Here is a 57,210-nt window from a genome sequence, read left to right as displayed (position 1 = left end):
TCGGTGTTGATGCCGACCTGCCAATCCGTGGTCGAGGCCTCAGGCGTGTTTCTGCAGGCTGCACAACGCTCTGGTCAGGCGAGGGCATCGTTGACTGGCCGCGACATCTTTCTTGCCGCGCTTGCGATCGCCTGGGCAGGAGCTGCCAGCGGTGACGCGGACAGCGACGCGCGGCAGGCGCTGCAGGACGTGCTGCGCTCGGGCTGGGCGCTTCCTGCGTGAAAGGCACTTCCCTCGCCCCGCAAACCATCCCGCTCTCTACACAGAAGAACGCATCATGAAGCTAGGCATTATCGGCACCGGCCATATCGGCAAGACGTTGGTGAAAAAGTTGAGTTCGCTCGGCCATGAGGTCAAGGTTGCCAACTCGCGTGGGCCAGAGACGATTGACCTGCAACTGCTGTCCTCGGGCGCTCGCGCGGTGACTGCGCAAGAGTGTGTGGTCGATGTCGATGCCATCATCCTTTCGATCCCGTTGAACAGGATTCCGGAGTTCAAGCCGCTGCTGGCGCAGGTTTCAAGTGATGTCGTACTGATCGATACGTCCAACTACTACCCCGCGCGTGATAGCAAGATTGACGCGATTGAAGCGGGCCAGGTCGAGAGCCTGTGGGTGGCTGAGCAATTGGGTCGCCCGATCGCCAAGGCATGGAATGCGATCGGGTCTGGTTCGCTTGCCGAGAAAGGCCAGCCGGCCACTGCGCCCGGCCGTATCGCCATCCCCGTGGCGGCTGATCGCGACAACGATCGCGAGGTCGCGATGGCATTGGTGAATGACACCGGCTTCGACGCGTTTTATTCGGGCCAGCTGGCTGATTCCTGGCGCCAGCAGCCAGGAGCGCCTGCGTATTGCACCGATCTGACCAGGAGCGAGATGGGCGATGCACTTGCCAGCGCCGACCGCAGCCGACTGGCGAAACGTCGCGACCTTGCCGTGGCGGTCATGCAGGAAAGGCTGGGCGACTCCGCAACCAATCCCGATGCAGGCTTCGGCGCCCGGATCAGTAGAGCCATCTACATGTAGCCAGGCAGGTCGGCAACATCGCCATGTAGTCAGCGCGTTTTAAAACGCAGGCAGGTGTTGCCGAGCCTGAGGATGGCAAGACGGCGGCACGGCGAACAGCGGTTTGTGCCAGGCGTGCAGCCGCCCGTCCTGACTTGCGTCAGGAGCACCCCGACAGCTCGGGCGTTTTCTGAAGGGTGCGATGATAATTTAGTGACAGACATTCCAGTTTTGGACAAGGACGCCGTTATTGGGGAACCGGTGCCAGGCTCGCTAACAGCGTGGAAATCGATGCCTCCACTGATCTCTTCTGGGACGTCCATGATCGCCTTTCTTCAACGCTTCAACGTCGGCCACCGCCTGGCCGTTGCATTCGGAATCCTGATTCTTCTCTCAGGCCTGCTGGTGGCCACCGGCCTGAGCACGATGGCGAACGCACGCGCGCAGCTGGACTTCATCGTTCTCGACCGCACCGCCAAGATCCAGATCGGCAACGGCATGCTGGATGCCAACTCCTCGCTGCTGATCGCACTGGGCACGTATGCCATGGCGACAAGCGAGGAGCTCAACACCGAAGCGCTCAACACCATCAACGCCCAGCGCCAGCGCTACCAGGAGCTGCGCACCAGGCTGGATACGCTGTCCAGCTCGGAGGAAGGGCGGAAGATCCGTAACGAGATGGACGAGCGTCGGGCGACTTCCGTGAAGTTCAACGACGAAGTCATGGCACTGGCCGCCAAGAACGAGAACGCGCAGGCCCAGGACATCCTCAGCGAACAGGCGCGGCCTGCCACGCTCGCCTGGCAGGACAAGATCCGCGAGCTCGTCACCCGGCAGGAAGGACAGAGCAGACAGGCCTACGCAGAAGCAGTCCGGTCGATGGATCGCGGCAAGCTCCTGCTCATCCTCGGCGGTGCCGCGGTCGTGCTGGTCAGCAGCCTGCTAGCCTGGCTCATCACCCGCAGCCTGACCCAGCCGCTGGCACGCGCCACCAACGCAGCCGAGGCGATCGCCAATGGTCAGCTCGGCAACAACGTGCAGACATAGGCCAAGGACGAGACCGGCCGCTTGCTGCGCGCCATGCAGGGCATGCAGACACAGCTGCAGGCCCTTTTGACTGCACAGGGCGACATGGCCAAGCGCCACGACGAAGGCCAGACCAGCTTCCGCATGGATGCCCAGGCCTTCCCGGGCGACTACGGCCGCATGGCCGAGGACACCAATGCGCTTGTGGCCTCCCACCTGGCCGTGCAGTCCAACCTTGCACGGATCATGGGCCGCTATGCCATCGGCGACCTGAGCGAGAGCATGGAGCGCCTGCCCGGTGAGAAGGCCGTGCTGACGCAGACCATGGACGAGGTCAAGGCCAACCTGTCCGCAATGAACATCGAGATCAAGCAGCTGGCGCAGGCTGCCGCGGACGGTGACTTCACCGCGCGCGGCGATGCCGAGCGTTTCCAGTACGATTTCCGCATCATGGTGGAGAGCTTGAACCTGCTCATGGCCACCGCGGACAGCAACCTGCAATCGCTGTCTTCGCTGCTGCAGTCCATCGCCGCAGGCGACCTGACCGCACGCATGACCGGCGAGTTCAGGGGTGTGTTCGCGCAGATGCGCGATGACGCCAACACCACCGCCGCGCAGCTTGCCGAAATCGTTGGCCGCATCCAGCAGTCGGCCGTGTCGATCAATTCGGCGGCCAGCGAGATTGCCGCCGGCAACCAGGACCTGTCGCAGCGCACCGAACAACAGGCGGCCAACCTGGAGGAAACCGCTGCCTCGATGGAAGAACTCACCTCCACCGTGCGCCAGAACGCCGAGCACGCACGTCAAGCCAACCAACTGGCGATCGGCGCGGCAGGCGTGGCGTCCCAGGGCGGCGAGATCGTGAGCAAGGTGGTGGGCACCATGGCCGGTATCGAGGCCTCGTCCAAGAAGATTGCCGACATCATCAGCGTCATCGACGGAATCTCGTTCCAGACCAATATCCTGGCCTTGAATGCCGCCGTGGAAGCGGCACGTGCCGGCGAACAGGGGCGCGGATTTGCCGTGGTTGCCTCGGAAGTGCGCACGCTGGCCCAACGCTCCACCGCTGCGGCGAAGGAGATCAAGAGCCTGATCGACGATTCGGTCGAGCGGGTCGCCGAAGGCTCGACCTTGGTGCATACCGCAGGCGCCACGATGGCCGAGATCGTAGCCAGCGTGCAGCGCGTGACCGACATCATGGGCGAGATTTCCGCGGCGTCGCAGGAGCAGTCGGCCGGTATCGAGCAGGTCAACATCACGGTCACGCAGATGGACGAAACGACGCAGCAGAACGCAGCCCTGGTCGAGGAAGCGACGGCTGCAGCACGTGCGATGGAAGAGCAAGCGACGCAGCTGACCGAGGCGGTGGCGGTCTTCAAGATCGACGGACAGAAAGCTGTTCCGGTCGGCGCAGCTGCTGCCACATCAGCCATTGCGAACTCCGGCAGCAGGAAAACGGCAGCGCCCCTGAAGACACCTGCAAAGGTTGTTCCGCACCGGGCACCACGCAAACTCGAGTCAGTCACCGGCGCAACAGACGGCGCAGGCTGGCAGGAATTCTGACCAAGCCGCGGTGGGCCCGGATTTCCGGGCCCACCCGCGTTCTGCTCTTACGCATCATTGCGCAGCACGTGATCCGCGTGGGCGGTCGTACCGACCGCCCGGGCAAAGGTCATCATCGGACTTCAGACGCAAACGGTGCTCGAGGTCATGAACATCGACCAACGTCACCGCACGTCACCTTACTCCATCAACTCGAAGCTCGCCGTCAGTCCTGCAGCTTCAGCCGATGGCGCCACCCACACAGCGAATACATCCGGCTCCACGATCGGTTCCAATGCCTGACCGATGAACAACAGGTCCGCACGCCGCAACACGAACTCCACCGGCGCGCTACCGCCTGCTGGTACCGCGAGCTTGCGGAAATCCTTCAGTTCCCGCACCGGCCGGTTCACGCTGGCGCTGCGGTCGCGCACATACTACGGTTCGCGCACCCCGGTGGGCAGGCGCTCCCCATGTCATGGACGCCCTGCGCGCAGACGACCCGCACGGCAGCGACTCATTGCGCGATCAGGAAGACCGCATAGATGTTCTCGGTGTAGGTGATCGTGCCGGTCAGCAGGCTTTCGCCGAGGCCTTGCACCTTGCCATCTGCACCAGGTGGCGGCGGCGGCGGCGGTGGGGGTGCCGGTGGCGAGGGCGGCGAAACCACGGAGCTGGGCGTTGGCGCTGCAGGCGCAGACCAGGTGCCGGCTTCGACGCCGTAGGCAAAACTGGGCGCCACATCGGAGATGCTGTAGATCCCGGTCAGCCGCACGCCGTAGGCGCTGGCCAGCCCTTGGGCGGATTCCCGCGATTGCGTTGCGGCTTCGCGTTTGAGTTCGGCGCGCAGCTTGGCCGCATCGGCGTATGCACTCTGCATCGACAACACCTGGACATTCTCGTTGGCCTCCAGGCCACCCAGAAAGGCGCGCACGTCCTTCAGGGACGAGAAGGTGCCGCGGATCTTGCGCTCCACGCGGGTCCCCTGGAACACCGACTTGCCATTTTCGTAGCGCGACTGCGGGGAGATCGACAGCGACGAGGCATAGAGCGAATCCATCAGCACGTGGTTGCGTCGCAGGCCGTCCAATACCGATCGGGCGCGTTCCTCGACAAATTTGCGCGCCAGGTCAGGCTGCAGATCGGTGTTGCTGACCTTGAGATCTAGGATGAAACGGTCCGGATCAACCGTCCGCGAGGCTTGGCCCTTCACCAGCAAATGCGGCTGTGACGGCAGGCTGTTGACCTGCGCTGTCGCCGCGAGCGGCAGCATCAACAGGCTTGCGAAAATCCAGAGGGCAACTCGCTTCATCGGGGTCTTCCTTGATGAGATAGATGGTTATGGATGCATGGCCGAATGACTGAGCGCTGCGAAGTCCGCGCAGAGCCGGTCGACCGACGCGGCCGTGGTCGCCCACGAGGTCACGAAGCGGATCATCTGACTGCCATCGGCGCGCACTTCCCAGCGCTCGAAGTCGTAGCCTTGCGCCAGCTGCGCGGCCTGCTGCGCGCTGACGGCGATGAACTGCTGGTTGGTCGGCGAATCGCTGGTGAACTGCGCGCCAGCGGCCAGCAATCCCGCGCGCAGGCGCTGGGCCATCGCATTGGCGTGTGCGGCCAGCTCGAAGAACAGGCCATCTTCGAACAGAGTGGCAAACTGCGATCCCAGCAGCATGCCCTTGGCCAGCAGCGCGCCGCGTTGCTTGATCAGGTAGCGGAAGTCGGCCTGCAAGGCAGGAGTGACGATGACCAGCGCTTCGCCGAGCAATGCGCCGTTCTTGGTGCCGCCGATGTAGAACGCATCGGTCAGCGCGGCGATCGTGGGCAGATCCAGATCGTTGCCCTCGGCGGTCAGCGCGGCGCCCAGGCGTGCGCCATCCAGATACAGCAGCAGATCGTGCGCGCGACAGAAACGCGACAGCGCCTCGAGCTCGGCACGGCTGTAGATGGTGCCACTCTCGGTGCTGTTGGAGATGTAGACCAGGCGCGGTTGCACCATGTGCTCGTTGCCGTGCACATCCAGCAATGGCTGGATCAGCGCCGGGGTCAGCTTGTCGTGCAATGCGGGTACGGTCAGCACCTTGTGGCCGGTCGCTTCGATGGCGCCGGTTTCGTGCGTGGCGATGTGCCCCGCTTCCACCGCGATCACCGCCTGATGCGGGCGCAGGAACGCCGCGATCGCGGTCAGGTTGGTCTGGGTACCGCCGACCAGCAAATGCACCTCGGCCTGCGCCTGCGCGACTGCGCTGCGGATCAACGCAACCGCACGCGCGGTATGCCGATCGGTGCCGTAGCCGGCGTTCTGCTCGGCGCTGGCCTGCGCCAAGGCCTGCAGCAGGCGCGGGTGCGCGCCCTCGCTGTAATCGTTGCGGAAGCTGATGCGCGCAGCGTTGCCCTGCCCGTCCATCACAGCCCCTTGGCCGCCTGCGCGACCGCACGGAACAGCGCGCGACCCTTGTTCATGGTCTCCTGCCATTCCAGATCCGGGTCGGAGTCGTAGACCACGCCGCCGCCGGCCTGCACGTACAGATACCCATCCTGGATCACCGCCGTGCGGATCGCGATGGCGGTGTCGGCATCGCCGTGCCAGCCGATGTAACCGACCGCGCCGGAATAGACGTTGCGCTTGACCGGCTCCAGTTCGCGGATGATCTCCAGCGCGCGGATCTTCGGCGCGCCGCTGACGGTGCCGGCCGGGAAGGTCGCACGCAGCACGTCGCTGTAATTCAGGCCGGCCTTGAGCGTGCCGGTGACCTCGCTGACGATGTGCATGACGTGGCTATAGCGTTCGATCACGAACTGCTCGCCCACCTTGACCGTGCCCGGTTCGGCCACGCGGCCGACATCGTTACGACCGAGATCGATCAGCATCACGTGCTCGGCGCGCTCTTTCGGGTCGGCCAGCAATTCGACTTCCAGCGCCTTGTCCTGCTCGGGCGTGGCACCACGCGGGCGGGTGCCGGCGATCGGCCGCACGGTGACCACCCCATCGCGCAGGCGCGCCAGGATTTCCGGCGAGGAGCCCACCACCTGCGTGCCGCCCACATCGAGAAAATACATGTACGGCGAGGGATTGAGCGCGCGCAGCGCGCGATACACATCCACCGGACGCGCACGGAACGGCACGCGCAAGCGCTGCGACGGCACCACCTGGAAGATGTCGCCGGCGCGCACGTATTCCTGCGCCTTGCGCACCACCGCGTGATATTCCTCGCGGGTAAACGAGGAGTGGAAGTCCGACTCGTCGATCGCATCGGAAACCTGCGCCTGCGGATACCCGGCACCGCCCTGACGCAGCCGGTGCGCCAGTTCGTCCAGGCGCCGGTTGGCGCGCACATAGGCCTGCGGCTGGCGCGGGTCGGCGTGCACGATCAGGTACAGCCGATCCTTGAGGTTGTCGAACACCGCCAGCTCTTCGGACAGCATCAGCAAGATGTCCGGCGTGCCCAGCTCATCGGGTTTGTCGCCGCTGCCCAGGCGCGGTTCGATGTACTGGATGCACTCGAAGCCGAACCAGCCGACCAGGCCGCCAGTGAAGCCGGGCAGGCCGTCGAGCTGCGGCACCGAATGCTCGGCGCGCAAGGCGTCCACTTCGGCCAGCGGGTCGGCGACCTCGCGGGTTTCCAGCACTTCGCCGTGCTCGCTGATTTCCAGCGTATGCCCGCGGAAGCTGTACACGCGCCGCGCCGGCAGGCCGATGATGGAATAGCGCCCGAAGCGTTCGCCACCTTCGACCGATTCGAACAGATAGGTGTAGGGGCCGTCGGCGAGCTTCAGATAGACCGACAGCGGCGTGTCCAGGTCGGACAGCACTTCGCGGACGACGGGAATACGGGTGTGACCTTCAGCGGCCTGGCGCTGGAACTGCTCTGCAGTGATCAAGACGACTTTCCTTCCGGGACTCTGTGGCGGGGCGGACGACGGCAACGGGCCACCATCGCCACCAGCGGCGAGCGGAAGAGAAGGAGCGTGGAGTCGTCAAGCGGGACACGTCCCTACTGTAGCGCAACTGCCGCGCCAGGGCAGCAGGCCCGAGGCGAAAGCCAAGCAAATTGCGAAGCCGGGCGGGCCAGCCTGGCGCAGAACAGCCAGCCCACGCTCTACCGATTCCCCAATCCCGATTCCCGACTCCCCACCCTCAAGCGCTCCGCAACGGGCACTCCACCGGCAAATGCATCCGCAACCGCGCCGGCACGCATTCGATGCGGAAATGCAGCGAGGTCTCCGGCTCGCCATCCAGGTTCAAGGTCAGCGGCTGATGGGCGACGATCTCCAGCCACGGCAGCCGCGCGCGCACGGCCACACGTTCCAGCGCGGCCTGTTTGCCGCCGGTGACCAGGGTGCCGAGGGTGGCGGCCACTTCGCCGTTGAGCGCGGGCACGATGGTGACGTCGAGCAGGCCATCGTCGATCAGGGCCTCCGGGCACAGCGCCTGGCCGCCGCCGGCCTGGCGCCCGTTGCCCAGGCCAAGCGCGATGAACTCGCCTTCCCAGCTGAAATCCGGGCCGCTGAAGCGGGCGCTGATCGGGTCGATGCGGCCCAGCCGCGACATGCCGGTGATCAGATACGCCAGGCCACCGAGCATCTTCTTCAGGCCTTCGTCGGTTTCGACGGTGACCTGGGTGCCGAACCCGCCACTGGCGACGTTGGCGCACCAGTGCGGGCCGTGCTCGGCGTCGATGCGCAGCAGGTCGATCGGCTCGGCAGGGCGCTCGGCAATCAGCGTCAACGCAGCGAGCGGTTCGATCGGCAGGTTGGCGGCGGTGGCGAAGTCGTTGGCGGTGCCCAGCGGCACCAGGCCCAGCGATGGCAGCGTGGCGGCATCGGCGGTGTGATGCGCCAGCGCCGCGGCCACTTCGCTCAAGGTGCCGTCACCGCCGGCCGCGATCACGGTGTGGGCGCCGTCGGCAACCGCTTCGCCGACATAGCGCTCGGCATCGCCGTCTTCCCAGGTGACCCGCACCTCAAGCTGGATGCCACGCTTGCGCAGCGCTCCCACCGCCTCACGCAGGTCCAGATTGTCGGTGGACTTGCCGTTGAGGATCAGACGCCAGTGGGACGCGGCCATGCACGCTGCCAATGCTGTGGGGGTGGTGGACGCAGGCTAGCAGCGGCCCGCTGCGCGCATCGTGAATACGCAATGTCGCCGGGCTGTCATCGGCATGTCACCGAGAACCCGGAGAGTGGAAGGCCATAGCAGGGACGACGGGCGGAGGCAGGATCAGCCTCCAATTTTCTCGAAGGCCGCTCCAAGGGGAGCGGCCTTCTCTTTGCGTGCCGCGGCGGCGCGCAGGGCGCGCTCAGGCGCCGGCGGCGAACGCGACCAGGCGCTCGCCGTCGAGCCGGTAGACGGTCCAGCCGTCCATCGGGCGCGCACCGGCCACCTGATAGAAGTCGATGGCCGGTTGGTTCCAGTCCAGCACCGACCATTCGAAACGCCCGCAGCCACGCTGCACGGCCAACCGGGCCAGGTGCCGCAGCAAGGCCAGACCGGCACCCTGCCCGCGCGCCTGCGGGCGCACGAACAGGTCTTCCAGATACAGGCCGTTGCGGCCGAGCCAGGTCGAGTAATTGAAGAAATACACCGCAAATCCCAGCGCCTGGCCGTCCTGCTCGCAGATCAGCGCATGCGCGGTGGCGCCCTCGCCGAACAGGCTGGCGCGCAGGTCCTGCGGGCTGGCCTTGACCGCATCGGGCTCGCGTTCGTACACCGCCAATGCAGTGATCAGCTCATGCAGCAGCGCCACATCGTCGGGCGTGGCGGCGCGGATCTGCAGCGCAGGCGCGCTCATCGCACCGCATCCACCGCCGCGCGCATCTGCGCGATCACCTGCGCATAGTCGGGCGCGTTGAAGATCGCCGAGCCGGCGACGAAGGTGTCGGCACCGGCGGCAGCGATCGCGCCGATGTTGTCGGCCTTGACCCCGCCATCGATCTCCAGCCGGATCGGCTTGCCCAGCGCGTCGATCTTGTTGCGGATGGCGCGCAGCTTGTCCAGCGCCGAGGGAATGAAGGCCTGCCCGCCAAAGCCGGGATTGACCGACATCACCAGCACCAGATCCAGCTCGGGCAGCACCCAGTCCAGAATGTCCACCGGGGTGGCCGGGTTGAGCACCAGGCCGGCCTGGCAGCCGTGCGACTTGATCAGCTGGATCGTGCGATGCACATGGCGGCTGGCTTCGGGATGGAAGCTGATGGTGGTGGCGCCGGCCTCGGCGAAGTCCGGCACGATGCGGTCCACCGGCTCGACCATCAGGTGCACGTCGATCGGCGCGGTGATGCCGTGCTTGCGCAGCGCCTGGCACACCATCGGGCCGATGGTGAGGTTGGGCACGTAATGGTTGTCCATCACGTCGAAGTGCACCCAGTCGGCGCCGGCCTTCAGGACGTTGTTCACTTCCTCGCCCAGACGGGCGAAATCGGCGGACAGGATGGACGGGGCAATCGCCGTCGGTTGCATGGGCAGCTCGTCAAGGAACGGAAAACACATTGTCGCAGGCGCGCAAAGCCAGTGCATCCGCAGCGGTCCATCCAGCCTGCGTATGCAGCTGAACCGGCGCACCGCGCCCTTTCGCCAAGGACACCGCATGAAGACCACCCCGCTCGCCTCCGCTGCGCTTGTTTTTTTGATGGCCCTCGCCCCGTCCGCCTGGGCCCAGACCGGCCCGGCCGACTGGTCAGGTTTCTCGATCGGCGCCAATGTCGGCGGCGCCGACGTCAGTGGCGTTTCCGGCGGCCGCTTCGGCTTCGACACCAACCTGGACGGCCGCGACGGCGACCAGGTCAGCACCCCGACCGGCGCCGATGCCTTCTCGCCCGGGTTCTGCGGCGGCGCGGCGGCCGGGCGCACCCCGGCCAGCGGCTGCAGCAAGGACAAGGGCGGCGCCGAATACGGTGCGCGGCTGGGTTACGACTGGCAGGCCGGCAACTGGGTCTACGGCGTCGTTGCCGAGTACACCCGCAACGACCTGCGCGACAGCGTCAGCGCCTTCAGCACCACCCCGGCGTTCTACACCTTCACCCGCCAGCTCAACCGCACCGCCGCACTGCGCGGCCGTATCGGTTATGCCTTTGGCGCGCAGGGCGACTTTCTGGCCTATTTCACCGCTGGCGTGGCACGCGGCGAGTTCGATCACAGCTTCTCCAGCAGCAACACCGCCAACAGCTTCACCAGCAGCGGCGGCGACAGCGCCGACGGCTACCAGGCCGGCCTGGGCCTGCAGCGCCGCCTGAGCGACAACGTCTCGGTCGGTGTGGAATACCTGTTCACCCGCCTGCAGGACGAAGACACCCGCGTGCGGGTCGGGCCGGGCACTGCGCCGGCGACCAACCCGTTCCTGCGCGTCAATCCGGCCGGCACCGACCTGCGCCGCAGCGATACCGACTTTTCGTCGAATGCGGTGCGCCTGACGGCGACCTATCGCTTCTGAGTGTTCGGCGCCTGAGTGACCGCGCCTGACCTGTCATGGGTCGGGCGTTTTCATTTTTGGCGCCCATGCCGACCCTGTGTGGGTGCCTGGCAGCGATATTGCAGCGTAGGCTGGATCAGCGTTTGCGCAGGCGCTGGATCCGATCGTAGGCCGCATTGATCTGGCTGGCCTTCTTCTCCGCCTGGCGGCGTGCTTCCGGCTCGGCGTTGGCCACCTTGTCGGGGTGGTAGCGCGACATCAGCCGACGGTAGGCCAGGTCGATCTCGGCGGTGGTGGCGTCCGGCTCCAGTCCCAGCGCTTCGTACGGGTTGTCGGCGCGGCGCTTGAACCAGCCGGCGTCCACCGCATGCCCGATCGCCAGGCCGATCATCAGCCCGAGTACCGGCGCGCCGCGGAACAGCAGGGCGCCGGCCAGTGCGCCGAGCAGTTTTCCGTACCAGGACATGGGCGATCGGGGGGCGGGATGGCGGGCTGGCGATCTTACCCGAACGCCCGCCCGGCCTGGCTGACGCGGCATGCACGCCGCCCACCGGGGCGGCTCCAATAAATCCAGCGGCGCGCGCCGAAGCGCCGTACACTACGCGGCCCGCTGCCCACCCGCGGGCCCGCCGGGTCCCGGGGACAGCGTCATTGCGACGTCCTTAGGAGTGCCTGTGTCGACCACGCTGTTGCAATCCGATCTGCCCGGCCTGCCGTTGCGTCACCGTGGCAAGGTCCGCGATGTCTTCGACATTCCCCGCGAGCGCCTGCCCGCCGACGCGCCCCCGGGCGATTATCTGTTGATGGTGGCGACCGACCGCCTGTCCGCGTTCGACGTGGTGCTGCCCGACCCGATCCCCGGCAAGGGCGAGATGCTGTGCCAGGTCTCCAACTTCTGGTTCCACAAGACCGAACACCTGATGCCCAACCATCTGGTCGACATCACCGTGGAGCAGGTCTTGCCCGAGGGCGTGGACCCGGCGCTGTATGCCAAGCGCGCCGTGGTCACGCGCAAGCTCAAGCCGGTGCCGGTGGAAGCGATCGCACGCGGCTACCTGATCGGCAGCGGCTGGAAGGATTACCAGCGTACCGGCAAGATCAGCGGCATCGAACTCCCCGACGGCCTGCGCCAGGCCGAGAAACTGCCCGAGCCGATCTTTACCCCGTCGACCAAGGCCGCAGTCGGCGACCATGACGAAAACATCGACTTCGATGCGATGGTCATGACCGTCGGCGCCGAGCTTGCCGAACGCGTCCGCGATGCCACCTTGCGCATCTACCGTTTCGCCGCCGATTTTGCCGCCGAGCGCGGCATTCTGCTGGCCGACACCAAGTTCGAATTCGGCACCGATGCCGATGGCCGCCTGTACATCATGGACGAGATGCTGACCCCGGACTCGTCGCGTTACTGGCCGGCCGACCAGTACGAACTCGGCACCAGCCCGCCCAGCTACGACAAGCAGTTCGTGCGCGATTATCTGGAAACCCTGGACTGGGGCAAGACCGCACCCGGCCCCAGCCTGCCGGCAGAAGTGATCGAACGCACGCGCGCAAAATATGCCGAGGCATTGCAGCGGTTGGCGGGTATTTCGGTCGATTGATCTCCAAGGCCCCGCTCCCGGGGCTTTGAGGCTGTAGTAAAGCAACAATGGCGGGCAGCGCTCTTTATTGAGCGCTGAAAGATGCACCTGACGCAGTCTGTTGCCAAGAAAAGTCGCAATGGCGCTCCCATACTTTTCATTCCGCAGCCGCGCCGGACAGAATCCGCTGTATTACTACGTCATTGCGATTCCTGCAGACAGCGTCGCCGGATGCAAGAACAACCCGGCATGCGGAACATATGGCGACAGGCCGATCCAACGCCCGAAGACCACCATTGGCGAAAGCTGTCATGCCGCCGCACCAGGCCAGTATGTCGGCGACTGCGCGCAGGGATGGGTGGGTGCGGATGCACTCGATGTATTTTCAAACGGGATATAGTCAGCCGCACCATACCGGATAAATCCCCGGCCAAACCATGATCAAATCATCATGACTTTTGCGCAGGATCGATCGAGATAGCCCGGCTTTGCTGACCGCAATCAATGGCCGTGGACTCACCCGAGCACCGGGCCACCGTCGGGCTGCTTGTTCTGCAAGGGTATTGGCCTTCCGCATGCCGGCCAGTTTGCGCGAGCCACGACTCCGCCAGCCTTCACACATTGGCAAGCAGCGCGCGTATAACATCCCGCCCGCGTTCCAGTTGCCCCGCTATGATCAGGAGGATCCCTTGGCCCGTTTCCGAACGTCTCTGCACGCTCTCGCACTGAGCCTGGCGCTGGTCGCCTGCAAGCCGCAAGCTGAGCCCGCCGGCGCTGCGACGCCTGCCGCGAATGCAGCACCCGCAGCCTCGGCGCCTGCCACCGATCCGGCAACGCCTGCGCAGGCGACAACCTGCCCCAGCGCCGACTTCTCTGCATTTCTGAAAAGCTTCAGTGCAGACATTGCGGTACAGGAAAAGGCCACCGCCGATCCGCTGACGATGATCCAACTCGACCCGGACGCGCAGCCCGAGCCCACCCCGGTCACCCGCACGGTTCCGCTGGCCAAGGTCGAATGGCCTGTCATTCCCAACCTGGAGGCAGCCCGCAACGGCGGCCGCGAGGTCACGATTTCCGAAGAGGCCGATGGCCGCCAGGTACTGGTCCGCACGCCGGACACCGGCGATCAGCAGGTCTACCACTTCGCCCAGCGTCCTTGCTGGATGCTGGTCAAGGTGGACGACCAGTCCCTTTAATCAGCGCGCTAGTGGCGACACTGGTAATGGCATATCCGCCAACGTTTCAGGAGATAACCTTGCGTCCTTTCCGACTGATCGGCCCTGCATTGGCAATTGCACTCGCGGCCTGTAACGGACCTCAAGCTGGCGGTGCGACCGGGCAGTCGACCGCCGCCGCAGGTACCGCGGCGACGCAGCCGTCCGCACCTGCCGCACCAACCCCCGCAACACCGACACAAGGGACTGTACCTATGGGCACGATAGACTCCTTCATTCCGGCGGGATCGAAGGCTCTGGAGACCATCCGTGGCGATCTGACTGGCGCGGGCCGCTCCGATGCGTTGGTGGTGATTTCCCCACCCTCCAGCGGCGCCGAAAAACTTGGCGAGGGACAACCGCGTACGGTGGTGTTGCTGACGCAGACCGCAGACGGTGCGCTGCAGAAGGCCTCAGAAAACAGCAAGATCGTGCCATGCGCCCGTTGCGGCGGTCTGGCAGGCGACCCCTACGCGTTTTCGCGCATCCAGACCGGGCAATTCACCATTTCCATTTCCGGCGGATCGCGCGAGCGCTGGGCAGACGACTTCACGTTCAAATATTCGGCAGACAAGCAGACCTGGTTGCTGGACAAAGTAGTGCGTGACCTGTCCGATACCGAGACCGAGCAGCACAACACCCTGGAATTGACCGCCAAAGACTTCGGCACGGTGGCGTTTCAGGAGTTTGATCCATCCACATTGAAGAAAGCTGCGGCATTGGACGACGCCGCAGCCGAGAAGGCGAATTAAAGGGACGTAATGGTTTGCACGGACAAGGAAGGAGTCCGTTATTTCATGTTGCTAAGAAATGAGGAGTTACACCATGGCAACCGATCGTGAGACAGGGCTGCTCCAGTCAGCCTATGCTGCAGGCATTACCCAGCCGAAGGAGCTGGCAAACTTCATGGCCCAGGTGGGTCATGAATCGATGGGCCTCAACCGCCTGGAAGAAGGGTTCCGCTATACGCATGGATCCTCACAGGTGAGTTCGAAGGTGCGCTCCGCACTGCGTGAGGGCCCCGAAGCCCTTGAGCAGGCACGTCTGGATGCCCTGCGCGGGCAACCGGAAAAACTGGCCGAATTGATGTATGGCGGACGCATGGGCAATAACGAGCCCGGCGACGGCTACCTATACCGTGGCCGCGGTTATATGCAGCTCACCGGCAAGGACCAATATCGTGCGGCCGGCGAAGCGTTGAACCTGGATCTGGTGGCACACCCCGATCTGGCGGCACAACCTGAAAACGCGTCCCGCATCGCCACTTGGTACTGGCAGAACAACGTGCCGCAGGCCGCTAGGCAGGACGCGCATGCGGCAGGTGTTGCGATCAACGGCGGCGATCCGCCAAATGGATTGGCCGACCGCGAGAACCGGTTTGCCCGCTGGCAGCGCGATATCACTCCAGAGCTGATGAACAACCTGGCCCATGGCCAGCTCGGACAGCCGGTGCAGCACACTGCACCAGCACCTGTGCAGCCACAGCAAGGTGGATCCAGCTCGTTTCAGCAGACGATGGAACGCATGCTCCCACCGCAGAACGGGACGGCACCGCACATCACCGGCCATTACGGCGAGCATCGCAGTGCCCGTGATCACGGCGGTACCGACTTCAACTACCAGGGTGGCCAGACAGGCCGCAACATGCAGCACCCGACGGTGCATTCGCCGGTCGCCGGAACCGTCACCTTCGCGGGCGGCAACTACGGCACCGTCAAGATTCGCGATGCACAGGGCAACTCGCACGAGATCCTGCACCTTGACGCGCTCAAGGTGAAGGAAGGTCAGACGCTGTCCGCCGGCGATGCCATCGGCACGATGGGTGGACGCGGCCCGAACGGTAACAGCCAGTACGCGCAGCATGTGCATTACCAACTGCGCGATGCCAACGGCAAGCTGACCAGTCCGGAGACATTCTGGAATCAGGGCCATCAGCAGGAGTCCGGCGCGCGCCACTCCCAGCCGGCGGCAGCGCCTGGCAATGGCACGCTGCGGCATGGCGAGCAAGGCAGTGATGTCGGCAAGCTGCAGCAGGACCTCAACCGTCTCGGCGTGCGCGATGCGCAGGGCAACCGGCTCACCGAGGATGGCCGCTTTGGCGACAACACGCGTGAGGCGGTGATTGCGTTCCAGAAGCAGCACGGGCTGCAGCCCGATGGCGTGGTGGGGCGCAACACGCAGGCCGCGTTGTCCGCACAACCGACCCAGGCACAGGCAGCGCAGACGCCGGTTGCTGCACCCAAGGGGCCGTCGCTCGACGATGCCTCGCATCCGGACCATGCCTTGCACAACGCAATACGCAGCAAGCTGCCCAGCATGATCTCCAACGAGACCGCGGCCCACGTCACCCTGCAGGCCAAGCAGAACGGTATCGATTCGGCAGACAAACTGCAGAACGTCACCGTGCAGGATGGCAAGGCATTTGTCATGGGCACCACGCCGGGCTTCCGTGCGGCGGTGGATCTGAACCAGCCAGCTCCCCCGCTGGAGCAGACCAGTGCGCAATTGCTGGCTGGCCAGGCTTCGCAGCAGCGTGCGCAGGATGAGCAGCAGCGGGTTGCGATCGGCGGCCGCTGACGGTTCAACGCCGCAGCACGAAAAACCGGCCAGATGTCTGGCCGGTTTTTTTGTGTCTGTCTGCTTTCGACAGTAGCCCCGAGAGCGGCGCTGCGGCCGCGCCTGACTGCACACGCCGCGCGGATTGCCTGTCGTTGCCAGCGGATCGAGCGTCGCTGGAGTTTGGTGCACCCTCCAGATTGCGACAAGACGGCATGCCTGCCGCGCTGGCGATGTCGCACACGCAGTGACACTCCTGCTGCTCTGCGATGCCCTCCACACCGCAAAGTGGCGCGGCGCACAGAACGCAACACAGCTGTAACTTTTACTACTGTGCTGTCATGGACTGTGCAAGTTTATCTGCCGGCACCTGTTGCCAGTCGCGATCGGCCGTGATGCGTATCGCCGCCGATCTTTGCATTGCACGTTTTCGGGGAGAGAGTCGTCATGCAAGTTCATGTCCTGGGCGCGGCGATCTGCTGCGCGCTATCGTTGTCTGCTGTCGCCACTGCTGCGGATCTTTCTGCAGATGCCGCGGTGTCGCGCGCGCAATCCTTGTTGGGCAATCACGCTGCGGCGCTGGCCAATCGTGCAACGGCCGATGCGTTTGTCGCGCGCGACAGCATTGTCGATGCCGACGGCAGCGAGCATGTGCGCTTTGATCGTACGTATCAGGGCCTGCCGGTGATCGGCGGCGATGTGGTGGTGCATTCGCGGCGCGGAGTGATGCGTCAGTTGAGCCAGAGCATGGACACCAGCGTGCGCCCGAGCATCGTGCCCGGCATCGATGCCGACACGGCAGTGCGCGCGGCCGGTGCGCAGTTCGATCTGGCACCCGATGCCGCGCCGCGCGCAAGCCTGGCCTTGTATGCGCGTCAGGGCGCACCGCGGCTGGTCTATGAAGTGATCTACAGCGGCATTAAGCCCGATCAGACGCCGACCGAAATGCATTACATCGTCGACGCAATCAATCAACGCATTCTCGAATCCTGGGACACTGTGCACACCGCCTGCGCGGGTGGCACCAGTGCGGCCGGCACCGGGCGTTCGCTGTATGCAGGCAGCGTGGCGTTGGCAACGACGCGTTGCAGCAGCGGTTACGAGTTGACCGATCTGAGCCGCGGCAGCGGCGCCACCTACAACATGCGCAACAGCACCTCTGGCAACGGCACGCTGGTCACCGATGCCGACAACGCCTGGGGCAGCGGCGCCAACAGCGATACGGTGACCGCGGCAGTGGATGCGCATTACGGCGTGGCGTTGACCTGGGACTATTTCCGCACCACCCATGCGCGCAGCGGCATCGCCAACGATGGTATCGGTGCGCGCAGCCGCGTGCATTACGGTAGCCGCTACAACAACGCGTTCTGGCAGGACAGCTGCTTCTGCATGACCTTCGGCGATGGCGACGGCAGCACGTTCACGCCGCTGGTGTCGGTGGATGTGGCCGGCCACGAGATGACCCATGGCGTGACCAGCCGTACCGCGCGCCTGGTGTATTCGGGCGAGTCGGGCGGCCTGAACGAAGCCACGTCCGACATCATGGGCGCGATGGTGGAGTACTCCGCCAACAACAGCGCGCAGCCGGGCAACTACCTGATCGGCGAGAAGATCATCCCGGGCAACAGCAGCGGGACGCTGGCCCTGCGCTACATGTTCAAGCCCAGCCTGGATGGCGATTCGCCCGATTGCTACAGCAGCAGCCTGGGCTCGCTCAACGTGCATTACAGCTCGGGCGTGGCCAACCATTTCTACTATCTGCTGGCCGAAGGCGCGGTAGTGCCGAGCGGCTTCGGGTCGGGCACCAGCTGGAACGTGACGCCGGCCGGGCTGGTCTGCAACGGCAATACGGCATTGACGGCGATCGGCCGGGCGGCGGCCAGCCGCATCTGGTACCGCGCGTTGACGGTCTACATGACCTCCTCGACCAACTACGCGGCCGCACGCAGGGCCACGTTGAGCGCGGCCACCGATCTGTATGGCAGCAGCTCCACGCAGTACCGCGCGGTTGCCGCAGCGTGGAGCGCCGTGTCGGTCAACTGATGCACACCGGCCCCTGCCACGCGCACTATGCGTGGCAGGGAGTACGGCTGCCACAGCGCCATCCGCGCGCGTATGCTTGGGTCATTCCTGGGAGGGAACATGACCGAACGCACCAAGACCGCGCGACCGATCGACCGCTATTTCGCCAGCTACGCCGACGATCACCGCAACACCACCAATCAGCAGATCCACGTGCTGGCGGTGCCGGCGATCCTGTGGTCCGTGGTGGCCCTGCTGTGGTGCATCCCGGTTGGCGGCACCTGGTTCAGCAGCGGCGTGTGGGCGGCGTTGTCGATGTTCGCGGCTTGGTCGTACTACAACCGCCTATCGCGTCCGCTCGGGCTGGGCATGCTGGGGATCTTCTTTTTCTTCGGCTGCCTGTGCCGGTTGCTCGAAGGCAGACTCGGGCTCACCGGGCTGTTCGCCACGGCGCTGACGGTGTTCGTGCTGGCCTGGGTCGCGCAATTCGTCGGCCACCGGATCGAAGGCCGCAAGCCGAGCTTCCTGACCGACCTGACCTATCTGCTGATCGGGCCGATCTGGGTGTTGGCCAAGCTCTATCGTCAATTGGGTTGGCGGTACTGAGCGCGAGTGACAGCCAGAACATAGCCGGTCGCCGGCGGGGTCATGACCTGAAAGCAGCGGATTACGCCTGAGCGCTGCGGCGGCTAACGGTCATACTGCATCGCCCTGCACAGCAGAGCTAGCGGACCGCGCGCCATGCAGGTCTTCGAAGCACATACGCCCAGACGAGCCTCACTCGCCGATGCCGAGTTCTTCGGGCAGGGGACGAAAGGCGCGCGGCGCATAACCGAAGTCGCGACGCGCCGGTTCCAGGTCGAACACCAGGTCATCGCGCATGCGCTGCAATGCGGCCGCATTGATGCCACGCAGGCGCCCCAGCCGCTGTGCAGCGGTCAGGGCAAGGCCGAACAGGCCGGGCGGCACCTGATACAGCCGCGCCGGTCGCGGCAGCGCCGCCAGCACGCGCTCCACCATCTGCGTGTAGGCCAGCACTTCGCCGCCGCCGACGGCATAACTGCGCTGCTGCGTCGCCGGCTGGGTGACCACCGCCAGCGCGGCGCTGGCCAGATCGTCCACATGCACCGGCTGGCGCAGCCCTGTCGCGTTGGCCGGCAGCACGAAGGCGCCGGTGCGCTGCGCCAGCCCGGCGATCTGGGTGAGCGTGCGGTCGCGCCCGGCACCGTAGACCAGGGTCGGGCGCAGTACCGTCGCCGCAGCGCCACGCGCCTGGGCTGCGGAAAACAGCGCCTGTTCGGCATTTGCCAGGCGCTGTGCGACATCGCGCTCGGCCGCGTCGATCGAGTGTTCCTTGACCTCCAGGCTGGTGGAACCGAACGCCACGATGCGCGGAGCACGCACCGGATTTTCGACATACCAACGCGCGAAATGGTCCAGCGGACCGCAGCTGAAGATCACCTCGAATGCCTCGCCCGCGGCAGCCGGCATGGCCAGATCGCCCTGCCGCCAGATCAGCCCGGCGCGCGCGGCACGTGGCTGGCGCGACCAGGCCGTCACCTGCCAACCGCGGCCGAGCAGCCGCGTCAGCAGGCGTTCGCCGATCTGACCGCTGCCGCCGAACACCAGGGCGCGCGGCGCAGAAACGGCAGTGGACGGAGCGGGATCGGCAGCGGTCACAGGGCTCGGATGCAGTCTGGGTGATCCCAGCATAGCGAGTGACAGGCAGCGGCGCGACGCCGATCCGGCCGCGATTTGCGCAGGCGCGCAGCCACGGCGTTGACGCTGGCGTCAGTCAACGATTTGTTAAGCTCTCTGGCCTGCTCGCGAATCTTGTGTTCCCTGCATGCCTTTCTCGCTGGAAATCCTGCTTGCGCTGCCATTTGTGATGGCGGCCGCCACTGCGCTGCTCTGGCGCACCTCCCGTTCGATCACTGCGTGGTTGGCTGCGGCCGCGCCGTTGGGCGGGCTGGTCATCCTGGCGACGCTCACACCGGCCGTATTGCGCGGTGAGGTGATCGGCAGCCAGTACGCATGGTTGCCGCAGATCGGCCTGATGTTCTCGTTGCGGCTCGATGGCCTGGCGTGGATGTTCGCGTTACTGGTGCTGGGCATCGGTGCGCTGGTGGTGATGTATGCGCATTACTACCTGAGTGCACGCGACAGCGCATCGCGTTTCTTCGCCTATCTCATGCTGTTCATGGGCGCGATGCTCGGCATGGTGCTGTCGGGCAATCTGCTGTTGCTGATGGTGTTCTGGGAACTCACCAGCATCAGCTCGTTCCTGTTGATCGGCTTCTGGTCGCACCGCAAGGATGCGCGCGAAGGCGCGCGCATGGCCTTCGTGCTGACGGCCGGTGGCGGCCTGGCCCTGCTCGGCGGCATCCTGATGATCGGCCGCATCGTCGGCAGTTTCCAGCTGGATGCGGTGCTGGCGGCCGGCGATCTGATTCGCGCCAGTCCGTTGTATCCGTATGCACTGGGGTTGGTGCTGCTGGGCATCTTCACCAAGAGCGCGCAGTTCCCGTTCCACTTCTGGTTGCCGCACGCGATGGCGGCGCCGACGCCGGTGTCGGCGTACCTGCATTCGGCCACGATGGTGAAGGCCGGCGTGTTCCTGCTGGCGCGCCTGCATCCTGCCCTGGCCGGCACCGACCTGTTCTTCTACACGGTCACCAGCATCGGTGCGATCACGCTGTTGCTCGGCGCATGGCACGCGATCTTCCAGCACGATCTCAAGGGCGTGCTGGCGTACTCGACCATCTCGCATCTGGGCCTGATCACCATGCTGTTCGGCCTGTCCACGCCGATGGCGGTGGTCGCCGGCGTGTTCCACATCCTCAACCATGCGGTGTTCAAGGCCTCGTTGTTCATGGCCGCCGGCATCATCGACCACGAGACCGGCACGCGCGACATGCGCAAGCTGGGCAACCTGCGCCGCCTGATGCCGGTCACCAGCGTGCTGGCGATCACCGCCTCGCTGGCGATGGCCGGCGTTCCGCTGCTCAACGGCTTTTTGTCCAAGGAAATGTTCTTTGCCGTGGCGCTGGAAACCGATGCGCCGCAGACGATGCGGGTATTGGCCAGCATCGCCGCACTGCTGGCCGGCCTGCTCGGCGTGGCCTACAGCCTGCGCTTCGTGCACGACACCTTCTTCGGCCAGGGCCCACGCGATCTGGACACCACTCCGCACGAGCCGCCGCGCTGGATGCGGATTCCGGTGGATGTGCTGGTGCTGATCTGCGTGGCCGTGGGCATCGTGCCGGCCTGGACCATCGCGCCGGTGCTGCGCGCCGGTGCCAGCGCCATCCTGGGCGAGCGCCTGCCCGACTACAGCCTGGCGCTGTGGCATGGCTGGAACTGGCCGCTGGCGATGAGCATCGCCGGCATGGTGGGCGGCACCCTGTTGTACATGGCGCTGCGCCGCACGCTGGACATGTACGCGATCCAGAACCGCTCGCCCGGCAAGGCGCTGTTCAACTGGAACCTGCGCGCGCTGTTTGCCGGTACCGTGCGCATGACCGATGCGGTCACCAACGGCAACCTGCAACGCATGCTGATGCTGCTGGTGCTGAGCGCTGTCGTGGTGGCGCTGGTGCCGTTCCTGCAGGGCGGCGCATTGCCGGCTTGGCCCGCGCCCACCCCGCTGCCGCTGCTGGGCTGGACGATCTGGCTGCTGATGATCGCCTGCGCCCTGGGCAGCCTGTTCCTGTACAAGCAGCGCCTGCTCGCAGTGCTGGTGCTGGGTGGCACCGGCCTGGCGGTCAGCATGACCTTCGTGTTCCTGTCGGCACCGGATCTTGCGTTGACCCAGTTGCTGGTGGAGATGGTCACGCTGGTGCTGATGCTGCTGGCGATGAATTACCTGCCCGAGCGCTCGCTGCCCGAGCCCGCGCGCCTGCGCAAGCTCCGCGATGCCGGCATCGCCGTCGTCGGTGGTGCCGGGCTTGCCGCATTGGCCTATACCTTGATGACCCAGCCCAGCCACACGGTTGCCGGCGAGCTGCTGCAGCGTGCGCTGCCGGAAGCCTACGGGCGCAACGTGGTCAACGTGATCCTGGTGGATTTCCGCGGCTTCGATACCTTCGGCGAGATCACCGTGTTCGCGATCGCCGGGCTGGTGGTGCACGCGCTGCTGCGGCGCTCGCGGATGGCGCCGGAGCGCAGCATGCCCGGGCCGCCGATCAAGTTGCCGGTGCCGGCCGATCTGGCGCAGATCATGTTCCCGCTGACGCTGACGGTGTCCTTGTTCCTGTTCCTGCGCGGCCATAACGCGCCCGGTGGCGGCTTCATCGCCGGGCTGGTGCTGGCGGTGCCGTTGCTGATGCAGTACGTGATCCAGGGTGCCGCGTCGGTGGAATCGCGCTTCGGCTTCGACTACATCCGCCTGATCGGCATCGGCCTGCTGTGCGCGCTGGTCAGCGGTGCCGGTGCGCTGGTGTTCGGCATGCCGTTCCTGAGCAGCGGGCATCTGGAGATTCCGTTGCCGCTGCTGGGCGATCTGGAACTGGCCAGCGCGCTGGGCTTCGATGTCGGCGTGTATCTGGTGGTGTTCGGTGCGGCGATGTTGATGCTGTCGATGATGGGCACGATCAAACCCTCGCGCACGCGCAGCTCGCAGCGCGGCGAGATCGACCCCACCCAACGTTCGACACGCACCGCGGAGCAGCATTGATGGAACTGGCAGTGGCAAGCGCGATTGGCGTCCTCACCGCATTGGCGATCTACCTGTTGCTGCGCGCACGCAGCTTCGACGTGATCCTGGGGATGACCTTCCTGTCGTACGCGACCAACCTGCTGATCTTCGCCGGTGGGCGGCTGCGCAGCGGCCAGGCGCCGGTGCTGCGCGAGGGCGTGCCCGCCGACCTGATGCACTACACCGACCCGTTGCCGCAGGCGCTGGTGCTGACCGCGATCGTGATCGCCTTCGCGATGACCGCGGTGAGCCTGGTGCTGGCGATCCGCAGCCGCAGCGACAACGGCAGCGATCATGTGGATGCGCATGAAGACGCCACCACCGGCGTGGACACGCGCGAGGCCCGGCGATGAACCATCTGCTGATCCTGCCGATCCTGATCCCGATGCTGGGCGCGTCGGCGTCGCTGTTCGTCGAACACCGACGCTATGGGCCGCGCGTGCAGCGCACGGTGGCATGGGCGAGCATGGCCTTGCTGGCCGCAGCGGTCATCGCCTTGTTCGCGCGCGCCGCCGAAGGCCAGGTGCTGGTGTACCTGCTCGGCGACTGGCCGGCGCGCATCGGCATCGTGCTGATGGGCGACCGCCTGTCGGCGTGGATGCTGTTGACCACCCTGATCCTGGGCGCGGCCTGCCTGCTGCATGCCTGCGCCGGCTGGGACCGGCGCGCGCCACATTTCCATGCACTGTTCCAGTTCCAGTTGATGGGCTTGAACGGCGCGTTCCTGACCGGCGACATCTTCAACCTGTTCGTGTTCTTCGAAGTGATGCTGATCGCCTCCTACGGCCTGCTGCTCAGCGGCGGGCGCGGGCTGCAGATGCGTGTGGGCCTGCATTACGTGGTGTTCAACGTGTGCGCGTCGACCCTGTTCCTGATCGCGCTGGGCCTGCTGTTCGGCGTGTTCGGCACCTTGAACATGGCCGAGCTGTCGCAACGCATCGCCGCGTTGCCGGCGCAGGACCTGCCGCTGGCCAAGGCCAGCCTGGGCCTGTTGCTGCTGGTGTTCTGCAGCAAGGCCGCGTTGCTGCCGCTGTACCTGTGGTTGCCGGAGACCTATTCGCGCGCGCCGGCGGCGGTGGCGGCGTTGTTTGCCATCATGACCAAGGTCGGGCTGTACGCGACGCTGCGGGTGTCGGCGCTGTGGTTCGGCGCCGGTGCCGGCGCGCTGCAGGGCTTCGGCCGCCACGCATTGCTGTGGCTGGGCATCGCCACGCTGCTGATGGCCGCGTTCGGGGTGATGGCCGCATCGCGGCTGCGGGTGATGGTGTCGTATCTGGTGGTGTTCTCGGCGGCGACGTTGTTCATCGCCTTCTCGCTGGACGATGCCGGCGCGTTGGGTGCGGGCCTGTACTACCTGCCGCATAGCAGCTTCGTGGCTGCGGCGTTGTTCATGGTGTCGGACCTGATCCGGCGTCGCCGCGGCAGCGCCAGCGACCGCAAGGAAGTGGTCGCGCCACTGCCGCGGCGCGGGATCCCCGGCGCGATGTTCATGGTCGCCGCGGTCGCGGTCGCCGGGCTGCCGCCGTTGTCCGGCTTCCTGGCCAAGGCCGCGTTGCTGCAGCACGTGCCCGAAGGCCTGGTCGGGCCAGTGTGGTTCGCCATCCTGGGCAGCAGCCTGCTGGTGGTGATCGGCCTGACGCGTGCCGGCGTGCGCCTGTTCTGGCGCGTGCCCGAAGCGGTGCAGGACGTTCCCGAGCTGCAGCCGCAACGGCGTGCACGCATGCGCCCGGTGGAAACCGCCGCCACGCTGCTATTGCTGAGCGGGCTGGTGGCGATGACGGCAGGTGCCGGCCCGTTGATGCGCTACACCGACGCGGCCGGCGTGCAGTTGCGCGATCCCGGCGCCTACGTCGAGCAGGTCCGCGCCACCACGCCGCAGCGGAGGCAGCCATGAGCACGCGCCTGCCGCTGCGCAGCCGGCTGCTGCCCTCGCCGTCGCTGAGCGTGACGGTCTTCATTTTCTGGCTGTTGCTCAGCGACAGCTTCGGGCCGCAGCAATGGGTGCTGGGCTTGTTGCTGGGCTGGGTGGTGCCGATCTTTGCGGCGCGCCTGGACCGCGAGTTCGCCCGCATCGGTTCGCTGCGTTCGGTGCCGCGCATGTTGCTGGTGGCCGCCGGCGACATCGTGCGCTCCAACATCAAGGTGGCCGGCCAGGTGCTCGGCCCGGAGTCGCGCATCCACCCCGGTTTCATCTGGGTGCCGCTGGATATCGCCAACATCCACGGCATCGCCGCGCTGACCAGCATGATCACGCTCACTCCCGGCACAGTGTCGGCGGCGCTCTCGGACGACCGCAAGTATCTGCTGGTGCACGTGCTGCACCTGGACGACCCGGACGCCTTGATCGCCGAGATCAAGACCCGCTACGAGAAGCCCCTGATGGAGATCTTTCCATGACCGGCCACATGTTCATCGAATCGACCATCGTCATCTGCATGCACACGGTAGGCCTGGCCATGCTGATGGCGCTGTGGCGCCTGCTGCGCGGCCCGAGCGTGCCCGATCGCATCCTGGCGCTGGACACCCTGTCCATCACCGCCATCGCCGAGCTGATGCTGCTGGGCATGTACCTGGACTCGCCGATCTACTTCGAGGCCGCGCTGGTGATCGCGATGCTGGGCTTCGGCAGCACCGTGGTGCTGAGCAAGTTCGTGTTGCGTCGGGACATCGTCGAATGATTGCGCTGACCGAATATCTGCTCAGCGCGCTGTTGCTGGTCGGCACCTTCTTCATCCTGATCGGCGCGCTCGGCCTGGTGAAGCTGTCGGATTTTTTCAAGCGCCTGCATGCGCCGACCAAGGCCAGCACCCTGGGGGTGGGCTGCGTGCTGCTGGCATCGGTCGGCTATCACCTGTTCCTGGGTGTGGACCCGCAACCGCGCGAGTTGCTGATCACCGTGTTCCTGTTCATCACCGCACCGATCAGCGCCCATCTGATGGCCAAGGCCGCGCTGTCGCTGATGATGGAAAACCGCCCGGAAGTACCCAACCATGGCGAGATGAAGAAGGAAGGCCTGCCCACACCGCAGACGCAAGGCGATGTGGGCGAAAACGCGGAAACCGCCAAACAGCACGCCGAGCCGGACAAGGATCCGCGCTGAGCTGCGCAGCTGCTTCGAGATCCCTGCCCGGATGGTCTCGACACGTTGTTCTACGCGCATGCTACCAATCGACTATGCGCGCGCACGCTGCGCTGCCGGAAGCCGCTTGCGCCGCCGATGCGGCGCAGCGGCGGCCGTGACGGATCAGCCGCAGCCTTCCACATAATCCACTTGCGGCGGCTGCCCGACCCGCCAGCTGCTGACCTTGCCGTCGGCATCGGTCTCGAACACCAATGCGGACCGGGTGGCCGCATCGGCCATGCGCAGGGTGAACGCGCCGGGGACGTATTTGTGCGGCTGTTCGGTCAGACCTGCCGGATACAGCGCGCGCAGCTGCGCCAGCGTCATGCCGACCTTGCCGCCGCCCGGGGCGAGCTCCTTGGGTTCGTTGGTCTGATAACGCACAAGGCGATCGCCTTCGAACATGAAACCGAAGCGGCGTGCATCCTCGGCCCACTGCGGCCGTAGCAGATAGCAGCCGCCGTCTGTCGCCGGTTCGCCGCGCAGGTCGCCGCCCCAGGCAGCGCGCGCCTGCGCTGCATCCATGCCCAGGCGCAGATCGCCGTACCCATCCAGGCGCGCGAGCGCAGCCGGCTGCTGGCGCAGTTGCGGCGGAAACGTGCCGGCCGGCGCAGTGGCCGGCGGAACCTCCCCGGCTGGCTGGTCGTTGGCGGCTGCCACCGGCGCGGGTGCCGCGTCGGGCGCGGCCGTGGTGGCGTCCTCGGCACGGTTGCAGCCGGTCAGCAACAGCAATGCGCCCATCAAACCGAGCAATCTGGTGGTCATGCATGCATTCCTTACGGGTCCGCTACAGCGTACACAGCCCACATCGCGACGATGTGCAGAACGCGCTGGCGTTGCCTCGTGCCGATGTCATCGGCGCTTCATTGGCGGCGGGCAAGCTGGGTGCCTCGCAGGACCGCCGCCATGACCCCTCGCAAGACCGAGCTCGCCCTTACCGCGCTGCAATCGCACCGCAGTCCACTCACCTTGCTGCAGCGACGCGCGCTGATCCTGGCCGACGGCCAGCGCGATCTGGCAACGCTCGCCGTGCTGCTGGGCGGCGACGGCGCCGCGCTGGTGCATGCGCTCTGCGCGATGGGCTATCTGGAGTTCGGCACGCAGGCAGGGAGTGCGACACGCACTGCCCAGGCGTCTGATTCCTCGCCGGCAGGCGTGCCAGGTACCCACGTGACGCCGCCAGCTGCACCACCGAGCGAAGAAGACCTGCAGCGCCAGCGCCGTCGCGCGGCCACCAACGCGCGGCTGTACCTGCTCGACATCCTGCAACTGCAACGCGACCCGGTGGCCGCCGCGCTGCATCGGCAACTGCAGGCCGCGCGCGCCGAAGACGCCATCGGCGCTGCCATTGCCGACGCGCTACGCGCCTTGCCGCAGATCACCTCGGCAAGCTATGCCGAGCGCGTACGTGCCCGGATTGGCGAGCTGTTGCCGGATGCGCTGCAGGCGGCTTGAGCGGACAACCGGAACCCTCGATCCGGCACCTGCGACCTCTGACTGCCGTAGCGCCTGATCAGCACATTCGCCCAACTGCCTGAGTTACTGCGCATCCTCTGAGCCGGGCGCCTGAAACGCCGCGCGCAATCCGGACCAGCACTGCTGATAGTCGCCCTGCCGGTGCGCGGCCTGCAAGGCCTGCTGGGTGGGGCGCAGCACCGCACGCGTTTCGAACATAAAGGCCATGGTGTCGGCGATCACATCCGGGCGCGTCAGGTCCGCATGCGAGGCCTTGTCGAAGGTCGCCGCATCCGGGCCATGCCCGCTCATGCAGTTGTGCAGCGAGGCACCACCCGGCGCGAAGCCGTCGGCCTTGGCGTCGTAGACCCCGTGCACCAGCCCCATGAACTCGCTGGCCACGTTGCGATGGAACCACGGCGGGCGGAAGGTGTGCTGCGCCACCAACCAGCGCGGCGGGAAGATCGCAAAATCCATGTTCGCCGTGCCATGCGTGTCGCTGGGCGAGGTCAGCACGGTGAAGATGCTCGGATCCGGATGATCGAAGCTGATCGAGCCGATGGTGTTGAAGCGGCGCAGATCGTAGCGATACGGCGCGTAGTTGCCATGCCAGGCCACCACGTCCAGCGGCGAGTGGCCGATGTCCGCACGCCATAGATGGCCCTGGAATTTGGCCACCAGCTCAAACGCACCTTCGCGCTGTTCGTAGGCCGCATGCGGCGTTTCGAAGTCGCGCGCATTGGCCAGCCCGTTGGAGCCGATCGGCCCCAGGTCGGGCAGCCGCAGCAATGCGCCGAAGTTTTCGCAGACATAGCCGCGCGCCTCGCCATCGGGCAGCTCGACGCGGAAACGCACACCGCGCGGTATCACCCCGATCTGCTGCGGCTCCAGCTCCAGCACACCGAGCTCGCTATGGATGCGCAGGCGGCCCAGTTGCGGCACCAGCAACAGCTCGCCATCGGCATCGTAGAAGAAGCGATCGTGCATCGATGCGTTCGCCGCATACAGATGCACGGCGACACCCGACATCGCCTCCGGCCCGCCGTTGCCGGCCATGGTGTAGAGACCGTCGACGAAATCGGTTGGCGTGGACGGCAGCGGCAATGGGCTCCAGCGCAGTTGATCCGGCGGCACCGGGCCGCGCCCGAAATCGTTGTGGAGCTGCGACTGTTCGACCAGGGAGAAGCTGCCATGCACGGCCGCCGGGCGGATGCGGTACAGCCAGCTGCGCCGGTTCTCGCTACGTGGCGCGGTGAACGCGGTGCCGGACAACTGTTCGGCATACAACCCGTGCGCCACACGCTGCGGCGAGTTCTGCCCCACCGGCAAGGTACCGGCCACCGCCTCGGTCGCAAACGCGTTGCCGAAACCGGTCATGTAGTGCTGGTTGTTATGCATGGCATGCATCCGGATCTTGGCCCTCCCTTCCCGGATGCAGAAGGTTGGGATTGAATTGAATCAGGCCGCTTTCCTACCGTAGAAGAGCTAAGCCTGGCGGATTAAGCCCCCTCTCCTCGCGGGGAGAGGGGGCTTTAACGACGTGCGTCTTCGTTGCTTTGTGTCGTCGGCAAAATACCTTGCCTGAGCGCGCTTGATTGCGACCACTTGCCGCCCGCTTCGTTGGATCTGTACCGGAACTACATCCGACGTGACGGGCAGCCAGGCTGGACATCGCAACACTTTGCACCACTCAAACCCGCACCGACCCAGTTAACCGCACCAACCACAAATCCCGAATCCCGAACAGCGAATCCCCAATCCCCGCCGTCAAAGCACCCCACGCTTCATCTGGTCGCGCTCGATGCTCTCGAACAGCGCCTGGAAATTGCCTTCGCCGAAGCCCTCGTTGCCCTTGCGCTGGATGATCTCGAAGAAGATCGGGCCGATGCAGTTCTGGGTGAAGATCTGCAGCAGCTTGCGCTGCTTGGTGTCCACGTCGGCATCGATCAGGATCTTGTTGCGGCGCAGGCGTTCGACATCCTCGCCGTGGTCGGGGATGCGCAGGTCCACCACATCGAAATAGGTGTCCGGCGTATCCAGGAATGTCACACCGGCCTCGCGCATCTTTTCCACCGAGCTGTAGATGTCGTCGGTGAAGCAGGCGATGTGCTGGATGCCTTCGCCGTGGTAGGCGTCCAGATACTCGTTGATCTGGCTCTTGGGGTCGGAGGACTCGTTGAGCGGAATGCGCACGATGCCGTCCGGTGCGGTCATCGCCTTGGACACCAGGCCGGTCTTGGCGCCCTTGATGTCGAAGTAGCGGATCTCGCGGAAGTTGAACAGGCGCTCGTAATAGTCCGACCAACGCTGCATGTTGCCGAAGTACAGGTTGTGGGTCAGGTGGTCGATGAAGGTCAGCCCGAAGCCGGCCGGGTGCTGGTCGGCGCCTTCGATCGGCTCGTAGTCGGCGTCGTAGATGCTGCCCGCATCGCCGTAGCGGTCGACCAGATACAGCATGCAGTCGCCGATGCCCTTGACCACCGGGGCCGGCACGGCGCGGGTGTCGGCCTTGTCCTGCACCGCTTCGCCGCCGTTGCCCAGCACGGTCTGCAGCACCGTCTCGGCCGGGGTGCGGAAGCGGATCGCAAAGCCGCAGGCGCTCGGGCCGTGCGCGGCGGCAAAATCGGCGGCAAACGAATCGGGCTCTTCGTTGAGCAGGAAGTTGACCCCGCCCTGGCGATAGACGGTAATGGCACGGCTGCGGTGGCGCAGCACCGCGCTGAAGCCCATCTTGCGGAAATAGTCGTGCAGCTGCGCCGCCTGGTCGGCCGGCGCGGCGAATTCGACGAATTCGAACCCGTCGATCCCCATCGGATTGTCGAAGGTGGTGACCTGCATGCCCAGGTTCGGGCGGGTTGCGGTACTGCTCGGTTGTGCGCTCATCGTCGTTTCTCCACGCTAGGCCGTCCGCAGGGCTATGCGGGGTGGCAGAAGACCCGCGAGAATGCGCAGGCCACCCAAGGTTTGTAGTTGCAAATGAAACCAAAATCAAGACACAGCGCAACATGAGCGATCTCGACGCCCCCACCCCGCCGCCACATCCTGTGCTGCTCAACCTCGAGCAGTTCCTGCCGTATCGCCTGAGCGTGCTGTCCAACCGCATCAGCAGCAACATCGCCAAGGTCTACGGCGATCGTTACGGCATGGCGATCCCCGAGTGGCGGGTGATCACCATCCTGGCGCTGTATCCGGGTTCCTCGGCCAGCGAGGTCTCCGACCGCACCGCGATGGATAAAGTTGCAGTCAGCCGCGCCGTGGCGCGCCTGCTGGAGCGCGGCTTCATCCGCCGCGAAACCCATGGCGACGACCGCCGCCGCTCGATGCTGGCACTGTCGCCGGCCGGCCGCCAGGTCTACGAGACCGTCGCCCCGCTGGTCAACGAGATGGAACAGCGGCTGATGTCGGTGTTCAGTGCCGAGGAGCAGCAGGTCCTGGAAAAGCTGATCGACCGGCTGGCCAAGGACGGGCTGCCGCGCATGGCCGGCAAGGACTGATAAAAAACCCCCGCAGTGCGGGGGTTTTTGCATGCCACGGCAACGACGGATCAGGCCTGCGGCGGCGCCCACTGCTTGAGGAAGTCGAACAGCTTCCGGCGGTCGAAACGCTCGCCCTTGCGCAGGTCCGGGCCGGTCTGGGTGGTCAGCAGCTTGCCGTCGTTGTCCAGCACCAGCAGCGATGGATAGTCGTTGAGCTGGGCGAACTGCGACAGGAACGCGGCATTCTCGTTGGCCGCATCGCGATTGACCTTGACCACCACGAAGTGCGCGTCGCGGAAGCTGCGCAGCTCCGCATCGCCGCCCATCAGTTCGTCCAGCGCCTTGCACGGCTCGCAGGCCGCATTGCCGACATTGAGCACAATGCGCTTGCCGCCGCGCTTGGCCTCGACCTTGGCGGTCTCCAGATCGGCGGCCGGATCGCGCGAAGGGTCGTACTGCGCATTGAGTGCCGCCGCCGCGGCGATGTCCGCCGCGGTGGGCGTATTGCCCGAGGACACCGGCTGGCTGGGATCGGCGCTGGGCGGCTTCTGCATCGAGGTATCCAGCGGCCGTGGCGCCTCCTGTTGCTCGGTGGGCTGCCCGCAGGCGCTCAACAGACCTGCCAGCAGCAGGCCACAGACAGTGGGTTTGATCGGCATCGCTGTTCTCCTCACTTCACACCATGCATCAGTTTGTTGATCAACGGCGCGATCAGGAACAACACCGCGCCAGCGCCCAAGAGCGCCCAAAATCCGAAGGTATACCCGCTCAGGGCCGAAGACACGCTCATCCCTTCGCTTCCGCTGACATGCCCGGCAAAAATGCCCGACAGGTTGTTGCCGATGCCGGTGGACAGGAACCAGCCGCCCATTCCGAAACCGACCAGGCGCACTGGCGCCAGCTTGGTCACCATCGACAGGCCGATCGGCGACAGGCACAGCTCGCCCACCGACTGGATCACGTACACCATGAACAAGGTCCAGAACGGCACCTTGCCAGCATCGTTGACCAGGCTCGACAGTGCAAACATCAGCAGCAGGAACGCCAGGCCGTTGAACAGCAGGCCCAAGCCGAACTTGCGCGGAATCGATGGGTTGAAGCGGCCGGCCTTGACCCAGATCCAGGCGATGACCGGCGCCAGCGTGATGATGGCAATCGAGTTCACCGACTGGAACCAGGCGGTCGGGAAGGTCCAGTCGCCGAAACCGCGGTCGACGATGTTGTCGGCCAGGAAGGTGAACGAGCTGCCGGCCTGTTCGAAGAACATCCAGAACAGCACGTTGAAGGCGAAGATGATCAGCATTGCGATCACCTTGTCGCGCTGCACCTTGCCTTCGCGGATGCCTTCGACCAGCAGCATCACCGACAGGCCGACGAACAACACGGTCAGCACGATCTGCAGCACGTCCGCACCGACGGCGAGCAGGAAGTACACCACCGGGATGGCCAGCACGCAGCCGACCAGCACCATCAGCACGCGGCCGATGCCCTGCGCGTTCGGCGCCGGTGCACCGATGCCCTTGAGCTGCGCGCGGCCGATCCAGAACCACACCAGGCTGATCAGCATGCCCACGCCGGAGGCCATGAACACCATCTTGTAGGACGGCATGGCGTCGGTGCCGAACACCTTTTCGGCCAGCAGCTGGGTCAGCACCGGCGAGATCATCGCGCCGAGGTTGATGCCCATGTAGAAGATGGTGAAGCCGCTGTCGCGGCGCGGATCGGCCACCGAGTACAGCTTGCCGACCATGGTGGAGATGTTCGGTTTGAACAGACCGTTGCCCACCACCACGGTGGCCAGGCCGATCTCGAACATGGTGTGGTCGGGAATGGCGATCAGGAACAGGCCGGTGGCCATGACGGCCGCACCGACCAGGATCGAGCGTTGGTAGCCGAGCACGCGGTCGGCCACGTAGCCGCCGAAGATCGCTGCCGCATACACCAGCGCCAGATAGGCGCCATAGGTGCGTCCGGCCGGCGCCTGGCCGGTGGCATCGCCGTTGAAGAACTGCGCCACGATGTACAGCACCAGCGCCCAACGAATGCCATAGAACGCGAAGCGTTCCCAGAATTCGGTCATGAACAGCATCCACAGCGGCCGGGGATGACCGAGCAGCGTGGGGAACTCGGGTGGTGCCGGCGGCGGCGGGGTGGCGGCGGAAGTCGGCGCGGTAGCGTCAACGCTCATGGAATGTCCCTTGCGTATTCAGTAATGGCTGGGTGCCCGGAGCGTACCCCGGGAGACGCGCGAGGATCACTTAGACGTCATGTACGCGTCAAATTCGCAGGACTCGCCGGCCTGATGGCGGCCACTCTGCGGGGATGACGCCCGTAGCGACCCGCTCAGCCCTTTTCAGGCTCACCGCGGCCACCACCCGCCGGCTCACGACCTTCCACGCCCACCGAGGTGCGCACGTCGAACAGCTCCGGGAAGAACGTCAGCGCCAGCGCCTGCTGCAGAAAGCCCACGCCGCTGGACCCGCCGGTGCCGCGCTTGAAGCCGATCACCCGCATCACCGTGCGCATATGGCGGAAGCGCCAGAGCTGGAACTGGGTTTCCACATCGACCAGGTCCTCGCACAGCGAGTACTCGCGCCAGTAGCGGTCGGTGTTTTCGTAGATGCGCTCGAACACCGGGCGCAGGCTGTCGTCGGCCACATGCGCGCAGGTCCAGTCGCGGGCCTGGTATTGCGGCGGAATCGCATGGCCGAAGCGCGCCAGGTAGCGCAGGAACTCCTCGTACAGGCTGGGCGCTTCCAGCACCTCGCGCAGCCGCGCCTGCCCCTGCGGGTCGTACGCGAACACCTGCAGCATCTGCGGGTTCTTGTTGCCGAGCAGGAACTCGATATAGCGGTATTGCAGCGACTGGAAGCCGGACGAGGGGCCCAGCACGTCGCGGAATCCCATGTACTCGCTCGGCGTCAGCGTCTCCAGCACCGACCACTGTTCGGTGAGCTGGCGCAGCACCTGCTTGCTGCGCGCCAGCACCTTGCGGCACTGCCAGACCTGGTCGTTCTGCAGGTGCACCATCGCCGCGCGCAGCTCGTGCGCCAGCAGTTTCAGCCACAGCTCGGAGGTCTGGTGCTGGATGATGAACAGCATCTCGTCGTGGTGCGCCGGTTCGGACAGGGGCTGCTGCGCCGACAGCAACTGGTCCAGCCGCAGATAGCCGCCGTAGGTCAGCCGCCCCTCCAGATCGGTGTGGATGCCGGGTTCCAGGTCACGCAGATTCTTGTCGACGGGCATGGCGGTGCAGGTGGATCGGGCCGGTCAGGGTAGCTCAGTGGCGGGGATTGGGGATTAGAGGAATCGGGATTCGGGATTCGGGAATCGGGAGGCAGGAGTTGCAGCGCGCGGCCTTGATGTATGTCGCGGCAGCGTCCGGTTTGCCTGGGTGGCCTGCCTGCTTGGCAGCCTGACGATGTCGTGACGTACGCGACCGGTACTTCACACTTGAAAAATGCTGCAGCGGCTGCGCGCGCGCGCAGCCGCTGCGCCGGTGTCACCGTATCGTCAACCAAGGTCTGCAAATTCATGCAGAATCGAACGGCGCTGCCGGCCAGGGACGTGGCCGGACCAGGGGAGCGCTTCACGTCTCATGGATCAGGGGACTCTCATCTCATGCATGTGTTGCAGCGTCGTGCAGCCTTACTTCTCTGTGCGCTGGCGGTTGCCGGCCACGCCAATGCCCAGGTCGTCATCAGCCAGGTCTACGGCGGTGGCGGCAACAGCGGTGCCACCTTCCGCAGCGACTTCGTCGAGCTGCACAACATCGGCAGCACCACGGTCAGCCTGGACGGCTGGTCGGTGCAATACGCCTCGGCTGCCGGCAGCAGCTGGCAGGTCACGCCGTTGGCAGGCAGCGTTCCGGCCGGCGGCTATTACCTGGTCAAGCAGGCCGATGGCAGCGGCGGCAGCGTCGCGCTGCCCACGCCCGACGCCACCGGCACCATCGCGATGGGCGGCGGCGCCGGCAAGGTGGCGCTGAGCAACAGCGCCTCCGCGTTGAGCGGCGCCTGCCCCACCGGCAATGCCGACCTGGTCGGCTATGGCAGCACCGCCAGCTGCGCCGAAGGCAATGCGCCCACGCCGGCGCCCAGCAATACGCTGGCAGTGCTGCGCGGCGGCGATGGTTGCACCGACACCGACAACAACGCGGCCGATTTCGCCACCGGCGCGCCGGCGCCGCGCAACGCCGCCAGCCCCGCACGGCTGTGCAGCGGCGGCGGCCAGCCGATCGCCACGCTGGCCGACGTCAGCCAGGCCGAAGGCAACAGCGGCAGCCGCAGTTTCGTGTTCACGCTGAGCCTGAGCCAGCCGGCCGGCGCAGGCGGGGTGAGCTTCACCGCCGCCACCGCCGATGGCACGGCCACGGCCGGCAGCGACTATGTCGCCCTGCCCGCCTCCAGCGTCCGCATCGCCGCCGGCGAGCGTAGCGCCAGCATCACCGTGGAGGTGCTGGGCGACACCACGCCCGAACCCGACGAGACCTTCGCGCTGCAGATCAGCGGCCTCACCGGCGCGTTGCCGGCCACGCTGAGCGCCACCGGCACCATCCTCAACGACGACTTCAGCCTGCTGCCGATCCACGCCATCCAGGGCAAGGGCGCACGCTCGCCGCTGGAAGGCCAGGTGGTCGCCACCTCGGGCATCGTCACTGCCCGTCGCAGCGCCGGCTTCTTCCTGCAGGCACCGGATGCCGAAACCGATGGCGATCCGGCCACCTCCGAAGGCGTCTACGTCTACACCGGCAGCGCACCGCCGGATGCCGCTGCCATCGGCAACCGGGTGCGCGTGCAGGGCACGGTGCTCGAGTACGTGCCCACCGCCGACCCGACCCAGCCGCCGCTGACCGAGATCGGCGGCAGCCTGACCGTGCTGCTGGATTCCACCGGCAACCCGTTGCCGATGCCGGTGGCGTTGAGCGCGAACTTCCCCAACCCGAACGGCGCCTTTGATCAGCTCGAAGCGCTGGAAGGCATGCGTGTCACCGCCGCCAGCCTCACCGTCAATGCCCCCACCGGCGGCAGCGTCAACGAGACCAACGCCAGCGCCACCAGCAATGGCGTGTTCCATGCGGTGGTCACCGGCCTGCCGCGCGCCTTTCGCGAGCCCGGCGTGCAGTTGCCCGACCCGCTGCCGGCTGGCTCGCCTGCCGGCGTGCCGCGCTGGAACACCAACCCGGAAGTGATCGCCGTCGGCAGTGCCGGCGTGGGCGCCGAACGGCTGGATCTGGCCTCCGGCTGCGTCGTGCTGGATGTCACCGGCCCGCTGGATTACAGCTTCCGCCGCTACACGCTGTATCCGGAACGCACCCCGCAGGTGAACTGCAACGGTGCCGACCAACCGCGCCCGGCACCGGTACCGCAGGCCGACGACGTGGCCGTGGCGACCTACAACATGGAGCGCTTCTTCGACGACCAGAACGACCCGGCGATCGGCGAGCCGGTGCTCACTCCGGCCGCGTTCCAGGCCCGCCTCAACAAGGCCTCGCTGGCGATCCGCAACTACCTGCACACGCCCGACATCCTGGGCACGGTGGAGGTGGAAAACATCAGCGTGCTGCAGACCCTGGCTGCGCGCATCAACGCCGATGCCATCGCCTCCGGCCAGCCCAACCCGCAGTACGTGGCCTACCTGCAGGAAGGCAATGACGTCGGCGGCATCGACGTCGGTTTCCTGGTCAAGACCGGTACGGTGTCGGCCGGCATGCCGCGCGTGGAAGTGGTGTCCATCGCCCAGGAAGGCAAGACCACCACCTGGACCGAACCGGGCGGTGGCGTGAGCCTGCTCAACGATCGCCCGCCGCTGGTGCTTACCGCCAGAGTGCATCAGGCCGATGGCCGCGTGCTGCCGCTGACCGCCATCGTGGTGCATCAACGCTCGCTCAACGGCGCCGAGACCGACGATGCCGCAGGCACCCGCATCCGCGCCAAACGCCAGGCCCAGGCCGAGTACCTGGCGCGCCTGCTGCAGACGCGCCAGCAGCTCGACCCGGCCGAGCAGGTGCTGGTGATGGGCGACTTCAACGCCTTCGAGTTCAACGACGGCTATGTGGATGCGATGGGCACCGTCACCGGCAGGCCGGCACCGGATGCGCAGACCGTGGTGAGCGGCGATGGCGCGGACCTGGTCAACCCGGACTACACCGATCTGACCTGGTTCAACACGCCCGACCAGAGCTACTCGTACGCCTTCGACGGCAACGTGCAGTCGCTGGATCACATCCTGGCCAACGAGGCGCTGATGCGCGCACCGGGCATCGCCTCGCTGTCGGTGGGCCACGCACGCATCAATGCCGACTTCCCCGGCACCGCGCGCAACGATGCCAATACGCCCACGCGCCTGTCCGACCACGACCCCACCGTGGTGCTGCTGCGCATGGCGCCCGCGTTGCGTGCCGACCTGGGGGCGATGGTCACTGCGGCACGCGCACAGGTCACCGAAGGCGAGCGCATCGACTTCAGTGTGGAGGTGGAGAACCGCGGGCCCGACAGCGCGGCGTTTGCCGCGGTGGCACTGGCCTTCGATGCCGCGGTCAGCCCGCGGGTCACCGCGGCACCGGGCTGGAGTTGCCAAGCGCCGGAAACCGCGACCCAGACGGTGGTCACCTGCACCATCGCCTCGCTGGCATCCGGTAACGCACAGCGCTTTGCCGTGCAGGTCGACGCTGGCGCGGAACTGGCAGGGCGCACGCTGACCCTGGCCGCTTCGGTCGCCTCGCAAACGCCCGACCCGCAGCCGGACAACAACACCGACACCGCCGCAGTCAGCGTGCAGCCAGTGCTGCGCAGCGATCTGGCAGTGCGCCTGGAAGGCCCCGCCACGCTGCCCACCACCGCCTTCAACGCCACCTACCGGGTGTTGCTGGACAACCGCGGCAACGCAGCGGCCACCGGTGCCAGCGTGCGGATCGAAGGCAACACGGTGTCGGCCTTGTCGCTGCTGGTGCCGCCCAGCGGCTGGCGTTGTGCCAAGCAACTGCAGTCGTTGCGCAACGCAGTGTTTGTCTGCAGCACCGCCGCCGCAGTGCAGCCGGGCGCGCAGGCCGTGTTCCAGCTCACCGTCGCGGCGAAGCCGATCCCGGCCGAACGCGCGGTGCGGGTGCAGGCCAGCGCCAGCTCGACCTCGCCCGATGCCAACCCGGCCGACAACACGGCGCTGATCGTCACCCCGATCGGTGGAGGCGCCAGCCGCCGCTGATTGCAGTGCAACACGTCGCAGTTCTGTACTGCGACAAAGGGCGCGGCCTGGTCCGCGCCCTTTTTTTTGTGCAAGCCAGCATCATTGTGTGCTGCGGTGCAGGACAGCTTTTTGCTGCGTGGTCCTTAACATCGCAACTCATATCATTTGAAACTTCTTGGTGAAGGTGTCGCCGCAATGAGCGTAGCCGCGCAGTTCGAGATCGAATACCTGCAATACATGGATGCGGACGGCCAGATCGTCCGCGACGACCTGCCGGCCGACGCCGCCAACCCGCAACAGTTGATCGCGCTGTTCAAGCGCATGCTGTTCGTGCGCACCTTCGACAGCAAGTCGGTCGCGCTGCAGCGCACCGGCAAGTTGGGCACCTATGCGGCCTGCCTCGGCCACGAAGCCACCCATGTGGGCATCGGCGCATCGATGCGCAGCGGCGATGTGTTCGCGCCCAGCTATCGCGAGTACGGCACCATGTTCGAACGCGGCGTGCGCCCGCGCGACGTGCTGCTGTACTGGGGCGGCGACGAACGCGGCAGCGACTATCCGCGCGATGCCGATGCGGCGATCGACTTCCCGATCTGCGTGCCGATCTCCACCCAGTGCCTGCACGCGGCCGGTTCGGCGCTGTCGTTCAAGCTGCAGGGCAAGCCGCAGGTCGCTGTGGCCTGCTGCGGCGATGGCGGCAGCTCCAAGACCGACTTCTACGCCGCGCTCAATTCGGCCGGTGCCTACAAGCTGCCGCTGATCCTGTGCGTGATCAACAACGGCTGGGCGATCTCGGTGCCGCGCTCGGCGCAGACCGGCGCGCAGACGCTGGCGCAGAAGGGCCTGGCCGGCGGCCTGCATTGCCTGCAGGTGGACGGCAACGACCTGATCGCGGTGCTCGAGGCGATGCGCCAGGCGCGTGCGCGTGCACTGGCCGGCGACGGCGGCACGGTGATCGAATTCCTGACCTACCGCCTGTCCGATCACACCACCGCCGACGATGCGCGGCGCTACCGCGGCGAAGAAGAGGTCAAGCAGGGCTGGGCGCGCGAGCCGCTGCTGCGGCTGCGCCGTTATCTCACCGCGCAGGGCCTGTGGGACGAGGCGCAGGAAACCGCCTGGAAGGCCGAATGCGGCGCGCGCGTGGACGAAGAGGTCAACGCCTACCTCAACACGCCGGTACAGCCGGTCGAAGCGATGTTCGATTACCTCTATGGCGACCCGCCGGCCGAGTTGCTGGCCCAGCGCGCCGAGGTGATGGCGCAGGAGGCCCGCCATGGATGAGCTCAACCAGTCACACCTGGCTGCGACACAGCAGCAGGCCAGTGCCCCTTACAACGCCGCAGCCACGCGCGGAGAGATCGCCATGAGTTCGCCCATTACCCTGATCGAAGCCATCACCCAGGCGCTGGCCTGGGAGCTGGAACACGACCCCGCGGTGCTGGTGCTGGGCGAGGATGTCGGCGTCAACGGCGGCGTGTTCCGCGCCACCGCCGGCCTGCAGCAGCGCTTCGGCAGCGAGCGGGTGCTGGACACGCCGCTGGATGAAACCACCATCGCCGGCCTGAGCGTCGGCTTGGCCGCGCAGGGCATGAAGCCGGTGGCCGAAGCGCAATTCGACGGCTTCGTGTACCCCATGGTCGATCACCTGATCTGCCACGCCGCACGCCTGCGCAACCGCACCCGCGGCCGCCTGCATTGCCCGATGGTGCTGCGCGTGCCGTGGGGCGGCGGCATCCGCGCGCCGGAACATCACAGCGAAGCCAACGAGGCCATCTTCACCAACGTGCCCGGCCTGCGTGTGGTGTTGCCATCCTCGCCGCAGCGCGCCTATGGCCTGTTGCTGGCCGCGATCCGCGACCCGGATCCGGTGATCTACATGGAGCCCAAGCGCATCTACCGCCAGTACAAGGAAGTGGTCGCCAACGATGGAGAGGCGCTGCCGCTGGACGTGTGCTTCGTGCTGCGCGACGGCACCGACGTCACCCTGGTCACCTGGGGTGCGCAGGTCAAGGAAGCGCTGGAAGCGGCCGACAAGCTCGCCGGCGAAGGCATCAGCGCCGAGGTCATCGACGTGGCCACGCTGCGCCCGCTGGACTTCGACACCATTGCCGAATCGGTAGCCAAGACCGGCCGCTGCGTGATCGTGCAGGAAGCCCCGCGCACCGCCGGCTTCGGTGCGGAGATCGCCGCACAGCTGGCGGAAAAATCGATGTACGACCTGCTCGCACCGGTCGAACGCGTCACCGGCTACGACACGCATATCCCGCTGTTCCGGCTGGAAATGAAGTACCTGCCGAGCGTGGAGCGCATCGTCACCGCTGCCCGTCGCGCGGTGGCCGCCGGCTGACATGCGCGCCCGTCTGCTCTGCGATTACCGCGCCGCGTACGCCAACCCGATCCGCTTCCGTGCTGGCCAGCAGGTGACCATCGGCGTGCGCGATGAGGAATGGCCGGCCTTCGCCTGGGTCAACACCGGCGACGGCCATGCCGGCTGGGCCCCGGTGGCCTGGCTGCGCCCGCTGGGCGACGGCCAGGCCGAAGCCCTGCGCGACTACGACGCACGCGAACTCGATGCCCACCAGGGCGAGGACGTGCTGCTGCATTACGAACATGGTGGTTGGTGGTGGTCCGAGCGTGCCGATGGCATGCAGGGCTGGCTGCCGGCCGCCGACCTCGAACTCCTCGACGACACCACGCCGCCGCTGCCTGCGGCGCAAGAGAACCTGCCATGAGCGAAGCCAAGAATTTCCACCTGCCCGACCTGGGCGAAGGCCTGCCCGACGCCACCATCGTCGAATGGTTCGTCAAGGAGGGCGACAGCGTCCGCCTGGACGATCCGCTGGTCTCGATGGAGACCGCCAAGGCGGTGGTCGAGGTGCCCTCGCCGTTTTCCGGCACCGTGACCAAGCTCGCCGGTGCCGCCGGCGACATTATCGTCACCGGTGCGATGCTGGCGCAGTTCGCGCTGGACGCCTCGCAGCCGCAGCGCGCCGATGGTCAGGACACCGGGCACTCGCATGGCCCCGCACCCACGCACACGCCCAGCACCGGCGACAGCGCGGCCGGCCCGACCGCGCGCGTGGTCGCCTCCGACAACGGCGGCGAGATTGCCGACGCCGATTCCAGTGGCGGGAGCGAGCGTGACGACGCCGGTACCGTGGTCGGTGCGATGCAGAGCTCCAACGCGGTGCAGAGCGAACAGGCAATCGCCGTGGGCGGCGTGCGCGCAATGCCGGCCGTGCGCGCGCTGGCGCGCAAGCTGCGCGTGGACCTAGCGCAGATCCGTGCGAGCGGCCCCGATGGCACGGTGACGATGGCCGATGTGAAGCAGGCCGCCGCGGCCGGCAGCGCGCCGCTGTCTGCAGCGCGCGCGAGTGCCTCGGTCACGCCGAGCAACGGCAGCAACGCGCCAGCAGCCGCGCCGCACGCCGCCGCCGGCACGCACTCGGCAACCAGCGCAGCCGGCAACGCACAACCACGTGCAGCGCTGTCTGCCAGCGGCAAACCGATGCGTACCCAGTCGCCCGGCGTGGTCGCCAAAGGCCAGCCGGAACAGCTCAAGGGCGTGCGCCGCAACATGGCGCGCGTGATGGCCGATGCGCACAGCAAGGTGGTGCCGACCACGCTCAACGACGATGCCGACATCCACGCCTGGCAGCCCGGCAACGATGTCACCGTGCGGCTGGTACGCGGCATCGTGCGGGCGTGCCAAGCGGTTCCAGCGCTCAATGCCTGGTTCGACGGCGAGGCACTCAGCCGCACCCTGCACACGCAGGTGGATATCGGCATTGCAGTGGATACCGAAGAAGGCCTGTTCGTGCCCGCATTGCGCAATGCCGACATGCTCGACGCGCACGGCATTCGCGAGGGCGTCAACCGGCTGCGCCAGCAGGTGGAAAACCGCAGCATCGCCGCCTCCGAGCTCAGTGGCTACACCATCTCGCTGTCCAACTTCGGCATGTTCGCCGGCCGCTACGCCACCCCGGTGGTGGTGCCGCCATGCGTGGCCATCGTCGCCGCCGGCCGCGCACGCTACCAGCTCACTCCGGTGATGGGCGGGGTGGAAACCCACAAGGTGATGCCGCTGTCGCTGACCTTCGACCACCGCGCCGCCACCGGCGGCGAAGCCGCGCGTTTCCTGCGCGCACTGCTGGACGATCTGGCGCTGGCCAACTGACGCACGGATAGCAGAACGGCCGCGCCCACCGCTCGTTGGGCGCGGCGCGCCTTGTCGCATCCGTCCACACGCGACCGGACCCACGGTTGCGATGAACTCGCCGTTCGCGGAATCCCTGGCGGCATGGAGGCCGCGGTGGAGCCTTTATTGCCCCGGATTCCGTGTCTTGCCGGCTTGAACATTGCGGATAGATCACTCGTAGAGCGGCTGACCTGCGGCCTGGCTGCAGGGCCCTTGCCCGCCCACCATCGCGGGACACGCCGCAAGTACGTCCGTGTAGGCTCTTACGCGGCATCCATGCCGCGTAAGTTCCCGCGACGGTGAGCGGGCAAGGACCAGTCGAGAGAGTCGGTGTGCATGGTTGCAAGCAGGGCATGATGCGGCGTGTGGATTACTGCGCATCCGATCAGTTGCCAATGCCAGGTTTGGCTGCGGGGCCCTTGCCCGCCCACCATCGCAGGACACGCCGCAAGTACATCCTTGTAGGCTCTTACGCGGCATCCATGTCGCGTGAGGTTCCGCGACGGTGGGCGGGCAAGGACCAGTCGAAATGGTCGGTGTGCGCGGTACAAGCAGCGCATGAGGTAGGTTGTTTCTCTAGCAAGGCCAATCGGTTGCCCAAGACGAGCCGAGCAACAAGCAGGCTTTCATTGAAGCAACCTAGTAACTTTCTGGTGTGGTGCCCTCGCCGGTTGCGGGACCCTCGGCGGCATGGATGCCGCCGAGGAGCCTCCACGGACGGATTCACGGCGTGTCCCGCAAGCGGTGAGGGCACCGCGCACTCGATGCACCAGGCTTTGACTTAAGCATCTGATCGCCCCTAAGAATCCATGGGTCGAAGTCTTGGTTGCGGTATGCGTTGTGCCACGATGGACTTGGACGATATGGCGAGATGCGCTGTCGCGCGGCGGCGCTGCGCTCTGGTTGCAGCGTTCTGCCCGTCCATCGATGCATTGCCCAGCGGCAACCCCGCATGACGTCCCACCGACCATTGCAACGCAAATGCCTGGATAATCGGCCCATGTCATTTGCCCATCTCTCGCTGTCGCCACAGCTGCAGCCATTCTTCGACACTGCGCTGACTCGCGCCGGTCACCACACCCCTACGCCGATCCAGCAGCAGGCCATTGTGCCGATGCTGCAGGGGCGCGACCTGATCGCGATGGCGCAGACCGGCTCGGGCAAGACGCTGGCCTATGCGCTGCCGCTGCTGCAGCAACGTTGCCTGGCGCCCGACACCGCGCCGCGCGTGCTCGGGGCACTGGTGCTGGTGCCCACGCGCGAACTCGCTGCGCAGGTCGAAGACACCTTGCGCCAACTGGCCGCGCATCTGCCGCGGCGGCTCAAGATCGTGGCGGCTACCGGCGGCAGTTCGATCAATCCGCAGCTGCTCGCCCTGCGCGGGGGTGCCGATATCGTGGTCGCCACGCCCGGACGGCTGCTGGATCTGGTCGACCACAACGCACTGCGCCTGAGCGAGGTCGCCACACTCGTGCTGGATGAAGCCGACCGTCTGCTCGAGCTGGGCTTCGGTGCCGAGCTCGATCGCATCCTGGCCTTGCTGCCGGCGCAGCGCCAGAGCGTGCTGTTTTCGGCCACGTTTCCGCCCGGCATCGCCTCGCTGGCCAAGCGTCGCCTGCGCGACCCGCTACGCATCACCGTTGCCGCCACCCCGGAGGCTGCGCCTGCGATCGAACAACGCGCGATCGCCGTCGATGCCTGCCAGCGCACGCAACTGCTGCGCCACCTGCTGCAGGAGCATGGTTGGTCGCATGTGCTGGTGTTCGTCGCCAGCCGGCATACCGCCGAAAAAGTCGCCGAAAAACTCGGCAAGACCGGCATCAGTGCGCAGCCGCTGCACGGCGAACTGAGCCAGGGTCGCCGCGAGCGTACGTTGCACGCCTTCAAACAGCGCGAGCTGCAGGTGCTGGTGGCCACCGACCTGGCCGGACGCGGTATCGATATCGATGCGCTGCCGGCCGTGATCAATTACGACCTGCCGCGCTCGACGGTGGATTACACCCACCGCATCGGCCGCACCGCACGCGCCGGCGCCAGCGGCCTTGCGATCAGCTTCGTCACGGCAGAGAGTCAGCCGCAATGGCGTTTGATCGAAAAACGCCAGGGCCTGCGCGTACCGACCAGCATGGTCGCCGGGTTCGAGCCGAGTCCGGCGACCGCGGTGCCTGCAACACAGATGCCGAAGACCGGCACGCGCGCTGCGGACGACAACGGCGGCATCAAGGGCAGGCGGCCGAGCAAGAAGGACAAGCAACGCGCCGCGGCGGCGACGCAGGCAGGCAAGCCCGACTGAAGGCGGTGGGCGACACCTGACGCGCTGGCGTCACGCCGAGGCGGACGCCACGCGAAGACTCAGTCCTGCTCGAAATCCAGTTCGCCGCCCGCGGCGCTGTCGCCATCGGCACGCGGAGTCCGCTTGCCGGGCTTGCGCAGGATTTCCACGAAGAACTGCTCGCCACCTTCGCTGGTGAGCGCATTGATCGAGCGGATCAGCTCGGCCGGCGGCAGCGGCGCAGCACTGGCCTCGTCCACCCCGAAGCGCATGTCGAAGTCCCAATAATCCGCTCCTTCCGGCAAGTCCTTGCGACGCTCGCGGCGGATGTACTTGCGGATATCGTGCTTGCTGGATTCCAGCAGACGATCGCGGTTCTTGCCTTCGAGGTTGAGCTGGTAGGTCTTGCGCATGGCGACATCGGTTGGGAGCTGGCCGCCTATTGTGAGGCCACACGGCCGTTCTGGGTGAATGGCCGGGGATTCGGTGGCCGGCGGCATGGGCGCAAGCGTTTGCCTGCCTCGGCGTGGAGAAGGCCACGCGCGCCCTGCGCCAGCATGGATACACGCCGCCGCTACGGCGCGACCGGCGGCCCGTCGATGCAGGCTGGCACAGGCGGGCAGGCCGCCGCCGCCTCATGCACGACGATGGCGTGTCGCACACCTCGGCCTGCCACCTGGCTGACGATGTCGATGTGAAAGGCGTGCCCAACGTGGCCGCAGCGGTGCTGCCGCAGATGATCAAGCAACAGTCCGGCCACGTCTTCAATACTTCCTCGATCGCCGGGCGCAAGGTGTTTGGCCAGGGATTTGCGGTGTCCTCGGCAAGCAAGTTTGCAGTGACCGCGTTCACCGAAGGCCTGCGGATGGAAGTCGGCAAGAAGCACAACATCCGCGTCACCAGCATTCAACCGGGCATCGTCGCAACCGAGCTTCCGGCACAGACCACCGGCGCGGAATATCAGGCCATGATGCCCGGTTATGCCGGCACGGTTCGCATGCTGGACCCGATGGATAGTGCCGACACCATCCTGTTCGCGGCGCAGGCACCGTCCAACGTCAACATCGCCGAAGTCTTCGTGCTTCCGACCGACCAGGTCTGAGTCTCCGCCTCACCAGGCAAACCGCAAGGCAAAGACGCACTGTCGTCTGTGCCCTGCGCGGCGCCACGGTTCCCGCACGCCGGCCTGCCGGCCGGCTACCGGTTCCTCGCAGGCCGCGGCCGCGGCCCACGCGGGTGAACGACCGCGCGCCGCCGCCTTCGATAATGGCGGCTTGGCCGCCACGGCCGAGCGGCATCAGGCGTGCTGCGTCGCTGCCCGGGTGCTACCGGAATCGGGCCGGATCTTGAACCAGATCGAATACATCGCCGGCAGGAACACCAGCGTCAGGATCGTGCCGGCCAGGGTGCCGCCGATCAGCGTATAGGCCAGCGTGCCCCAGAACACCGAATGCGTGAGCGGGATGAACGCCAGGATCGCCGCCAGCGCGGTCAGGATCACCGGCCGCGCACGCTGCACGGTGGCTTCCACCAGCGCATGGAACGGGTCCAGCCCTTCGGCCTCGTTGTGATGGATCTGCCCGATCAGGATCAGCGTGTTGCGCATCAAAATGCCCGACAACGCGATCAGGCCAACCAGCGCATTGATGCCGAACGGTTGCTGGAACAGGATCAGGGTCGGCACCACGCCGATCAGGCCGAGCGGGCTGGTCAGAAACACCATCACCATCGCCGAGATCGAACGCACCTGCAGGATGATGATCAGCAAGGTGGCCGCCAGCATGATCGGGAACAGCGGCAGCATCGCGGTGGTTGCCTTGCCGGATTCCTCAATCGAACCGGCCTCCTTGATCTGGTAACCGCTGGGCAATGTGTCGATGATCGGCTGCAGCTGCCTGGTGATCGCCGCCGAGACATCCGGCGGCTGCAGTTGGTCGTCGACATCGCCGCCCACGGTGATCGTCGGCACCCGATCACGGCGGCGCATGATCGGCTCTTCCATCCGCACATCCACCTTGCCCACCTGCGACAGCGGCACGCGCTGGCCGTTGGCACCAGCCAGGGTGAAGTCGGCGATGCGTGCCGGATCGAAGCGCGTATCGCCAGCCGAACGCGCCATCACCTGCACGCTGCGGATATCCTCGCGCACCAGCGTGACCGGCACGCCGCTGAGCAGGAACTGCAGTTGCTGCGCCACCGCGGTCGAGGTCAGCCCCACCGCCTGCAGGCGGTCCTGGTCCAGGGTGAAATGCAACGTGGGCGTGCGCGTGCCCCAGTCGGTGTTGACGGTGCGCAGCATCGGGCTGTCCTGCATCACCTGCCTGACCTGCGCGGCGATGCCACGCACCACCTGCGGGTCCGCCCCGCTGACCCGGTAGGCCACCGGGAACTGCGAGTACGGGCCGAAGGTAAGTTGGGTCACGCGTACGCGCGCTTCGGATGCCAGGCCTTCGGCAACCGCCTTGCGCATGCGCAGCTTCAATGCGTCGCGCTCGTGCTGGTTGTCGGTGCGCACCACGATCTTGGCGAACGACGGATCCGGCAACTCCGGGCCCATCGCCAGGAAGAAGCGCGGCGCGCCCTGGCCGATGTACGCGGTGACAATCTTCGCTTCGTCCTGTTTGGCCAGCCAGGCTTCCAGCTTGGCCGTGGCCGCGCTGGTCTGGGTGATCGAGCTGCCGTACGGCAGTTGCACTTCGACCAGCACTTCAGGGCGATCGGAGATCGGGAAGAACTGCTTCTTGACGATGCCCATGCCCAGGATCGCAAGCACGAACAGGCCCACCACCGAGCCGGCCACCAACCACTTGCGCGCGATGACGCGTGCCAGCGCATTGCGGAAGCGGTTGTAGCGCGGCGTGTCGTACATCGCGGCGTGGCCGCCTTCGATCTTCTTCAGATCCGGCAGCATCTTGACGCCCAGGTAGGGCGTAAACACCACCGCCACCACCCACGAGACGATCAGCGCAATCCCCACGATCCAGAACATGTTGCTGGTGTATTCGCCGGCAGTGGAGGCGGCAAAGCCGTTAGGCATGAAGCCGACCGCGGTCACCAGCGTGCCGGACAGCATCGGCGCGGCGGTATGGCTCCACGCATAGGCCGATGCGGCGACGCGGCTGTAGCCTTCCTCCATCTTCACCACCATCATCTCGATCGCGATGATGGCGTCGTCCACCAGCAATCCCAGCGCCAGGATCAACGACCCCAGCGTGATGCGGTCGAAGTTCTTGCCGGTGGCCAGCATCACCACGAACACCGCCGCCAGCGTCAGCGGCACCGCGGCCGCCACCACGATACCCACGCGCCAGCCCATGCTGACGAAGCACACCAGCATCACCACCAGCAGCGCGACGAAGAACTTGGTCATGAACTCGCCCACCGACGCGTCGATGTTGACCGCCTGGTCGGTGACCTTGCTCAGGGTCATGCCCAGCGGCAGCTCGGCATTGATTGCGCCCACTTCGCTGTCCAGCGACTTGCCCAGATCCAGCCCGTTCCAGCCATCGCGCATGATGATGCCCAGCAGCAACGCCGGCTCGCCGCCACTGCGGATCATGAAGGTGGACGGATCTTCGTAGCCGCGTTTGACCGTGGCGATATCCGACAGTTTCAGGGTGCGGCCCTGCACCACCAGCGGGGTGTCGCGGATCTTCTGCAGGCTGTCGAGCGCACCGTCCAGGCGAATGAACACCTGCGGCCCGCGCGTCTCCACCGAACCTGCCGCATTCAAGGCGTTCTGCGCATTGAGCGCCGCAAACACCTCCTGCGGACCGACGCCCAGCGTGGCCAGGCGCTCGTGCGAGAACTCGACAAAGATGCGCTCGGGCTGTTCGCCGATGATGTTGACCTTCTTGACACCCGGCACGTGCAACAGGCGCTGGCGCAGGCTTTCCGCATCGCGCGCAAGCAAACGTTGCGGCTCGCCCTTGGCCTTGAGCGCGAACAGCGCAAAGGTGACGTCGGCATATTCGTCGTTGACCATCGGCCCGATCACACCGGCCGGCAGGTTGCCGACTTCGTCGCCCACCTTCTTGCGCGCCTGATAGAACTGCTCCTGCACCTGGCTGGGTGGTGTGCTGTCCAGCAAGGTCAAGGTCGTGAACGCAAGGCCGGGACGCGTATAGGTTTCGCTGCGGTCGTACCAGCGCAGTTCCTGCAGGCGCTTTTCGAGTTTCTCGGCGACCTGGTCCTGCATTTCCTGCGGCGTGGCGCCCGGCCAGGCGGTCACGATGGTCATGACCTTGACGGTGAAGGCCGGGTCTTCGGCACGGCCAAGCTTGAGGAAGGCGACCAGGCCGGCCAGCGAAATCAGGACGATCAGAAACAGCGTGATCGAGCGCTCGCGCACCGCCAGCGCGGAAAGATTGAATCCACCTTCGCTCACGGCTGCGCTCCTGCCGCGGCTGCGGCTTTGGCGCCGGTCGTGGCGCCGGCGGCAGGCGCAATCGTGTTGACCACCCGCACCTGCTCGCCGTCGCGCAACAGGTGCGCACCCAGTGCCACGATGCGCTCACCGCGCGCCAGCTTGCCGGCAACCGTGGCATGGTCGTCGTCCAAACCCAGCACCGTCACCGGCCGCCAGCGCACCTTGGCCGGATTGCCGGCAATCACCCACACGCCCGGCCCCTTGCCGGCATCGAACAACGCGGCCAGCGGCACCTGCAGCCCGGCCTGCGGGCCGGCGGCCGTGCCATCGGCGATGCGCAGGCTGACGGTGGTGCCCAGCGGCGCATCGCCCAGTGCGCCATCGAGCACGTAACGTGCCTCGAAGGTGCGGGTCAGCCGGTCGGCGCTTTCGGACAGCTGGCGCAAGGTCGCCGGCACGGTGACAGCGGCATTGCCGAACAAGGTGGCCTGCGCTACCGAGCCGACCTGCGGGCGCAAGGTTTCCGGCAACTGGATCACCGCCTCGCGGCGGCCGGCATGCGCCAGCCGCACCACCGGCTGCCCGGCCGCGACGACCTGGCCCGGTTCGACCAGCGTCTCCATCACCACGCCATCGGCGTCGGCCAGCAGGTCGGTGTAGCGGTTGGCGTTGCGGGCCACTTCGGCCTGCGCCTGGGCGGCGCTCAGCTGCGCCCTGGCGGCGTCGGCGGCGGCCTTGATCTGGTCGTAGGCCGAAGCGGAAATGGCGCCGGTGCCGCGCAGATCGCGGTAGCGCGCTTCATCCTCACCTGCCTGCTGGGCGCGCGCCTGCGCGGCCGCCACCGCGTCCTGCTGCGCCCGTGCGGCGAGTTTGAGGTCGACCGGGTCGATCCGCAGCAGCGGCTGGCCACGTTTCACGCGCTGGCCGGCATCGACCAGACGCTCCTGCACCTTACCGGCGACCCGGAACCCCAGGTCGCTCTGCACCCGGGCCGCGACCGTGCCGGAGAAGCTGCGCGCCGCTGCACCGGCGTCTTCGACGATGGCCACCCGCACCAGCGGAGCCGCGGTGCGCGGATCGGAGGAGGGCGCCTTGCCGCAGGCGATCAATGCCAGCGGCAGCACACAGAAAGCGGCAGAGGTAACGAGGCGCCGAAGCATGGCAGATCCAGGAGAGAGCTGATGAAGGCTCGCATCCTGAGACTTGTGACTAAATCAGTCAATAGTCACAAACGATTTAAGGCGATAGGCTGCGCAACACCAGGCTCGACAACAGCACCGGCACCTCGTCGGCCTGCTCCAGGCTGTGCTGCAGCAGCAGCGGGTTCATGTAAGGGCGCAGCACCATGTAAATCGCCTGCGTGGCCTCGTCCAGTGGCGTCTTGCGCTCGAAATCGCCACTTTGCCGGCCTTGCTGCAGCACATCCTGCAGCAGCGTCTGGATGCGCACTTCATAGGCGCGGACCGATTGCCAGCGCTCGGTGGCCGCCGAGGTGGCGATCTCGTACAGCTTGCGATCCTGGAAGAACAGCCGGAGGCTCGCCTCGATCATCACCTTGAAAAGCCTGCGTAATTTTTCCGGCGGCTGCTCCGCCTCGTCGACCGCGGCACGCACCTCGGTCTCGATTTCGCGCAGGCAGTTGCTGCAGATCATCTCGCCGATGGCCTGCTTGGATTCGAAGAACTTGTAGATATAGGCCTTGGAGAACCCGATCGCCTTGGCCAGGTCCGAAACCGCGGTCTTCTCGTAGCCGTAGCGGCTGAAATGCTCGGTGGCCGCAATCACGATCTGATCGCGCACGTCATGGTCGGCCGGGCCGCGGCCCGAAACCGGATAGCTGGATGTCTTGCTCATGCCGCCAGCTTAGCGCCCCGGCGCCCCACATACAAAAGTGACCATTTCGTATTATAGTCACACCTCATCCCTGCCCGCCCGGTCTGCCATGCCTCCGTTCCGTTCTGTTGCCGTGCTTGTCGTTGCCAGCCTTGCCACGGGCTGCGCAGTCGGTCCGACCTATACCCGCCCCGCAGCGCCCCTGCCAGACCGTTACGCGGGCCAGGCGGCGGTCGAAGTGCGCCCGGCAGCGCGACCGGCCGAGCTTTCGACCTGGTGGACCGGCTTCGACGACGCGGACCTGAGCCGCTACGTCACCCAGGCGCTGGCGCAGAACCTGGACCTGGCCCAGGCCACCGCGCGCGTCACCCAGGCCCGCGCCGGTCTGACCGCCGCCACTGCCGCGCTGCTGCCTTCAGGCAACATCAGCGGCAACGCGACCCGCGCCTACCAGTCGCTGGAAACGCCGCTCGGCCAGGTGCTCAACAGCACGCCCAACTTCGACCGCTACGCCAGCACCTACGAAGCCAACCTGGGCGCGAGCTGGGAGCTGGATCTGTTCGGCGGCCTGCGTCGCGGGCGCCAGGCCGCACTGGCCGACTACCAGGCCAGCGAAGCCGGCGCCGCCGCCACCCGCCTGGCGGTGGCCGCGCAGACCGCCGATATCTACATCAGCATCCGCGGCCTGCAGGCACGGCTGGAGGTGGCGCAGCGCCAGGTCGCCACCCAGCAGGGCCTGCTGTCGATGGTGACGCTGTTGCATGGCAAGGGGCTCGCGCCGGAGTTGCAACTGCACCAGGCGCAAGGCGCGCTGGCACAGGCGCAGGCCTCGGTGCCCGGCATCGAAAGCGGCCTGGTCGCGGCGATGAACGCCCTGGACGTGATGCTGGGTGTGCCGCCTGGCACGCACCGCGCGGAACTGGCCGCCACCAAACCGATTCCGCTTGCGCCGCGGATCGCCGAGACGGGCACGCCCGGCGACCTGCTGCGGCGCCGCCCCGATCTGATCGCGGCCGAGCGCAGGCTGGCCGCGTCGAACGCGCGCATCGGCGTGGCGATGGCCGAGTACTACCCCAAATTCTCGCTCAGTGGACTGCTCGGCAGCGCCACCGCGATCTCCGGCGCCAACCTGTTCACCGGCGATGCCAGCCAGTCCGCCGGCGTGCTGGGCCTGCGCTGGCGGCTGTTCGACTTCGGCCGCATCAATGCGCAGATCGCCCAGGCCAAGGGCCAGGAAGCCGAGCAGCTGGCGGCGTATCGCCTGGCGGTCCTGCGCGCCACCGAGGACGTCGAAAATGCATTCACCGCACTGGTCAAACGCGAACAACAAGCCAGCGTGCTCGCGCAAGGCGTGGACGCACTGGGCAAGGCGCGCACCGCGTCGGCGCTGGCCTACGAAAAGGGCGTGGTCAGCCTGATCGAGGTGTTGAATGCCGACGAGCAGTTGCTGCGCGCGTCCGATGCGCAGGTGCAGGCGCGAACGGATGCCGCGCGCAGTGCGGTGGCCACCTTCAGGGCGCTGGGTGGCGGCTGGCAATCCAGCACCGCCGACGCAGTTGCGCTGCAGCAGTCGTCACCGCGCTGACGCAAGCACGGACAAGGTCGCTACCGGGCAACCGCAAACTGCGGCGCTTGCCTCATATCGGTGGGCGTCGTCTGTGCGCCAAGCGGGCCCTGCGTCCTTGGCGGAAGAAAACTCGCTGTCCTCACCGCGACCCGGGTGCGGATAACGACTGCGCGTCGCCGTGCACGCGATGGCTGCTGCAGCCCGCGCAGTCGTCATGTGGTCAATCGGCGTGGAAGCGGATGCCTTGATTGATCGTGCATTGATACGCCAGCACCGGCCCGCGTTGCTGCAGACCCGGCAGGTCGTACATGTAGGTGGTGAAACGCACGCTGCCATCCGGGCGCAGCTGGTAGCGCATGAACTGCTGGATCGGCTTGCCGTCGTTGGCCACGGTGAAGTGCGAACCGGAGAACGCGGCCGTGCCGTCCTCGGTGATGCGGTACGCATCGATATGGCGGCCGCCACGGGTCTGCGTGACCGGCGTGCCTTCTTCGGGTGTGCAGCGGCCAAGATCGGTGGTCAGGCTGACGTCGTAACCGGATTCCAGGGCTGCGAGCACTTCCGCACGGGTATTGAGCGATTCACTGGCCCAGGCGGGCAGCGCGCAGGCGCACAGCGTGGCGAGCAGGGCAGCGGGAGCAAGACGGGGCATGGCGAACTCCAGGATGGGGAAAGGAAGCGACCTGGACTGTAATCAGCCCAGGGCCGTCAACATGACCCAGTCCTGTCTGCAGCGGCGCACTGCGCTACGCATCACGCGGCATGATTGCGCTGTTTGGCGATGTCCGCGCGAGATTGCGCCGTGCGGGCTATGCTTGCGCGCGCAGAGGCTGCTTGTTGCGTGATCGGGCGCTTCTATCGCCAGAAAAAAAGCCGAAGGAATGTCGGCAGACGGCAGACGACAGACGGGCATTACGCAGCATCTGATGCACGCACAAAAAGAATGCTGCAATCGGCACGCGTCGACCGGAAGCAACTTTTTCAAAGAGGCATCACCCAACACCACGGGGTTGCACACCTACCCTCATCCGGCGCTGGCGCGCCACCTTCTCCCGATGGGAGAAGGGTTCAAGATGCAGGGTGATGAGGCACTCTCTCGATAAGAGAAGGCCCAAACTCGCACTCGTCACAGCTTCAACTTCATACAACCATCAAAAAGCTGCAATGCAAATCCACCCAGCTACAAGCGCGCATTGACCTCGCGCCGCACCTGTTCCGGCTCCGGCTGTAACGCCGGCATCGCGCCCAGCAACAGACGGTCTGCCAGGGCACGTGTGGCCACACGCAACTCCGGCACGGCGGTGATTTCCCAATAGCGTCCGCGCAACAGCGGGCCCACGCAATACAGCCCCGGCACGATCTGTCCGGCACCATCGCGCACGCGCAGTTGCGCATCGGTGTCCACGCCCAGGCCCAGCGGATCGGCACGCAACAGCCCAGCCTCGCGCATGCCGGCGATCAGCGGGTCGCTGGTGCGGTCGATATCGGTGTCCAACCCTGTGGCGCGGATCACCGCATCGTAATGATCGGTCTGCGCGTCGGCCGATCCACGCGGGCGAATCACCGCTTCCACGCCATCGGGCACCCAACGCGCGCGCAGCAGGCGCGCTGCGACGATCTGCAGTTGCCCCGATTGCTGCAATTGCGCCAGCTGTTCCGCTGCGCCCGGCGCAACGCGGTGCCGCGCCACCTCCCAATACGGGCGCAGATGGCGCAGGAAACGCGCACGCTGCGGCAACTCCAGCCGCTGCCACAGCGGTTGCAGATGCGGGCGCAAGGCATCCACCACGCGTCGCCAGTCGTCGACCACCGCACTGAGCTGACGCACACCGCGCAGCAGGCCACGCAGGTCGGCATCCTTGAGTGCGCGCTGCAGATGCGGCGGCAATTCCAGCGCCGCACCCGGCTGGCGCAGATGCGCCTGCGGCGCAAGGCCGCGTCGCGAGATCGCCAGCAGGCGGCCACGATGCCCGCGCGTGTGCAGGGTCAATGCCACATCCACCATGGTCAGCCCGGTGCCGACGATCAGCACGTCGTCGTCCGGCGACAAGCGCGCCAAGGCATCGCCCTGCCACGGCCAGCCGATATAGCGCGGATGCACGCTCAGGCGCGGGCCGATCCCGGCCAACGCCTGCGGCTGCAGTGCGCCCACCGCCAGCACCACCCGATCGCTGTGGAAGGCATCGCCATTGGCCAGGAACACGCGAAAGCCCTTGCGCGCACGCTCCACCGCCACCGCTTCCTGCGACAGCCGCACGATCGACGCCTGCGCGCCACTGACCGCGGTATCCAGCTCGCTGCGCAGATAATCGCCATAGGCAAGGCGCGGCAGGAATTCCAGTCGCCCGCTGTCGCCCAGATGCAGGGTATCGGCGAAGGCGCCTGGCGCCTGCGCATCGATCCCCAGGTCCTTGGCACGCACGTTGAGCAGGTGCTCCGGCCGGGCGGCACCATAGGCGATGCCGCTGCCGAAGGTCTCGGTCACGCCGACCAGGGTGATACGCACCTGCGCATCGGCCGTCTGCGCCAGCGCACGGACCAGCGCGGTGCCGCAGAAGCCGGCACCGATGACGGTGATATGGGTTTCCATGTGCAACTCCCACTGAATGACCCGCACGTTGTGCCCGCAGCGCGGCGCAAACGTGTAAACAAATGGTTAGCGGCGAGCAACCGAAAACGCATGAGCTGATCATGCTTGGTGATGAGGCTTGCGTTGCAAGCTGCGTGCACACGGCATTGCACAAAGATGACAGCGCACGCGGCCACAGCCAGATGCCGGTGCATGGCCCCCAACCTGGCGCGCAGCGCAGCGCTGCGCACCGCGATTTAGGGTGGCTGACAACACGTAGCGAGCAATCGCTCGGGGTATGTGGACGGCTCGCTCAAAACCTGAGTGTAGGAGTGGCACATGGCAATTCCGAGCACCGCCGCGCGCCTGGGGATGAGCGCAGTAGATCGCAAGCCCCGCTACGCGGTGGCCGGCGCGTCGTTGGCAGAAGCGGTGGAAGTAGTGGAATGGACAGCAGACATTGCGATGCTGCGTTCAACACTGTAACGGTACCGAGCACCGCGTCATGACCGGGCTGCTCGATAATGTCGGTTTCCGATCGAGTGTCCGCCATGTCCATTTCCGCAGCACCCACGCAAATCTCGCCGCGCAATCAACGCGTGCTGATCGCAGGCGGCAGCCGTGGCATCGGCCTGGCGATTGCCGAAGCGTTCGTGCGCAACGGCGCGCAGGTCTCGCTGTGCGCACGCAATGCCGATGGCCTGGCACAGGCCGCCCACGCGTTGGCGCCTCATGGAGCCCCGGTACACACCTTCGCCTGCGACCTGTCGGATGCTGCGCAAATCGAGGCCTATGTGCAGGCCGCAGCACAGGCGCTGGATGGGCTGGATGTGGTGATCAACAACGCCTCCGGCTATGGACACGGCAACGACGATGCGAGCTGGCAAGCCGGCCTGGACGTGGATCTGATGGCCGCAGTGCGCTGCAATCGCGCCGCGCTGCCGCACCTGCGCAACAGCGATGCGGCAGTGATCCTCAATATCAGCTCGATCAATGCGCAACGCCCCACACCACGTGCGATCGCCTATTCCACCGCCAAGGCGGCGCTCAATTACTACACCACCACGCTGGCCGCCGAACTCGCCCGCGAGCGCATCCGCGTCAACGCGATCGCACCGGGCTCTATCGAGTTTCCCGACGGGCTATGGGCCCGCCGCCGCGATCAAGAACCGGAGCTGTATGCCCGCATCCGCGACAGCATCCCGTTCGGGGGATTCGGTCAAGTGCAGCACATCGCCGATGCGGCGTTGTTTCTCGCATCACCGCAAGCACGCTGGATCACCGGACAAGTGCTGGCGGTGGATGGCGGGCAGTCGTTGGGGGTGTGAGCGGGGTTTGTGCTGGCGAAGATGCCGATCCGCCGCGCGTGACTCTGTAGGAGCGTGCCTGCGCGCGATGAAGCTTTATCGGTAACGCCCCTTCGCGCGCAGGCATGCTCCTACGAACAGCAGACAAGCAGTTCCTCCATCTGCGACACCCTCGCGACGACGGGCGGGTGCTGATGGAGGGCGGGTAGTTCTTGGGGGGTGAGCGGTATTTTATGCTGGCGGAGATGGCTATCGGCTGCACGCGAACCCGTAGGAGCGTGCCTGCGCGCGACGAAGCTTTACTGGTAACGCCCCGTCGCGCGCAGGCACCCTACGAACAGCGGGCACCCGTTCCTCTATCCGTAACGCCCTCGCGAAGACGGGCGGGTGCTGCTGGATGATGGACAGTAGTTGGGAGTGCGCACGGTATTTATGCTTACGAAGACGGCAATCGGCTGCACGCGAACCTGTAGGAGCGTGCCTGCGCGCGACGAAGCTTTATCGGTAACGCCTCGTCGCGCGCAGGCACGCTCCTACGAAGAGCAGACAAGCCGTTTCTCCCTCTGCAACGCCCTCGCGACGACGGGTGGGTGCTGATGGATGGTGGGCAGTCGTTGGGAGTGTGAGCGGGGATTTGTGCTGGCGAACACGCCGGTCCGCTGTCGGCCAACCGGTAGGAGCGTGCCTGCGCGCGACGAGGCTTTATCGGTAACGCCCCGTCGCGCGCAGGCACGCAGATCGGAAGAGCGTGGGGTAGGATGGTTTATGGGGGTGTAGATAGCGGTGGGGGGCGGGTGCTTAAGAAAG

At 66.3% G+C, this 57,210-nt stretch carries 48 protein-coding genes, 1 other RNA gene and 2 pseudogenes (1 of these 51 only partly in view); 29 read left to right on the top strand and 22 right to left on the bottom strand.

Annotation, left to right across the window (positions count from 1 at the left end; all coding sequences use genetic code 11):
• From AC1KVE_RS05260 to AC1KVE_RS05250, 3 genes and pseudogenes are all read left to right on the top strand, one after another.
• On the top strand, window positions 1-222 hold the end of the coding sequence (locus tag AC1KVE_RS05260) for a TetR/AcrR family transcriptional regulator (protein ID WP_311543050.1). 420 nt of this gene lie to the left of the window's left edge; only the last 222 of its 642 coding nucleotides appear in the window; its start codon lies off the left edge, out of view; it ends in the stop codon at window positions 220-222.
• On the top strand, window positions 152-1,024 hold the full coding sequence (locus AC1KVE_RS05255) for an NADPH-dependent F420 reductase (protein ID WP_226426938.1): 873 nt from the start codon (window positions 152-154) through the stop codon (window positions 1,022-1,024). The genes AC1KVE_RS05260 and AC1KVE_RS05255 overlap by 71 nt, the downstream gene beginning before the upstream one ends.
• Window positions 1,025-1,324: 300 nt before the next feature.
• Window positions 1,325-3,592: pseudogene (locus AC1KVE_RS05250) on the top strand (methyl-accepting chemotaxis protein).
• A gap of 179 nt (window positions 3,593-3,771) precedes the next feature.
• On the opposite strand, the pseudogene AC1KVE_RS05245 reads toward AC1KVE_RS05250, so the two are convergent.
• From AC1KVE_RS05245 to rpe, 7 genes and pseudogenes are all read right to left on the bottom strand, one after another.
• Window positions 3,772-4,008 (bottom strand): annotated as a pseudogene (locus tag AC1KVE_RS05245) (fibronectin type III-like domain-contianing protein); the annotation flags it as partial.
• 80 nt (window positions 4,009-4,088) lie between these two features.
• Window positions 4,089-4,883 (bottom strand): SIMPL domain-containing protein, encoded by a 795-nt coding sequence (locus AC1KVE_RS05240; protein WP_184457395.1) that lies wholly within the window; start codon window positions 4,881-4,883, stop codon window positions 4,089-4,091.
• A gap of 27 nt (window positions 4,884-4,910) precedes the next feature.
• Entirely contained in the window at window positions 4,911-5,978 is a 1,068-nt protein-coding gene (locus tag AC1KVE_RS05235; protein ID WP_481092551.1) for a threonine aldolase family protein, read from the bottom strand.
• Entirely contained in the window at window positions 5,978-7,453 is a 1,476-nt protein-coding gene (trpE, locus tag AC1KVE_RS05230) for an anthranilate synthase component I (RefSeq protein ID WP_046345463.1), read from the bottom strand. Before trpE ends, AC1KVE_RS05235 begins: the two co-directional genes overlap by 1 nt.
• A gap of 256 nt (window positions 7,454-7,709) precedes the next feature.
• Complete coding sequence (gene yegS / locus AC1KVE_RS05225; RefSeq protein WP_054592401.1) at window positions 7,710-8,639, bottom strand: lipid kinase YegS; 930 nt, start codon at window positions 8,637-8,639, stop codon at window positions 7,710-7,712.
• A 232-nt stretch (window positions 8,640-8,871) separates the two neighbouring features.
• Window positions 8,872-9,363: a GNAT family N-acetyltransferase gene (locus AC1KVE_RS05220; protein ID WP_226426940.1), complete on the bottom strand. Its 492-nt coding sequence runs from the start codon at window positions 9,361-9,363 to the stop codon at window positions 8,872-8,874.
• A complete protein-coding gene (gene rpe, locus AC1KVE_RS05215; RefSeq protein ID WP_102254998.1) occupies window positions 9,360-10,031 on the bottom strand; it encodes a ribulose-phosphate 3-epimerase in 672 nt (223 codons plus the stop codon). The genes AC1KVE_RS05220 and rpe overlap by 4 nt, the downstream gene beginning before the upstream one ends.
• Window positions 10,032-10,158: 127 nt before the next feature.
• Between rpe and AC1KVE_RS05210 the strand changes: the two genes are divergently transcribed.
• On the top strand, window positions 10,159-11,001 hold the full coding sequence (locus AC1KVE_RS05210; protein ID WP_226426941.1) for an outer membrane protein: 843 nt from the start codon (window positions 10,159-10,161) through the stop codon (window positions 10,999-11,001).
• A 115-nt stretch (window positions 11,002-11,116) separates the two neighbouring features.
• Here the strand turns inward: AC1KVE_RS05210 and AC1KVE_RS05205 are convergent, their stop codons facing one another.
• Window positions 11,117-11,446 carry a J domain-containing protein gene (locus AC1KVE_RS05205; protein ID WP_016901358.1) on the bottom strand — a complete coding sequence of 110 codons (330 nt, stop codon included), beginning with the start codon at window positions 11,444-11,446 and terminating at the stop codon, window positions 11,117-11,119.
• 208 nt (window positions 11,447-11,654) lie between these two features.
• Here AC1KVE_RS05205 and AC1KVE_RS05200 point away from each other — a divergent pair, with 208 nt between their 5' ends.
• The 7 genes from AC1KVE_RS05200 (at window position 11,655) to AC1KVE_RS05170 (ending at window position 18,958) form a co-directional block, all read left to right on the top strand.
• Window positions 11,655-12,581, top strand: coding sequence for a phosphoribosylaminoimidazolesuccinocarboxamide synthase (locus tag AC1KVE_RS05200; RefSeq protein WP_046345459.1), 927 nt, complete (start codon window positions 11,655-11,657; stop codon window positions 12,579-12,581).
• Window positions 12,582-12,699: 118 nt separating this feature from the next.
• A complete protein-coding gene (locus tag AC1KVE_RS05195; protein ID WP_311540099.1) occupies window positions 12,700-12,960 on the top strand; it encodes a hypothetical protein in 261 nt (86 codons plus the stop codon).
• A gap of 289 nt (window positions 12,961-13,249) precedes the next feature.
• Entirely contained in the window at window positions 13,250-13,756 is a 507-nt protein-coding gene (locus AC1KVE_RS05190) for a hypothetical protein (RefSeq protein ID WP_167763544.1), read from the top strand.
• 233 nt (window positions 13,757-13,989) lie between these two features.
• Complete coding sequence (locus AC1KVE_RS05185; protein ID WP_102250958.1) at window positions 13,990-14,526, top strand: hypothetical protein; 537 nt, start codon at window positions 13,990-13,992, stop codon at window positions 14,524-14,526.
• A gap of 73 nt (window positions 14,527-14,599) precedes the next feature.
• A complete protein-coding gene (locus AC1KVE_RS05180; RefSeq protein ID WP_184381080.1) occupies window positions 14,600-16,351 on the top strand; it encodes a peptidoglycan-binding protein in 1,752 nt (583 codons plus the stop codon).
• A 426-nt stretch (window positions 16,352-16,777) separates the two neighbouring features.
• Window positions 16,778-18,373 carry a M4 family metallopeptidase gene (locus AC1KVE_RS05175; RefSeq protein ID WP_184381078.1) on the top strand — a complete coding sequence of 532 codons (1,596 nt, stop codon included), beginning with the start codon at window positions 16,778-16,780 and terminating at the stop codon, window positions 18,371-18,373.
• A gap of 99 nt (window positions 18,374-18,472) precedes the next feature.
• Entirely contained in the window at window positions 18,473-18,958 is a 486-nt protein-coding gene (locus AC1KVE_RS05170) for an Mpo1 family 2-hydroxy fatty acid dioxygenase (RefSeq protein ID WP_024938209.1), read from the top strand.
• A 171-nt stretch (window positions 18,959-19,129) separates the two neighbouring features.
• Here the strand turns inward: AC1KVE_RS05170 and AC1KVE_RS05165 are convergent, their stop codons facing one another.
• Window positions 19,130-20,032: an NAD-dependent epimerase/dehydratase family protein gene (locus AC1KVE_RS05165; RefSeq protein ID WP_024938210.1), complete on the bottom strand. Its 903-nt coding sequence runs from the start codon at window positions 20,030-20,032 to the stop codon at window positions 19,130-19,132.
• A 166-nt stretch (window positions 20,033-20,198) separates the two neighbouring features.
• Here AC1KVE_RS05165 and AC1KVE_RS05160 point away from each other — a divergent pair, with 166 nt between their 5' ends.
• Genes AC1KVE_RS05160 through AC1KVE_RS05135 form a run of 6 tightly spaced genes read left to right on the top strand, consistent with a single transcriptional unit; the run spans window position 20,199 to window position 26,148 of the window.
• Complete coding sequence (locus tag AC1KVE_RS05160; protein ID WP_054592407.1) at window positions 20,199-23,027, top strand: monovalent cation/H+ antiporter subunit A; 2,829 nt, start codon at window positions 20,199-20,201, stop codon at window positions 23,025-23,027.
• Window positions 23,027-23,401, top strand: coding sequence for a Na+/H+ antiporter subunit C (locus AC1KVE_RS05155; RefSeq protein WP_016901335.1), 375 nt, complete (start codon window positions 23,027-23,029; stop codon window positions 23,399-23,401). Before AC1KVE_RS05160 ends, AC1KVE_RS05155 begins: the two co-directional genes overlap by 1 nt.
• The gene (locus tag AC1KVE_RS05150) at window positions 23,398-24,942 is read left to right on the top strand and encodes a monovalent cation/H+ antiporter subunit D (RefSeq protein WP_024938212.1); all 1,545 of its coding nucleotides are present in this window, start codon (window positions 23,398-23,400) and stop codon (window positions 24,940-24,942) included. The genes AC1KVE_RS05155 and AC1KVE_RS05150 overlap by 4 nt, the downstream gene beginning before the upstream one ends.
• Window positions 24,939-25,445, top strand: a complete 507-nt coding sequence (locus tag AC1KVE_RS05145) for a Na+/H+ antiporter subunit E (RefSeq protein WP_047127937.1) — start codon at window positions 24,939-24,941, stop codon at window positions 25,443-25,445. Before AC1KVE_RS05150 ends, AC1KVE_RS05145 begins: the two co-directional genes overlap by 4 nt.
• Entirely contained in the window at window positions 25,442-25,726 is a 285-nt protein-coding gene (locus tag AC1KVE_RS05140) for a K+/H+ antiporter subunit F (protein ID WP_046345450.1), read from the top strand. Before AC1KVE_RS05145 ends, AC1KVE_RS05140 begins: the two co-directional genes overlap by 4 nt.
• On the top strand, window positions 25,723-26,148 hold the full coding sequence (locus tag AC1KVE_RS05135; RefSeq protein ID WP_047127936.1) for a Na+/H+ antiporter subunit G: 426 nt from the start codon (window positions 25,723-25,725) through the stop codon (window positions 26,146-26,148). The genes AC1KVE_RS05140 and AC1KVE_RS05135 overlap by 4 nt, the downstream gene beginning before the upstream one ends.
• Before the next feature lie 144 nt (window positions 26,149-26,292).
• On the opposite strand, the gene AC1KVE_RS05130 is transcribed toward AC1KVE_RS05135, so the two are convergent.
• Window positions 26,293-26,910, bottom strand: a complete 618-nt coding sequence (locus tag AC1KVE_RS05130) for a lectin (RefSeq protein WP_102255519.1) — start codon at window positions 26,908-26,910, stop codon at window positions 26,293-26,295.
• A 165-nt stretch (window positions 26,911-27,075) separates the two neighbouring features.
• Here AC1KVE_RS05130 and AC1KVE_RS05125 point away from each other — a divergent pair, with 165 nt between their 5' ends.
• Complete coding sequence (locus AC1KVE_RS05125; protein WP_349781074.1) at window positions 27,076-27,624, top strand: hypothetical protein; 549 nt, start codon at window positions 27,076-27,078, stop codon at window positions 27,622-27,624.
• An 84-nt stretch (window positions 27,625-27,708) separates the two neighbouring features.
• On the opposite strand, the gene hmgA is transcribed toward AC1KVE_RS05125, so the two are convergent.
• On the bottom strand, window positions 27,709-29,022 hold the full coding sequence (gene hmgA / locus AC1KVE_RS05120; RefSeq protein ID WP_102583223.1) for a homogentisate 1,2-dioxygenase: 1,314 nt from the start codon (window positions 29,020-29,022) through the stop codon (window positions 27,709-27,711).
• A 369-nt stretch (window positions 29,023-29,391) separates the two neighbouring features.
• Entirely contained in the window at window positions 29,392-30,507 is a 1,116-nt protein-coding gene (gene hppD, locus AC1KVE_RS05115; protein ID WP_046345445.1) for a 4-hydroxyphenylpyruvate dioxygenase, read from the bottom strand.
• A 122-nt stretch (window positions 30,508-30,629) separates the two neighbouring features.
• On the opposite strand from hppD, the gene AC1KVE_RS05110 reads away from it, so the two are divergent.
• Entirely contained in the window at window positions 30,630-31,118 is a 489-nt protein-coding gene (locus tag AC1KVE_RS05110) for a MarR family winged helix-turn-helix transcriptional regulator (protein ID WP_016905082.1), read from the top strand.
• Between the two features lie 50 nt (window positions 31,119-31,168).
• On the opposite strand, the gene AC1KVE_RS05105 is transcribed toward AC1KVE_RS05110, so the two are convergent.
• From AC1KVE_RS05105 to AC1KVE_RS05095, 3 genes are all read right to left on the bottom strand, one after another.
• Window positions 31,169-31,759, bottom strand: a complete 591-nt coding sequence (locus AC1KVE_RS05105; RefSeq protein WP_054592411.1) for a thioredoxin family protein — start codon at window positions 31,757-31,759, stop codon at window positions 31,169-31,171.
• An 11-nt stretch (window positions 31,760-31,770) separates the two neighbouring features.
• The gene (locus AC1KVE_RS05100; protein ID WP_184457412.1) at window positions 31,771-33,288 is read right to left on the bottom strand and encodes a peptide MFS transporter; all 1,518 of its coding nucleotides are present in this window, start codon (window positions 33,286-33,288) and stop codon (window positions 31,771-31,773) included.
• Between the two features lie 155 nt (window positions 33,289-33,443).
• On the bottom strand, window positions 33,444-34,346 hold the full coding sequence (locus AC1KVE_RS05095; protein WP_104554510.1) for a tryptophan 2,3-dioxygenase: 903 nt from the start codon (window positions 34,344-34,346) through the stop codon (window positions 33,444-33,446).
• Between the two features lie 375 nt (window positions 34,347-34,721).
• Between AC1KVE_RS05095 and AC1KVE_RS05090 the strand changes: the two genes are divergently transcribed.
• The 6 genes from AC1KVE_RS05090 to AC1KVE_RS05065 all read left to right on the top strand — a co-directional run bounded on the left by AC1KVE_RS05090 (window position 34,722) and on the right by AC1KVE_RS05065 (window position 44,779).
• Entirely contained in the window at window positions 34,722-38,303 is a 3,582-nt protein-coding gene (locus AC1KVE_RS05090; RefSeq protein WP_481092552.1) for a lamin tail domain-containing protein, read from the top strand.
• 177 nt (window positions 38,304-38,480) lie between these two features.
• Window positions 38,481-39,569 carry a pyruvate dehydrogenase (acetyl-transferring) E1 component subunit alpha gene (gene pdhA, locus AC1KVE_RS05085; protein WP_184457416.1) on the top strand — a complete coding sequence of 363 codons (1,089 nt, stop codon included), beginning with the start codon at window positions 38,481-38,483 and terminating at the stop codon, window positions 39,567-39,569.
• Entirely contained in the window at window positions 39,562-40,635 is a 1,074-nt protein-coding gene (locus AC1KVE_RS05080) for an alpha-ketoacid dehydrogenase subunit beta (protein WP_039515775.1), read from the top strand. Before pdhA ends, AC1KVE_RS05080 begins: the two co-directional genes overlap by 8 nt.
• A gap of 1 nt (window position 40,636) precedes the next feature.
• Window positions 40,637-41,020 (top strand): SH3 domain-containing protein, encoded by a 384-nt coding sequence (locus tag AC1KVE_RS05075; protein ID WP_016901649.1) that lies wholly within the window; start codon window positions 40,637-40,639, stop codon window positions 41,018-41,020.
• The gene (locus AC1KVE_RS05070) at window positions 41,017-42,465 is read left to right on the top strand and encodes a dihydrolipoamide acetyltransferase family protein (RefSeq protein WP_184457418.1); all 1,449 of its coding nucleotides are present in this window, start codon (window positions 41,017-41,019) and stop codon (window positions 42,463-42,465) included. Before AC1KVE_RS05075 ends, AC1KVE_RS05070 begins: the two co-directional genes overlap by 4 nt.
• Before the next feature lie 1,021 nt (window positions 42,466-43,486).
• Window positions 43,487-44,779, top strand: coding sequence for a DEAD/DEAH box helicase (locus tag AC1KVE_RS05065; RefSeq protein ID WP_481092553.1), 1,293 nt, complete (start codon window positions 43,487-43,489; stop codon window positions 44,777-44,779).
• A gap of 59 nt (window positions 44,780-44,838) precedes the next feature.
• Here the strand turns inward: AC1KVE_RS05065 and AC1KVE_RS05060 are convergent, their stop codons facing one another.
• The gene (locus AC1KVE_RS05060; protein WP_024938227.1) at window positions 44,839-45,171 is read right to left on the bottom strand and encodes a DUF6172 family protein; all 333 of its coding nucleotides are present in this window, start codon (window positions 45,169-45,171) and stop codon (window positions 44,839-44,841) included.
• A 224-nt stretch (window positions 45,172-45,395) separates the two neighbouring features.
• Between AC1KVE_RS05060 and AC1KVE_RS05055 the strand changes: the two genes are divergently transcribed.
• Window positions 45,396-45,860 (top strand): SDR family oxidoreductase, encoded by a 465-nt coding sequence (locus AC1KVE_RS05055; protein WP_260297445.1) that lies wholly within the window; start codon window positions 45,396-45,398, stop codon window positions 45,858-45,860.
• A 195-nt stretch (window positions 45,861-46,055) separates the two neighbouring features.
• On the opposite strand, the gene AC1KVE_RS05050 is transcribed toward AC1KVE_RS05055, so the two are convergent.
• The 3 genes from AC1KVE_RS05050 to AC1KVE_RS05040 all read right to left on the bottom strand — a co-directional run bounded on the left by AC1KVE_RS05050 (window position 46,056) and on the right by AC1KVE_RS05040 (window position 50,981).
• Entirely contained in the window at window positions 46,056-49,145 is a 3,090-nt protein-coding gene (locus AC1KVE_RS05050) for an efflux RND transporter permease subunit (RefSeq protein ID WP_481092554.1), read from the bottom strand.
• Entirely contained in the window at window positions 49,142-50,287 is a 1,146-nt protein-coding gene (locus AC1KVE_RS05045; RefSeq protein WP_481092555.1) for an efflux RND transporter periplasmic adaptor subunit, read from the bottom strand. Before AC1KVE_RS05045 ends, AC1KVE_RS05050 begins: the two co-directional genes overlap by 4 nt.
• 76 nt (window positions 50,288-50,363) lie before the next feature.
• A complete protein-coding gene (locus AC1KVE_RS05040) occupies window positions 50,364-50,981 on the bottom strand; it encodes a TetR/AcrR family transcriptional regulator (protein WP_039517156.1) in 618 nt (205 codons plus the stop codon).
• Window positions 50,982-51,069: 88 nt separating this feature from the next.
• Between AC1KVE_RS05040 and AC1KVE_RS05035 the strand changes: the two genes are divergently transcribed.
• Complete coding sequence (locus tag AC1KVE_RS05035) at window positions 51,070-52,545, top strand: efflux transporter outer membrane subunit (protein ID WP_481092556.1); 1,476 nt, start codon at window positions 51,070-51,072, stop codon at window positions 52,543-52,545.
• A gap of 202 nt (window positions 52,546-52,747) precedes the next feature.
• Here the strand turns inward: AC1KVE_RS05035 and AC1KVE_RS05030 are convergent, their stop codons facing one another.
• The 3 genes from AC1KVE_RS05030 to AC1KVE_RS05020 form a co-directional block, all read right to left on the bottom strand.
• On the bottom strand, window positions 52,748-53,179 hold the full coding sequence (locus tag AC1KVE_RS05030) for a VirK family protein (protein WP_024938233.1): 432 nt from the start codon (window positions 53,177-53,179) through the stop codon (window positions 52,748-52,750).
• Window positions 53,180-53,707: 528 nt separating this feature from the next.
• Window positions 53,708-55,117, bottom strand: coding sequence for an FAD/NAD(P)-binding protein (locus tag AC1KVE_RS05025; RefSeq protein WP_104543873.1), 1,410 nt, complete (start codon window positions 55,115-55,117; stop codon window positions 53,708-53,710).
• A gap of 243 nt (window positions 55,118-55,360) precedes the next feature.
• A non-coding RNA gene (locus tag AC1KVE_RS05020) (sX9 sRNA) lies at window positions 55,361-55,437 on the bottom strand.
• Between AC1KVE_RS05020 and AC1KVE_RS05015 the strand changes: the two genes are divergently transcribed.
• Window positions 55,436-55,582, top strand: a complete 147-nt coding sequence (locus AC1KVE_RS05015) for a hypothetical protein (protein ID WP_435012947.1) — start codon at window positions 55,436-55,438, stop codon at window positions 55,580-55,582. The genes AC1KVE_RS05020 and AC1KVE_RS05015 overlap by 2 nt on opposite strands.
• A 65-nt stretch (window positions 55,583-55,647) precedes the next feature.
• On the top strand, window positions 55,648-56,424 hold the full coding sequence (locus AC1KVE_RS05010; RefSeq protein WP_065033033.1) for an SDR family NAD(P)-dependent oxidoreductase: 777 nt from the start codon (window positions 55,648-55,650) through the stop codon (window positions 56,422-56,424).
• Window positions 56,425-57,210 lie beyond the last annotated feature (786 nt).

The organism is Xanthomonas sp. NCPPB 2864 (assembly GCF_056675615.1).
This window is presented reverse-complemented; position numbering and strand designations above follow the sequence as displayed.

Bases quoted from the DNA above. Each gene is read 5' to 3' on its own strand.
- AC1KVE_RS05240 (WP_184457395.1), bottom strand. From the start codon at position 4,883: ATGAAGCGAGTTGCCCTCTGGATTTTCGCAAGCCTGTTGATGCTGCCG.
- AC1KVE_RS05235 (WP_481092551.1), bottom strand. From the start codon at position 5,978: ATGGACGGGCAGGGCAACGCTGCGCGCATCAGCTTCCGCAACGATTAC.
- yegS (WP_054592401.1), bottom strand. From the start codon at position 8,639: ATGGCCGCGTCCCACTGGCGTCTGATCCTCAACGGCAAGTCCACCGAC.
- AC1KVE_RS05220 (WP_226426940.1), bottom strand. From the start codon at position 9,363: ATGAGCGCGCCTGCGCTGCAGATCCGCGCCGCCACGCCCGACGATGTG.
- rpe (WP_102254998.1), bottom strand. From the start codon at position 10,031: ATGCAACCGACGGCGATTGCCCCGTCCATCCTGTCCGCCGATTTCGCC.
- AC1KVE_RS05210 (WP_226426941.1), top strand. From the start codon at position 10,159: ATGAAGACCACCCCGCTCGCCTCCGCTGCGCTTGTTTTTTTGATGGCC.
- AC1KVE_RS05205 (WP_016901358.1), bottom strand. From the start codon at position 11,446: ATGTCCTGGTACGGAAAACTGCTCGGCGCACTGGCCGGCGCCCTGCTG.
- AC1KVE_RS05195 (WP_311540099.1), top strand. From the start codon at position 12,700: ATGGCGCTCCCATACTTTTCATTCCGCAGCCGCGCCGGACAGAATCCG.
- AC1KVE_RS05185 (WP_102250958.1), top strand. From the start codon at position 13,990: ATGGGCACGATAGACTCCTTCATTCCGGCGGGATCGAAGGCTCTGGAG.
- AC1KVE_RS05180 (WP_184381080.1), top strand. From the start codon at position 14,600: ATGGCAACCGATCGTGAGACAGGGCTGCTCCAGTCAGCCTATGCTGCA.
- AC1KVE_RS05175 (WP_184381078.1), top strand. From the start codon at position 16,778: ATGCAAGTTCATGTCCTGGGCGCGGCGATCTGCTGCGCGCTATCGTTG.
- AC1KVE_RS05170 (WP_024938209.1), top strand. From the start codon at position 18,473: ATGACCGAACGCACCAAGACCGCGCGACCGATCGACCGCTATTTCGCC.
- AC1KVE_RS05160 (WP_054592407.1), top strand. From the start codon at position 20,199: ATGCCTTTCTCGCTGGAAATCCTGCTTGCGCTGCCATTTGTGATGGCG.
- AC1KVE_RS05155 (WP_016901335.1), top strand. From the start codon at position 23,027: ATGGAACTGGCAGTGGCAAGCGCGATTGGCGTCCTCACCGCATTGGCG.
- AC1KVE_RS05150 (WP_024938212.1), top strand. From the start codon at position 23,398: ATGAACCATCTGCTGATCCTGCCGATCCTGATCCCGATGCTGGGCGCG.
- AC1KVE_RS05145 (WP_047127937.1), top strand. From the start codon at position 24,939: ATGAGCACGCGCCTGCCGCTGCGCAGCCGGCTGCTGCCCTCGCCGTCG.
- AC1KVE_RS05140 (WP_046345450.1), top strand. From the start codon at position 25,442: ATGACCGGCCACATGTTCATCGAATCGACCATCGTCATCTGCATGCAC.
- AC1KVE_RS05135 (WP_047127936.1), top strand. From the start codon at position 25,723: ATGATTGCGCTGACCGAATATCTGCTCAGCGCGCTGTTGCTGGTCGGC.
- AC1KVE_RS05130 (WP_102255519.1), bottom strand. From the start codon at position 26,910: ATGGGCGCATTGCTGTTGCTGACCGGCTGCAACCGTGCCGAGGACGCC.
- AC1KVE_RS05125 (WP_349781074.1), top strand. From the start codon at position 27,076: ATGACCCCTCGCAAGACCGAGCTCGCCCTTACCGCGCTGCAATCGCAC.
- hmgA (WP_102583223.1), bottom strand. From the start codon at position 29,022: ATGCATAACAACCAGCACTACATGACCGGTTTCGGCAACGCGTTTGCG.
- hppD (WP_046345445.1), bottom strand. From the start codon at position 30,507: ATGAGCGCACAACCGAGCAGTACCGCAACCCGCCCGAACCTGGGCATG.
- AC1KVE_RS05110 (WP_016905082.1), top strand. From the start codon at position 30,630: ATGAGCGATCTCGACGCCCCCACCCCGCCGCCACATCCTGTGCTGCTC.
- AC1KVE_RS05105 (WP_054592411.1), bottom strand. From the start codon at position 31,759: ATGCCGATCAAACCCACTGTCTGTGGCCTGCTGCTGGCAGGTCTGTTG.
- AC1KVE_RS05100 (WP_184457412.1), bottom strand. From the start codon at position 33,288: ATGAGCGTTGACGCTACCGCGCCGACTTCCGCCGCCACCCCGCCGCCG.
- AC1KVE_RS05095 (WP_104554510.1), bottom strand. From the start codon at position 34,346: ATGCCCGTCGACAAGAATCTGCGTGACCTGGAACCCGGCATCCACACC.
- AC1KVE_RS05090 (WP_481092552.1), top strand. From the start codon at position 34,722: ATGCATGTGTTGCAGCGTCGTGCAGCCTTACTTCTCTGTGCGCTGGCG.
- pdhA (WP_184457416.1), top strand. From the start codon at position 38,481: ATGAGCGTAGCCGCGCAGTTCGAGATCGAATACCTGCAATACATGGAT.
- AC1KVE_RS05080 (WP_039515775.1), top strand. From the start codon at position 39,562: ATGGATGAGCTCAACCAGTCACACCTGGCTGCGACACAGCAGCAGGCC.
- AC1KVE_RS05075 (WP_016901649.1), top strand. From the start codon at position 40,637: ATGCGCGCCCGTCTGCTCTGCGATTACCGCGCCGCGTACGCCAACCCG.
- AC1KVE_RS05070 (WP_184457418.1), top strand. From the start codon at position 41,017: ATGAGCGAAGCCAAGAATTTCCACCTGCCCGACCTGGGCGAAGGCCTG.
- AC1KVE_RS05065 (WP_481092553.1), top strand. From the start codon at position 43,487: ATGTCATTTGCCCATCTCTCGCTGTCGCCACAGCTGCAGCCATTCTTC.
- AC1KVE_RS05060 (WP_024938227.1), bottom strand. From the start codon at position 45,171: ATGCGCAAGACCTACCAGCTCAACCTCGAAGGCAAGAACCGCGATCGT.
- AC1KVE_RS05055 (WP_260297445.1), top strand. From the start codon at position 45,396: ATGCACGACGATGGCGTGTCGCACACCTCGGCCTGCCACCTGGCTGAC.
- AC1KVE_RS05045 (WP_481092555.1), bottom strand. From the start codon at position 50,287: ATGCTTCGGCGCCTCGTTACCTCTGCCGCTTTCTGTGTGCTGCCGCTG.
- AC1KVE_RS05040 (WP_039517156.1), bottom strand. From the start codon at position 50,981: ATGAGCAAGACATCCAGCTATCCGGTTTCGGGCCGCGGCCCGGCCGAC.
- AC1KVE_RS05035 (WP_481092556.1), top strand. From the start codon at position 51,070: ATGCCTCCGTTCCGTTCTGTTGCCGTGCTTGTCGTTGCCAGCCTTGCC.
- AC1KVE_RS05030 (WP_024938233.1), bottom strand. From the start codon at position 53,179: ATGCCCCGTCTTGCTCCCGCTGCCCTGCTCGCCACGCTGTGCGCCTGC.
- AC1KVE_RS05025 (WP_104543873.1), bottom strand. From the start codon at position 55,117: ATGGAAACCCATATCACCGTCATCGGTGCCGGCTTCTGCGGCACCGCG.
- AC1KVE_RS05015 (WP_435012947.1), top strand. From the start codon at position 55,436: ATGGCAATTCCGAGCACCGCCGCGCGCCTGGGGATGAGCGCAGTAGAT.
- AC1KVE_RS05010 (WP_065033033.1), top strand. From the start codon at position 55,648: ATGTCCATTTCCGCAGCACCCACGCAAATCTCGCCGCGCAATCAACGC.